50 protein-coding genes (1 of these 50 cut by a window edge) are annotated in these 53,970 nt (G+C 65.6%); 42 read left to right on the top strand and 8 right to left on the bottom strand.

Annotated features, from left to right (window positions below):
* Nucleotides 1-122 (top strand): transposase (locus AB4Y42_RS32005; RefSeq protein ID WP_166966332.1); only part of this gene is annotated, 122 nt, incomplete at its 5' end.
* Nucleotides 123-186: 64 nt separating this feature from the next.
* Here AB4Y42_RS32005 and betA read toward each other — a convergent pair.
* Genes betA through betI form a run of 3 tightly spaced genes read right to left on the bottom strand, consistent with a single transcriptional unit; the run spans nt 187 to nt 4,035 of the window.
* Nucleotides 187-1,920: a choline dehydrogenase gene (betA, locus tag AB4Y42_RS32000; protein ID WP_368696415.1), complete on the bottom strand. Its 1,734-nt coding sequence runs from the start codon at nt 1,918-1,920 to the stop codon at nt 187-189.
* A gap of 11 nt (nt 1,921-1,931) precedes the next feature.
* On the bottom strand, nt 1,932-3,401 hold the full coding sequence (betB, locus tag AB4Y42_RS31995) for a betaine-aldehyde dehydrogenase (protein WP_368696414.1): 1,470 nt from the start codon (nt 3,399-3,401) through the stop codon (nt 1,932-1,934).
* 19 nt (nt 3,402-3,420) lie between these two features.
* On the bottom strand, nt 3,421-4,035 hold the full coding sequence (gene betI, locus AB4Y42_RS31990) for a transcriptional regulator BetI (RefSeq protein WP_368696413.1): 615 nt from the start codon (nt 4,033-4,035) through the stop codon (nt 3,421-3,423).
* 346 nt (nt 4,036-4,381) lie between these two features.
* On the opposite strand from betI, the gene AB4Y42_RS31985 reads away from it, so the two are divergent.
* The 8 genes from AB4Y42_RS31985 (at nt 4,382) to fdhA (ending at nt 14,263) form a co-directional block, all read left to right on the top strand.
* A complete protein-coding gene (locus AB4Y42_RS31985; RefSeq protein WP_368686787.1) occupies nt 4,382-5,524 on the top strand; it encodes a porin in 1,143 nt (380 codons plus the stop codon).
* A gap of 203 nt (nt 5,525-5,727) precedes the next feature.
* Nucleotides 5,728-7,113, top strand: a complete 1,386-nt coding sequence (locus tag AB4Y42_RS31980; RefSeq protein WP_368686788.1) for an L-serine ammonia-lyase — start codon at nt 5,728-5,730, stop codon at nt 7,111-7,113.
* 38 nt (nt 7,114-7,151) lie between these two features.
* A complete protein-coding gene (locus AB4Y42_RS31975; RefSeq protein ID WP_042260300.1) occupies nt 7,152-8,396 on the top strand; it encodes a sarcosine oxidase subunit beta family protein in 1,245 nt (414 codons plus the stop codon).
* A gap of 68 nt (nt 8,397-8,464) precedes the next feature.
* A complete protein-coding gene (locus tag AB4Y42_RS31970; protein WP_368686789.1) occupies nt 8,465-8,767 on the top strand; it encodes a sarcosine oxidase subunit delta in 303 nt (100 codons plus the stop codon).
* Nucleotides 8,764-11,772, top strand: coding sequence for a sarcosine oxidase subunit alpha family protein (locus AB4Y42_RS31965; protein WP_368686790.1), 3,009 nt, complete (start codon nt 8,764-8,766; stop codon nt 11,770-11,772). Before AB4Y42_RS31970 ends, AB4Y42_RS31965 begins: the two co-directional genes overlap by 4 nt.
* Nucleotides 11,762-12,397, top strand: a complete 636-nt coding sequence (locus AB4Y42_RS31960; RefSeq protein WP_368696412.1) for a sarcosine oxidase subunit gamma — start codon at nt 11,762-11,764, stop codon at nt 12,395-12,397. The genes AB4Y42_RS31965 and AB4Y42_RS31960 overlap by 11 nt, the downstream gene beginning before the upstream one ends.
* Complete coding sequence (locus AB4Y42_RS31955; RefSeq protein WP_368686792.1) at nt 12,394-12,891, top strand: dihydroneopterin aldolase; 498 nt, start codon at nt 12,394-12,396, stop codon at nt 12,889-12,891. Before AB4Y42_RS31960 ends, AB4Y42_RS31955 begins: the two co-directional genes overlap by 4 nt.
* 175 nt (nt 12,892-13,066) lie before the next feature.
* The gene (fdhA, locus tag AB4Y42_RS31950; protein WP_069267059.1) at nt 13,067-14,263 is read left to right on the top strand and encodes a formaldehyde dehydrogenase, glutathione-independent; all 1,197 of its coding nucleotides are present in this window, start codon (nt 13,067-13,069) and stop codon (nt 14,261-14,263) included.
* Between the two features lie 571 nt (nt 14,264-14,834).
* On the opposite strand, the gene AB4Y42_RS31945 is transcribed toward fdhA, so the two are convergent.
* Nucleotides 14,835-15,866: a GlxA family transcriptional regulator gene (locus tag AB4Y42_RS31945; RefSeq protein ID WP_368696411.1), complete on the bottom strand. Its 1,032-nt coding sequence runs from the start codon at nt 15,864-15,866 to the stop codon at nt 14,835-14,837.
* 455 nt (nt 15,867-16,321) lie between these two features.
* Between AB4Y42_RS31945 and AB4Y42_RS31940 the strand changes: the two genes are divergently transcribed.
* The 13 genes from AB4Y42_RS31940 to AB4Y42_RS31880 all read left to right on the top strand — a co-directional run bounded on the left by AB4Y42_RS31940 (nt 16,322) and on the right by AB4Y42_RS31880 (nt 32,070).
* Entirely contained in the window at nt 16,322-17,605 is a 1,284-nt protein-coding gene (locus AB4Y42_RS31940) for a serine hydroxymethyltransferase (protein ID WP_368686795.1), read from the top strand.
* Nucleotides 17,606-17,655: 50 nt separating this feature from the next.
* Entirely contained in the window at nt 17,656-18,627 is a 972-nt protein-coding gene (locus tag AB4Y42_RS31935; RefSeq protein WP_368696410.1) for a dipeptidase, read from the top strand.
* Nucleotides 18,628-18,720: 93 nt separating this feature from the next.
* Nucleotides 18,721-19,254 (top strand): DUF5943 domain-containing protein, encoded by a 534-nt coding sequence (locus tag AB4Y42_RS31930; RefSeq protein WP_368686797.1) that lies wholly within the window; start codon nt 18,721-18,723, stop codon nt 19,252-19,254.
* 64 nt (nt 19,255-19,318) lie between these two features.
* Nucleotides 19,319-21,382, top strand: coding sequence for an FAD-dependent oxidoreductase (locus AB4Y42_RS31925; RefSeq protein ID WP_368696409.1), 2,064 nt, complete (start codon nt 19,319-19,321; stop codon nt 21,380-21,382).
* Between the two features lie 3 nt (nt 21,383-21,385).
* Nucleotides 21,386-23,314, top strand: coding sequence for a (Fe-S)-binding protein (locus AB4Y42_RS31920; RefSeq protein ID WP_368696408.1), 1,929 nt, complete (start codon nt 21,386-21,388; stop codon nt 23,312-23,314).
* A gap of 4 nt (nt 23,315-23,318) precedes the next feature.
* On the top strand, nt 23,319-24,488 hold the full coding sequence (locus AB4Y42_RS31915) for an FAD-binding protein (RefSeq protein WP_368686800.1): 1,170 nt from the start codon (nt 23,319-23,321) through the stop codon (nt 24,486-24,488).
* On the top strand, nt 24,485-25,297 hold the full coding sequence (locus AB4Y42_RS31910; RefSeq protein WP_368686801.1) for an electron transfer flavoprotein subunit beta/FixA family protein: 813 nt from the start codon (nt 24,485-24,487) through the stop codon (nt 25,295-25,297). The genes AB4Y42_RS31915 and AB4Y42_RS31910 overlap by 4 nt, the downstream gene beginning before the upstream one ends.
* Nucleotides 25,298-25,346: 49 nt before the next feature.
* Nucleotides 25,347-26,588 (top strand): aromatic ring-hydroxylating dioxygenase subunit alpha, encoded by a 1,242-nt coding sequence (locus AB4Y42_RS31905; RefSeq protein ID WP_368696407.1) that lies wholly within the window; start codon nt 25,347-25,349, stop codon nt 26,586-26,588.
* A gap of 35 nt (nt 26,589-26,623) precedes the next feature.
* Nucleotides 26,624-27,769, top strand: coding sequence for a 2Fe-2S iron-sulfur cluster-binding protein (locus tag AB4Y42_RS31900; protein WP_368686803.1), 1,146 nt, complete (start codon nt 26,624-26,626; stop codon nt 27,767-27,769).
* A gap of 112 nt (nt 27,770-27,881) precedes the next feature.
* Entirely contained in the window at nt 27,882-28,742 is an 861-nt protein-coding gene (locus AB4Y42_RS31895) for a glycine betaine ABC transporter substrate-binding protein (RefSeq protein WP_368686804.1), read from the top strand.
* Nucleotides 28,743-28,971: 229 nt separating this feature from the next.
* On the top strand, nt 28,972-30,144 hold the full coding sequence (locus AB4Y42_RS31890) for a glycine betaine/L-proline ABC transporter ATP-binding protein (RefSeq protein WP_368686805.1): 1,173 nt from the start codon (nt 28,972-28,974) through the stop codon (nt 30,142-30,144).
* Nucleotides 30,137-31,033 carry a choline ABC transporter permease subunit gene (choW, locus tag AB4Y42_RS31885; RefSeq protein ID WP_368686806.1) on the top strand — a complete coding sequence of 299 codons (897 nt, stop codon included), beginning with the start codon at nt 30,137-30,139 and terminating at the stop codon, nt 31,031-31,033. Before AB4Y42_RS31890 ends, choW begins: the two co-directional genes overlap by 8 nt.
* A gap of 44 nt (nt 31,034-31,077) precedes the next feature.
* The gene (locus AB4Y42_RS31880; RefSeq protein ID WP_368696406.1) at nt 31,078-32,070 is read left to right on the top strand and encodes a GlxA family transcriptional regulator; all 993 of its coding nucleotides are present in this window, start codon (nt 31,078-31,080) and stop codon (nt 32,068-32,070) included.
* A 40-nt stretch (nt 32,071-32,110) separates the two neighbouring features.
* Here the strand turns inward: AB4Y42_RS31880 and AB4Y42_RS31875 are convergent, their stop codons facing one another.
* Nucleotides 32,111-33,220, bottom strand: coding sequence for a GlxA family transcriptional regulator (locus AB4Y42_RS31875; protein ID WP_368686808.1), 1,110 nt, complete (start codon nt 33,218-33,220; stop codon nt 32,111-32,113).
* Between the two features lie 236 nt (nt 33,221-33,456).
* Here AB4Y42_RS31875 and AB4Y42_RS31870 point away from each other — a divergent pair, with 236 nt between their 5' ends.
* Nucleotides 33,457-33,717, top strand: a complete 261-nt coding sequence (locus AB4Y42_RS31870; protein WP_368686809.1) for a hypothetical protein — start codon at nt 33,457-33,459, stop codon at nt 33,715-33,717.
* 16 nt (nt 33,718-33,733) lie between these two features.
* Here the strand turns inward: AB4Y42_RS31870 and purU are convergent, their stop codons facing one another.
* Nucleotides 33,734-34,615: a formyltetrahydrofolate deformylase gene (gene purU / locus AB4Y42_RS31865; RefSeq protein ID WP_368696405.1), complete on the bottom strand. Its 882-nt coding sequence runs from the start codon at nt 34,613-34,615 to the stop codon at nt 33,734-33,736.
* 250 nt (nt 34,616-34,865) lie between these two features.
* On the opposite strand from purU, the gene AB4Y42_RS31860 reads away from it, so the two are divergent.
* A complete protein-coding gene (locus AB4Y42_RS31860) occupies nt 34,866-35,384 on the top strand; it encodes a hypothetical protein (RefSeq protein WP_368696404.1) in 519 nt (172 codons plus the stop codon).
* Between the two features lie 10 nt (nt 35,385-35,394).
* On the opposite strand, the gene AB4Y42_RS31855 is transcribed toward AB4Y42_RS31860, so the two are convergent.
* Nucleotides 35,395-35,994, bottom strand: a complete 600-nt coding sequence (locus AB4Y42_RS31855) for a LysE family translocator (RefSeq protein ID WP_368696403.1) — start codon at nt 35,992-35,994, stop codon at nt 35,395-35,397.
* Nucleotides 35,995-36,414: 420 nt separating this feature from the next.
* Between AB4Y42_RS31855 and AB4Y42_RS31850 the strand changes: the two genes are divergently transcribed.
* The 18 genes from AB4Y42_RS31850 (at nt 36,415) to AB4Y42_RS31765 (ending at nt 53,406) form a co-directional block, all read left to right on the top strand.
* Nucleotides 36,415-37,116, top strand: coding sequence for a beta-ketoacyl synthase chain length factor (locus AB4Y42_RS31850; protein WP_368686813.1), 702 nt, complete (start codon nt 36,415-36,417; stop codon nt 37,114-37,116).
* A complete protein-coding gene (locus tag AB4Y42_RS31845) occupies nt 37,100-37,894 on the top strand; it encodes a lysophospholipid acyltransferase family protein (RefSeq protein WP_368696402.1) in 795 nt (264 codons plus the stop codon). The genes AB4Y42_RS31850 and AB4Y42_RS31845 overlap by 17 nt, the downstream gene beginning before the upstream one ends.
* A complete protein-coding gene (locus AB4Y42_RS31840) occupies nt 37,869-38,168 on the top strand; it encodes a phosphopantetheine-binding protein (RefSeq protein ID WP_368696401.1) in 300 nt (99 codons plus the stop codon). The genes AB4Y42_RS31845 and AB4Y42_RS31840 overlap by 26 nt, the downstream gene beginning before the upstream one ends.
* Nucleotides 38,169-38,171: 3 nt before the next feature.
* Nucleotides 38,172-38,423 (top strand): acyl carrier protein, encoded by a 252-nt coding sequence (locus AB4Y42_RS31835; protein ID WP_368696400.1) that lies wholly within the window; start codon nt 38,172-38,174, stop codon nt 38,421-38,423.
* 65 nt (nt 38,424-38,488) lie between these two features.
* Nucleotides 38,489-39,088 (top strand): hypothetical protein, encoded by a 600-nt coding sequence (locus AB4Y42_RS31830; protein WP_368696419.1) that lies wholly within the window; start codon nt 38,489-38,491, stop codon nt 39,086-39,088.
* Nucleotides 39,085-40,800, top strand: coding sequence for an AMP-binding protein (locus AB4Y42_RS31825; protein WP_368696399.1), 1,716 nt, complete (start codon nt 39,085-39,087; stop codon nt 40,798-40,800). Before AB4Y42_RS31830 ends, AB4Y42_RS31825 begins: the two co-directional genes overlap by 4 nt.
* Complete coding sequence (locus AB4Y42_RS31820) at nt 40,797-42,506, top strand: glycosyltransferase (RefSeq protein WP_368696398.1); 1,710 nt, start codon at nt 40,797-40,799, stop codon at nt 42,504-42,506. The genes AB4Y42_RS31825 and AB4Y42_RS31820 overlap by 4 nt, the downstream gene beginning before the upstream one ends.
* On the top strand, nt 42,493-44,070 hold the full coding sequence (hutH, locus tag AB4Y42_RS31815) for a histidine ammonia-lyase (protein ID WP_368696397.1): 1,578 nt from the start codon (nt 42,493-42,495) through the stop codon (nt 44,068-44,070). Before AB4Y42_RS31820 ends, hutH begins: the two co-directional genes overlap by 14 nt.
* The gene (locus AB4Y42_RS31810) at nt 44,067-44,507 is read left to right on the top strand and encodes an acyl-CoA thioesterase (RefSeq protein WP_368696396.1); all 441 of its coding nucleotides are present in this window, start codon (nt 44,067-44,069) and stop codon (nt 44,505-44,507) included. Before hutH ends, AB4Y42_RS31810 begins: the two co-directional genes overlap by 4 nt.
* A complete protein-coding gene (locus AB4Y42_RS31805; RefSeq protein WP_368696395.1) occupies nt 44,495-45,178 on the top strand; it encodes an outer membrane lipoprotein carrier protein LolA in 684 nt (227 codons plus the stop codon). The genes AB4Y42_RS31810 and AB4Y42_RS31805 overlap by 13 nt, the downstream gene beginning before the upstream one ends.
* Nucleotides 45,178-47,589: an MMPL family transporter gene (locus AB4Y42_RS31800; protein ID WP_368696394.1), complete on the top strand. Its 2,412-nt coding sequence runs from the start codon at nt 45,178-45,180 to the stop codon at nt 47,587-47,589. The genes AB4Y42_RS31805 and AB4Y42_RS31800 overlap by 1 nt, the downstream gene beginning before the upstream one ends.
* Nucleotides 47,586-48,767, top strand: coding sequence for a beta-ketoacyl-[acyl-carrier-protein] synthase family protein (locus AB4Y42_RS31795; protein ID WP_368687109.1), 1,182 nt, complete (start codon nt 47,586-47,588; stop codon nt 48,765-48,767). Before AB4Y42_RS31800 ends, AB4Y42_RS31795 begins: the two co-directional genes overlap by 4 nt.
* 9 nt (nt 48,768-48,776) lie before the next feature.
* Nucleotides 48,777-49,262, top strand: coding sequence for a hotdog family protein (locus AB4Y42_RS31790; protein ID WP_368696393.1), 486 nt, complete (start codon nt 48,777-48,779; stop codon nt 49,260-49,262).
* Nucleotides 49,259-49,984 carry a 3-ketoacyl-ACP reductase FabG2 gene (locus tag AB4Y42_RS31785; protein WP_368696392.1) on the top strand — a complete coding sequence of 242 codons (726 nt, stop codon included), beginning with the start codon at nt 49,259-49,261 and terminating at the stop codon, nt 49,982-49,984. The genes AB4Y42_RS31790 and AB4Y42_RS31785 overlap by 4 nt, the downstream gene beginning before the upstream one ends.
* The gene (locus tag AB4Y42_RS31780) at nt 49,984-51,210 is read left to right on the top strand and encodes a beta-ketoacyl-ACP synthase (protein WP_368696391.1); all 1,227 of its coding nucleotides are present in this window, start codon (nt 49,984-49,986) and stop codon (nt 51,208-51,210) included. Before AB4Y42_RS31785 ends, AB4Y42_RS31780 begins: the two co-directional genes overlap by 1 nt.
* Before the next feature lie 2 nt (nt 51,211-51,212).
* Nucleotides 51,213-52,457, top strand: coding sequence for a beta-ketoacyl synthase N-terminal-like domain-containing protein (locus AB4Y42_RS31775; RefSeq protein ID WP_368696418.1), 1,245 nt, complete (start codon nt 51,213-51,215; stop codon nt 52,455-52,457).
* Between the two features lie 35 nt (nt 52,458-52,492).
* On the top strand, nt 52,493-52,948 hold the full coding sequence (locus AB4Y42_RS31770) for a signal peptidase (protein ID WP_368696390.1): 456 nt from the start codon (nt 52,493-52,495) through the stop codon (nt 52,946-52,948).
* Nucleotides 52,949-52,965: 17 nt separating this feature from the next.
* Nucleotides 52,966-53,406 carry an excinuclease ABC subunit A gene (locus AB4Y42_RS31765; RefSeq protein WP_368696389.1) on the top strand — a complete coding sequence of 147 codons (441 nt, stop codon included), beginning with the start codon at nt 52,966-52,968 and terminating at the stop codon, nt 53,404-53,406.
* A 41-nt stretch (nt 53,407-53,447) separates the two neighbouring features.
* Here AB4Y42_RS31765 and AB4Y42_RS31760 read toward each other — a convergent pair whose 3' ends face one another.
* Nucleotides 53,448-53,970, bottom strand: partial view of a class I SAM-dependent methyltransferase gene (locus tag AB4Y42_RS31760; protein WP_368696388.1) — the 3' portion only. Its footprint extends 215 nt past the window's final position; 523 of the gene's 738 nt are visible here — the last part of the coding sequence; the start codon falls outside the window, past its right edge — the gene reads right to left on this strand; its stop codon occupies nt 53,448-53,450.

Raw genomic sequence — 53,970 nt, 5'->3', positions numbered from 1 at the left:
CCAGCGTCGTCGAAGGGATCAACAACACCATCAAGGTCATCAAGCGCAGAGCCTACGGGTACCGCGACGAGGAGTACTTCTTCCTCAAGATCCGCGCCGCGTTCCCCGGTAATCCTCGATGAACCAAGAAAAAGCCAGGGTCGGCGCGCAACTCCTCGCGCGCCGACCCTGGCCCATCAGCGTTGCTTAAAGCGTCACGCTATGCGCGCGTATTTTCTTCCCATGCGACGTGCCGCCTGCCGCGGGTAAATCCGCTCCCCGCGCCGGTGCGCCGTTCGCCACGAAATACGGTGCATGCGATCGAGCAAGCGCTTCGCGCCCGCGGATGCGATCCGCGATCTTCTCCGCGATCATGATGGTCGGCGCATTGAGGTTGCCGGTCGTAATGCGCGGCATGATCGACGCGTCCACCACGCGCAGGCCGTCGAGTCCATGCACGCGGCCTTCGCCGTCCACCACGGCCATGTCGTCGTAGCCCATCGCACACGAACACGACGGGTGATAGGCGGTTTCCGCGCGGTTGCGCACGAAAGCATCGATCTCGGCGTCGCTCTTGAGCGCCGCGCCGGGGTTCAACTCGCGTCCACGAAACCGGTCGAGCGCGGGCTGCGCAATGATTTCCCGCGTGATGCGAATCGCATCGCGGAACTCGCGCCAGTCGAGCGCCTCGGCCATGTAGTTGAAGAGAATCGACGGATGCTGGCGCGGATCGCGCGAGCGCAGTTTGACGCGCCCGCGGCTCGGCGAGCGCATCGAGCCTACGTGCGCCTGGAAGCCGTGCATCTTGATCGCATTGCTGCCGTTGTAGTTGATCGCAACGGGCAGGAAGTGATACTGAAGGTTCGGCCACGGATCGTCGTCGCGCGTGCGAATGAAGCCGCCCGCCTCGAAATGATTGCTCGCGCCAATGCCGGTGCCGCGCAGCATCCATTCAAGGCCTATTGCCGGTTGATTGCGCATCAGGAGCGCAGGATAGAGCGAGACGGGCTCCTTGCACTCGTACTGCATGTACATTTCCAGGTGATCCTGAAGATTCTGCCCGACGCCCGGCAGATCGAGCACCACGGGAATGTCGAGTTCGCGCAGCCACGCGCCAGGACCGACGCCCGAGCGCTGCAGGATCTGCGGCGAGGCGATCGCGCCCGCACACAGCAGCACTTCGCGGCGCGCGTAGCGGGTCACGCGCGCGGGCCCGTCGAGAAAGACGACGCCACATGCCCGCTTGCCGCTGAACAGAATGCGGTCCGTCACCGCGTGCGTGACGATGTCGATGTTGGGCCGATGCTTTGCCTGATCCAGATAGCCGCGCGCAGTGCTCGCGCGCCGGCCTTTTGCGGTCACGGTGCGGTCCATCGGCCCGAAACCTTCCTGGCGGTAGCCGTTGAGGTCGTCGGTGCGCGCATAGCCCGCCTGCACGCCCGCCTCGATCATTGCCTCGAACAGCGGGTTCACGCCCGGCTTGCTCGTCGTCACGTGAACGGGACCTTCGCCGCCGTGATAGTCGTTCGCGCCGACGTCGCGCGTTTCGGCCTTGCGGAAATAGGGCAGGCAGTCCAGATAGCTCCAGTTCTCGAGCCCTTTGCGCTCGGCCCAGCCGTCGTAGTCGAGCGCATTGCCGCGGATATAGCACATGCCGTTGATGAGCGACGAGCCACCCAGCCCCTTGCCGCGCCCGCATTCCATGCGCCGGTTGTTCATGTGCGGCTCGGGGTCGGTTTCGTAGGCCCAGTTGTAGCGGCGGCCCTGCAACGGGTAGGCGAGCGCCGCGGGCATCTGCGTGCGGAAATCGAAGCGGTAGTCGGGACCGCCCGCTTCGAGCAGCAGCACCGTCGCGTCGCGGTCCTCGGTGAGGCGCGCGGCAAGCACGTTGCCCGCCGATCCCGCGCCGATGATGATGTAGTCGTACTCTTGCGCTGCCATGCAGGACTCCCTCAGAAAACGGGCTGATACGGTCCCAGTTCCACCTGGACGGATTTGAGGCGCGTGTAGTGCTCGAGCGTGGTGATGCCGTTTTCGCGGCCCACGCCCGACTGCTTGTAGCCGCCCACGGGCATTTCGGCGGGGGACTCGCCCCACGTATTGATCCAGCAGATGCCGGCTTCGAGCCGATGAATCACGCGGTGCGCGCGAGAGAGGCTTTCGGTCACGACGCCGGCGGCCAGGCCGTAAAGCGATTCGTTGGCGCGTGCGATCACTTCCGTTTCGTTGGCGAAGGCGAGAATGCTCATCACCGGGCCGAAGATTTCTTCCTGCACGATGCGCATGTCGTCGCGGCAGCCGGAGAACACAGTGGGCTGCACGTACTGGCCGCGCGCGAAGTCGCCCTGGGTGAGGCGCGCCCCGCCCGCGAGCAGCCGCGCGCCTTCGCGCTTGCCGCTTTCGATATAGCCGAGCACCTTGTCGAGCTGCGCGGCGCTCGCGAGCGGCCCGAAGTTGGTGGCGGGATCGGTAGGATTGCCCACGCGGATGCGCTTCACGCGTTCGAGCACGAGAGCCTCGAACGCGGCAATCACCGATTGATGGACGAACACGCGCGTGGCGTTGGTGCACACCTGGCCCGCGCTGAAGAAGTTGGCGGTCACGGCGATATCGGCGGCGCGCTCGAGGTCGGCGTCTTCGAAGACGATGAGCGGCGACTTGCCGCCCAGTTCCATCGTGACTTCCTTGAGCGTGGAGCCGCCCGCGGCCGCCATGACCTTCTTGCCTGTTTCTACACCCCCCGTAAACGAAATCTTCTCGATGCCGGGATGCACGCTCAGCATGGCGCCCACGCGGCCGTCGCCATGGACCACGTTGAACACGCCGGGCGGCACGCCTGCCTCGATATAGATCTCAGCGAGCTTCGAAGCCGAAAGCGGCGTGATCTCGCTCGGCTTGAAGATCATCGCGTTGCCGGCGGCGAGCGCGGGCGCCGATTTCCAGCAGCCGATCTGCAGCGGATAGTTCCATGCGCCGATGCCCGCCGTGACGCCCAGCGGCTCGCGCCGCGTGTAGACGAACGAGCTTTCGCGCAGCGGGATTTGCTGGCCTTCGAGCGCGGGCGCGAGGCCCGCGTAGTACTCGATCACGTCGGCGCCGGTGGCAATGTCCACGCTGCGCGTTTCGGCGATGGGCTTGCCGGTGTCGCTGGTTTCGAGCGCCGCGAGTTCGTCGTTGCGCTCGCGCAGCAACTCGACCGCGCGCCGCAGCACGCGCGAGCGCTGCATGGCCGTCATCGCGGCCCAGACGCGCTGGCCGTTGCGGGCCGACTGCACGGCGCGGTCGATATCGGCGGCGCTCGCGTGCTGGACCGTTGCGAGCCTGGCGCAGGTGGCGGGATCGTAGGTGTCGAAGGTTTCGCCGCTGGTGGCGTCGGTATAGGTGCCGTCGATGAAGAGGCGTTGCAGGGGAAAGAGGGACATCGATGGGCTCCGGGCCGGGTTATCTGGTCGACTTGCCTGAGCGCGGCTTGGCGCGCGCTTCGAGCAGCAGGTCGATGTAGTCGTTGGCCACGCGCAGCGCGGCCTTCGTTTCGAACGGTTCGCCCGTGAGCGCGCCGCGCAGCCAGAGGCCGTCGATCAAGGCGGCGAGTCCGCTTGCGGCGCGCCGGGCCGTAGCGGCCGGCAACACCTTCTCGAACTCCGCGCAGAGGTTCGAATGCAGCCGCCGCGTGTTGACGCGCTGCAGCCGGCGCAGTGCGGGCTGATGCATGCTCTCGGCCCAGAACGCGAGCCAGGTCTTCATGACGGGTGCGTTCACCTGCGAGACGTCGAAATTAGCCGCGACGATGGCGCGCAAACGCGCACGCGGTTCGTCTTTCGCGGCGAGGCGACGCCGCACCGTGGCCTCCCAAAGGTCGTGCAGCACGTGGCGCATGGTGGCTTCGAGCAGGCCGTCCTTGCCGCCGAAATAGTGACTGACGATGCCAGTCGAAATTTTCGCGTGCTGTGCGACGGTCGCCAGCGTCGTGCCGGAGAGACCCGACTCGTCGATCGATTGCAGGGTGGCGTCGATGAGTTGCGCGCGGCGCACGTCGCGCATTCCGATCTTGGGCATGGTGATTCCAGGCGATTCGGGGAGGTTTCCACTCTAGGTATTTTTTATTGAATGTTCAATCAATAAAAACGTAGAAATGGCGGGATCGGCGCATTTTACAAAGTCCGCGTCGGATTACCGATGATCGCGCTGCCGGAACCCCTCGAGAGGCCCGCCGGATAACGGATTGCGCCTGTTTTACAGGGGTTTTTCCGGCGCTGGCGTGTCGCGTTAGCGCCAGCGCGTGTCGTGTCTGCGCAAGTCGGGCGAGATTTGGACTTGTACGTTTTGATCCACCGCGCAAGCCGCCACGCGTTGCCGGCGCGGCCCGACAACCTGTATCGCCAGACCAGAGAGACCCGACACCATGAGAAAACTGAATGCGGTGGCACTGAGCGGCATCGCGGTGACATTGAGCGCTGTCTCGACCGCGAGCCATGCCCAAAGCAGCGTCACCCTGTACGGGATCATCGACGCGGGCGTGACCTACGTGAGCAATGCGGGCGGCTCGCATCAAGTGAAATTCGACGATGGCATTGCGCAGGCGAACCGCTGGGGCCTCAAGGGCACAGAGGATCTCGGCGGCGGCCTGAAGGCCGTGTTCCAGCTGGAGAGCGGCTTTCACCTCGGCAACGGGCAGATTGCCAACGGCGGCTCGCTTTTCGGCCGTCTGGCTTATGTCGGACTCCAGAACGATTGGGGCACGCTCACGTTCGGCAATCAGGCCGACATGACGCAGGAGTTCGTCTACCTCTACAACGTCACGGCGTGGGCGAGCGGCTACGCGATCAACCAGGGCGACTTCGACCGCATGAACGGCGACCATCTGCCGAACGCCGTGAAGTTCATGTCGAACACGTTCGGCGGCTTCCAGTTCGGAGGCATGTACTCGTTCAGCAACACGCCCGGCGACTTCCACACCGGCAGCGCCTGGAGCGTGGGCGCGCAGTACCAGAACGGCCCGTTCGCGATGGGTACCGCGTACACGCAGCTGAACAACCCATCGGGCATCTACGCGTTCGACCCGTACAACATGATCGGCGTGCGCACGTTCTTTGGCAGGCCGACCGTCAGCGTCGATCCCGCCACCGGCGCGGTGAGTTCGCTCTACTCGGAGACGCCGTTCCCCGTGGACAAGCAGGCCACCTTCGGCGCGGGCGCGAGCTACGCCATCGGCGACGTCACGCTCATGGGCGCTTTCACGTACACGCAGATCAAGGCATTCGGCGAGAGCGAGCACATGCAGGTGGGCGAGGGCGGCGCCAACTGGCAGGTGACGCCCGCGTTCAGCGTGGCGGGCGGCTACCAGTACACCCACTTCGACGGCCACCACTGGAACCAGCTTTCGGCGGGGATGCATTACCTGCTTTCGAAGCGCACGGACGTGTACATCTCGGGCGACTGGCTCAAGGCCTCGCAGGGTGTGGATGCGGTGATCGGCTATAGCTTCACACCGTCTTCCACCACCACCCAGGCCGACGTGCGCATTGGCTTGCGTCATCAGTTCTGAGCGGACAGGCGGGTGCTTTTCCGCCGCAAAACATCGGGAAAACCCGCAGTAAAACCCTCGCGAACCGTCCGCCAGCGTCGCCCGCAGCCCCGGCTGGCGAGGCCGTCCAACGGCGATGGCGTTTTTGTTCTATCGGCTGCCATGGCCTCTTTGGTCTACTTGCACCCAAGCTCATCCATGCGCTCAGCGCGAAGGGAAGTCAGATGAACGTCAGCGTTTTCGACCTGTTCAAGATCGGGATCGGTCCGTCCAGCTCGCATACGGTCGGCCCGATGGTCGCCGCGTGCCGCTTCGCGTCCCATGTCGAGGACGCCAATCTGCTCGCCTTTGTGCGCCGCGTCAAAGTCGAGCTGTACGGCTCGCTCGGCGCGACGGGCAAGGGCCACGGCACCGACAAGGCCGTGCTGCTCGGCCTCGAAGGCAACCTGCCCGACTCGATCGATCCCGACCAGATCGAGCCGCGCCTCGCTGCCATTCGGCGCGAGAAGACGCTCGTGCTGCTCGGCAAGCAGACCATCCGCTTCGACGAAAAGGAGTGCATCGGCTTCTTTCGCAAGACGATGGGCGGCGCGAACACGCTGCACTCGAACGGTATGCGTTTTCAGGCCTTCGACGAAAACGGGCAACTGCTCGTCGAAAAAGAGTACTACTCGGTGGGTGGCGGCTTTGTCGTGAACCGCGACGGCGATCGCGTGAACGGTGTGCGCAGCGGACGCGACGTGCCATATCCGTTCCGCACCGGTGACGACCTGCTGCGCGCGTGTAAGGAGAGCGGGCGCTCGATCGCCGAAGTCACGCTTGCGAACGAATGCGCGGCACGCTCGCCGGAAGACGTGCGCGAAGGGCTGCTCGTGATCTGGCGCGCGATGGCCGCCTGCGTGGAGCGCGGCTGCAAGATGCACGGCGAGCTGCCCGGCCCGATGCACGTGAAGCGCCGCGCCGCCGATCTCTCGGTGCATCTGCGTTCGCGCTCCGAGGAGTCGCTGCGCGATCCGCTTTCGATGCTCGACTGGGTCAATCTCTACGCCATGGCCGTGAACGAAGAGAACGCGGCGGGCGGCCGTGTCGTCACGGCGCCCACCAACGGCGCGGCGGGCGTGATTCCGGCGGTGCTGCACTACTACGTGAAGTTCGTGGCGGGCGCGAATGAAGACGGCATCGCCAACTTCCTGCTCACGGCCGCGGCCATCGGCATCATCTACAAGGAAACGGCGTCGATTTCGGGCGCGGAAGTGGGCTGTCAGGGCGAAGTGGGCGTGGCGTGCTCCATGGCCGCTGCCGCGCTCGCAGCCGTCATGGGCGGCACGCCGCGCCAGGTGGAGAACGCCGCCGAAATCGGCATGGAACACAACCTCGGCATGACCTGCGACCCCGTGGGCGGCCTCGTGCAGATTCCCTGCATCGAGCGCAACGCCATGGGCGCGATCAAGGCGATCAACGCCGCGCGCATGGCGCTCAAGGGCAACGGCGAGCATTACGTCTCGCTCGACAACGTCATCAAGACGATGCGCGAAACGGGTGCCGACATGAAGACGAAATACAAGGAGACGTCGCGCGGTGGTCTCGCCGTGAACGTCATCGAGTGCTAACTGAAGCTAATGGTAACGCGCAACAAGGGGTCCGCGAGATGAGCCGCTATTCGATATTCAGTCTGTTCCGCAACGGGTTGTCGTATCACGAGAACTGGGAGCGGCAGTGGAGAAGCCCGGAGCCGAAGAAGGAGTACGACGTCGTGATCGTCGGCGGCGGCGGGCATGGTCTCGCAACGGCCTATTACCTCGCGAAGGAGCACGGCGTGAAGAACGTCGCGATTCTGGAGAAAGGCTGGATCGGCGGCGGGAATACGGCGCGCAACACGACCATCGTGCGCTCGAACTATCTGTGGGACGAGTCGGCCGCGCTCTATGAGAAAGCGATGAAGCTCTGGGAAGGGCTCTCGCAGGACCTCAACTACAACGTGATGTTCAGCCAGCGCGGCGTGATGAATCTCGCGCATACGCTGCAGGACGTGCGCGATACCGAGCGCCGCGTGAATGCGAACCGCCTGAACGGCGTGGACGCCGAATTCCTCACGCCCGAGCAGATCAAGGAAATCGAGCCGACCATCAACCTGAACAGCCGCTACCCCGTGCTGGGCGCCTCGATCCAGCGCCGCGCGGGCGTGGCGCGCCACGACGCCGTGGCGTGGGGCTTCGCGCGCGGCGCGGACCAGCACGGCGTGGACATCATCCAGAACTGCCAGGTGACGGGCATTCGCCGCGACGGCGCGCGCGTGACCGGTGTGGATACGTCGAAGGGTTTCATCAAGGCGAAGAAGGTTGCCGTGGTGGCGGCGGGCAACACCACGACGCTCGCGGACATGGCCGGCGTGCGCCTGCCGCTGGAAAGCCACCCGCTGCAGGCGCTGGTGTCGGAGCCGATCAAGCCGGTCGTGAACACCGTGATCATGTCGAACGCGGTGCACGCCTATATCAGCCAGTCCGACAAGGGCGATCTCGTGATCGGCGCGGGCGTGGACCAGTACACCGGTTTTGGCCAGCGCGGCAGCTTCCACATCATCGAGGGCACGCTGCAGGCCATCGTCGAAATGTTCCCGGTGTTTTCGCGCGTGCGCATGAACCGGCAGTGGGGCGGCATTGTCGACGTTTCGCCGGACGCCTGCCCGATCATCAGCAAGACCGACGTGAAGGGTCTCTATTTCAACTGCGGCTGGGGCACCGGCGGCTTCAAGGCGACCCCGGGCTCGGGCTGGGTGTTCGCGCACACCATTGCGAAGGACGAACCGCATCCGCTCAACGCGCCGTTCTCGCTGGACCGCTTCTATACCGGCCATCTGATCGACGAACACGGCGCAGCCGCCGTCGCGCACTAGGCAACTTCGTTGCATGGGACCAGAGTAAGGCGCTGAAGCGCCAACTCTGGTCGACAGGAGATCCAAACATGTTGATCATTGAATGCCCGTGGTGCGGTCCCCGCGCCGAAGTCGAGTTCACATGCGGCGGCGAAGCCGACATCGCGCGTCCGCTCGAGACCGACAAGCTCACCGACGAGGAGTGGGGCGACTACCTCTTCATGCGTCACAACCCGCGCGGCGTGCACAAGGAGCAGTGGCTGCACGCGCAGGGCTGCCGCCGCTGGTTCAAGGCGACGCGCGACACTGTCACCTACGAGATTCAGAGTTACGAGACCTTCGGCGCGGCAAATGAAGCGCAAGGCGACAAGCAAGGGAGCACGCAGCGATGAGCCAGAAGAACCGCCTCGGCGCCGGTGGGCGCGTGAACCGCGCGATTCCGCTGAACTTCACGTTCAACGGCCGCACGTATCAGGGCTTCCAGGGCGACACGCTCGCCTCGGCGCTGCTCGCCAACGACGTGCATTTCGTCGCGCGCAGCTTCAAGTACCATCGCCCGCGCGGCATCATGACGGCCGACGTGGCCGAGCCGAACGCCATCGTGCAACTCGAGCGCGGCGCGTATACGGTGCCCAATGCGCGCGCGACCGAAGTCGAACTGTACCAGGGGCTCGTGGCGACGAGCGTGAACGCCGAGCCTAGCCTCGAGAACGATCGCATGGCGATCAACCAGAAGTTCTCGCGCTTTCTGCCGGCGGGCTTCTACTACAAGACCTTCATGTGGCCGCGCAAATGGTGGCCGAAGTACGAGGAAAAGATTCGCGACGCCGCCGGTCTCGGCAAGGCGCCCGAAGTGCGCGACGCCGATCGCTACGACAAATGCTTCGCGCATTGCGATGTGCTCGTGGTCGGCGGCGGCCCCGCCGGTCTCGCGGCGGCGCATACGGCGGGCGCAACCGGCGCACGCGTGATCCTGGTGGACGACCAACGCGAACTGGGCGGCAGCCTGCTGTCGTGCAAGGCCGATATCGATGGCCGTTCTGCGCTCCAGTGGGTCGAGAAGATCGAAGCCGAACTCAAGCAGATGCCCGACGTGAAGATCCTGTCGCGCAGCACGGCGTTCGGCTATCAGGATCACAATCTCGTGACCGTGACGCAGCGTTTGACGGAGCATCTGCCGGTGTCCACGCGCCAGGGTACGCGTGAGCTGTTGTGGAAAATCCGCGCCAAACGCGTGATTCTCGCGACGGGTGCGCACGAGCGTCCCATCGTGTTCGGCAACAACGATCTGCCGGGCATCATGCTGGCCTCGGCGGTATCGACGTATATCCATCGCTATGGCGTGCTGCCGGGGCGCAATGCGGTCGTGTTCACGAACAACGACGCGGGCTACCGTTGTGCGCTCGACCTGAAGGCATGCGGCGCGACCGTCACGGTCGTCGATGCGCGCGCCCAGGGCAACGGCGCGTTGCAGGCCGCCGCGCGCCGCCAGGGCGTGAAGGTGATGTACAACGCGGCCATCAACTGTGCGCATGGCAAGCAGCGTGTGAGTTCAGTCGACGTGGTGGGCTACTCGAACGGGCAAGCTGGCGCGCAGCAGGCCACGCTCCCATGCGATCTCGTCGCCGTGTCGGGCGGCTTCAGCCCGGTCCTGCACCTCTTCGCGCAGTCGGGCGGCAAGGCGCACTGGAGCGACGCGAAGGCGTGCTTCATGCCGGGCAAGCGCGTGCAGGAGGAAGTGAGCGTTGGCGCGGCGGTGGGCGAATTCGGCCTGGCCCGCGCGCTCACGCAGGGTGTGGACGGCGGCATCGACGCGGCGAAGTCGCTCGGCTTCCCGCTCAAGCGGCCCGCGGTGCCCAGGGCCGCCGAGGTCGAAGAAACGCCGCTGCAGGCGCTGTGGCTGGTGGGCAGCCGCAAGGATGCGGCGCGCGGGCCGAAGCAATTCGTCGACTTCCAGAACGACGTTTCGGCAGCGGACATTCTGCTCGCCGCGCGCGAAGGCTTCGAATCGGTCGAGCACGTGAAGCGCTACACGGCGATGGGCTTCGGCACCGACCAGGGCAAGCTCGGCAATATCAACGGCATGGCGATTCTCGCCAGCGCGCTCGGCAAGACGATTCCCGAAACGGGCACGACGACGTTCCGCCCGAACTACACGCCCGTCACGTTCGGCACGTTCGCGGGGCGCGAACTGGGCGACATGCTCGACCCGATCCGCAAGACCTGCATTCACGAGTGGCACGTGCAGCATGGCGCGGAGTTCGAGGACGTGGGCAACTGGAAGCGCCCGTGGTACTACCCGAAGAGCGGGGAGAATCTGCACGCGGCCGTGAAGCGTGAGTGTCTCGCGGTCCGCAACAGCGTCGGCATTCTCGATGCTTCCACGCTGGGCAAGATCGACATCCAGGGGCCCGACGCCGCGAAACTGCTCAACTGGGTCTACACGAACCCGTGGCTCAAGCTCGAAGTGGGCAAGTGCCGTTATGGCCTGATGCTCGACGAAAACGGCATGGTGTTCGACGACGGCGTGACGGTACGCCTCGGCGAGCAGCACTACATGATGACGACCACCACGGGCGGCGCGGCGCGCGTGCTCACGTGGCTCGAACGCTGGCTGCAGACCGAGTGGCCCGACATGAAGGTGCGTCTGGCTTCCGTCACCGACCACTGGGCGACGTTCGCCGTGGTCGGTCCGAAGAGCCGCAAGGTGCTGCAGAAGGTGTGCAAGGACATCGACTTCGACAACGCCGCGTTCCCGTTCATGTCGTATCGCAACGGCACGGTCGCGGGCGTGAAGTCGCGCGTCATGCGCATCAGCTTCTCGGGCGAGCTGGCCTATGAAGTGAACGTGCCGGCCAACGCAGGCCGCGCCGTCTGGGAAGCTCTGATGGAGGCCGGCGCCGAGTTCGACATCACGCCGTACGGCACGGAAACGATGCACGTGCTGCGCGCCGAGAAGGGCTACATCATCGTGGGCCAGGACACCGATGGCTCGGTCACGCCTTTCGACCTCGGCATGGGCGGTCTCGTCTCGCAGACGAAGGACTTCCTCGGCCGCCGCTCGCTCAAGCGCTCGGACACGGCGAAGGAAAACCGCAAGCAGTTCGTCGGACTGCTGACCGACGACGCGCAATACGTGCTGCCCGAAGGCGGCCAGATCATCGCGCCCGATGCGCAAGCGCGGTCCGACGGCACGACGCCGATGATCGGTCATGTGACGTCGAGCTATTACAGCCCGATCCTGCAGCGCTCCATCGCGCTCGCGGTCGTGAAGGGCGGCTTGAACAAGATGGGCGAGCGCGTGGTGATACCCATGGCCGATGGCCGGCGCGTGAGCGCGCAGATCGCGAGCCCGATTTTCTACGACACGGAAGGAGTGCGTCAGCATGTTGAATGAAACGAAAGACCCCCTGCCGGTCGCGGAGCGCGTCGTCGGCGTGCGCCTGGAGTCGCCGCTCGTAGGCGCAGCGGATCTGGTCAAGGCGCAGGAGGGACGCGCCTCGAAAGCGTTCGCCATGCGCGAGCTGCCGTTCCGCGACCTCGTGAACGTGCGCGGCGAATTGAGCGACCCGGCGTTCGTCGCGGCGTTCGCCAGCGTGGTGGGCTGCGAGCCGCCTGCAGCGCCGAACACCATCGCGCGCAGCGAGCATTACGACGTGCTCTGGCTCGGACCCGACGAATGGCTCGTGCGCTCGCTCGCGCCTGTGCAAACCGGCATGCTCGAAGCGAAGCTGACCGCCGTGCTCGGCGACGCCTATGCGGCGGCCGTGGACATCGGCAGCGGCAACACGGTGATCGAGATCGAGGGCACGCGAGCGCGCGACGTGCTCTCGCGCGGCTGCCCGCTCGACCTGCATCCGCGTCTCTTCAAGCCGGGTCAATGCGCGCAGAGCGTGTATTTCAAGGCTTCGATCGTGCTGATTCCCACGGGCGACGACCGCTTCGAAATCGTCGTGCGCCGCAGTTTCGCCGATTATTTCTGCCGCATGATGGTCGACGCCGCGGCGTCGGTCGCGCCATGAAGATCGTCGATGCCGCGTTCGAGCCGGCGCTCGGCGCGCTGGGTGCAATCGGTGCGCTCGGCGCGCACGACGAGCCGCGCGGGCGCGGCTGGAGTGTATTCGTGGAAGCGTTGAGTGTGCCGGCGCGCATCGGCATCTATCCGCACGAGCACGGTTCCCCGCAGCCGCTCGTGATCGACGCGCAGCTCGGCTATCGCTGCATGCCGCACGAAAAGAACGCGACGGGTGAAGCAGGGGACTGGATCGACTACGACGGCTATTGCACGCGCCTTGCCGACTTTCTCGGGCACAAGCCGCACACGCGGCTGCTCGAAACGCTGGTGGCGGACATGGCGGCGTTTTCGTTTCGCGAATGGCCCGCGCTGGAAACGCTCAGGCTCGCGGTGCACAAGCCGAAGATCCGGCCGGGCACGCGGCGCGTGGGCGTGGGGCTCGACTGGACGCGCGCCGACTATCGGCAATGGATACGGGCTGACGGGGGCGGGCGGCCGTAGCAGGCGAGACGCGTAGCCCGATGTCGGCGCAAAGCAAGGGCGCGTCGCTTTTTGCACATCGTCGTATGCGGCGGGCAGGCTACGCTCGAAGCATCGTTGGCTTGCGCGGAGTCCGCGCGAGGCAACGCCATCTAGTGAGCAGCGTTGCGAGCTGCATCGAACAGGAGACAGCGAGATGAGCGGTAATCGAGGCGTCGTGTATCAAGGGCCGGGCAAGGTCGAGGTGCAGAACATCGCGTATCCGAAGATGGTCGATCCGAGCGGACGCTCGATCGGCCATGGTGTCATTCTGAAGGTGGTCAGCACGAATATCTGCGGCTCGGACCAGCATATGGTGCGCGGGCGCACGACGGCGCCCGTCGGTCTCGTGCTGGGCCACGAGATCACCGGCGAAGTGGTGGAGGTGGGCAACGACGTCGAAACGCTGAAGATCGGCGACCTCGTTTCCGTGCCGTTCAATGTGGCGTGCGGGCGCTGTGCGATGTGCCGCGAGCAGCACACGGGCGTTTGCCTGAACGTGAATCCGTCGCGCGCGGGCGGTGCTTACGGCTATGTCGACATGGGCGGCTGGATTGGCGGCCAGGCCGAGTACGTCCTCGTGCCGTATGCCGATTTCAACCTGCTGAAGTTTCCGGACCGCGATCAGGCGATGTCGAAGATCCGCGATCTCACGTGCCTCTCCGATATTCTGCCCACGGGCTATCACGGCGCAGTCACGGCGGGCGTGAAGCCGGGCTCGACCGTTTATATTGCGGGCGCGGGTCCGGTGGGGATGGCGGCAGCAGCTTCGGCGCGTTTGCTCGGGGCGGCCTGCACGATCGTCGGCGACATCAATGCCGAACGGCTTGCGCATGCGAAGGCGATGGGTTTCGAAGTGGTCGATCTGTCGAAAGACGCGACGCTTGGCGAGCAGATCGAGCAGATTCTCGGCAAGCCGGAAATCGATTGCGCTGTGGATTGCGTGGGTTTTGAAGCCCACGGGCATGGCGCTTCCGGTCACTCGGAAGAGGCGCCGGCCACGGTGCTCAATTCGCTGATGGAAATCACGCGGCCCGCGGGGATGATCGGCATTCCTGGGCTGTACGTGACCGACGATCCAGGTGCACGCGATGTGGCCGCGCAGCATGGCAGCCTGAGCATCCGGTTCGGGCTTGGCTGGGCCAAGTCGCATACTTTCCATACGGGGCAAACGCCCGTGCTCAAGTACAACCGCAATCTCATGCAGGCGATTTTGTTTGATCGGTTGCCGATCGCCAAGATCGTTAATGTGTCGGTTATTTCGCTTGATGAAGCGCCTGAGGGGTATAAGAAGTTTGATGGGGGCGCGCCGCGGAAGTTTGTGATTGATCCGCATGGGTTGTTGGCGGCCTAGCTTTTGGTTTTGGCTTTTGGCCGTTTTTTTGTGGGTTTTCTTGTTTTCGCGTCGGTATGCAAGCGTTGCCCCTGTGCGGGGCGGCACCTACTTTCTTTGCAGCGGCAAAGAAAGTAGGCAAAGAAAGCCGCTCAAACCGCCAGCGCCTGCCACGGTTCACATCTCGCCGCAAATGGTGAATGGCTCCGGAGCGTCTGTCACCTCGCACCACCCAGGTTAGTGACAAGGCGCTCATCCTTCCGGCGGCGCTGCGCGCGCCGAAGGGCATAGCTAAAACCCCGTGGTGCGCGTGCATTCTCGCGAAGCTTGAAATGCCTCGTGGTTTCCCATGCAGACCCAACCGCAGCGCGCGAAGCGAGCAGCGGGATGAATGAGCCCTTTGTCACTAACTTTGGTGGTGCAAGGCGACAGACGCTCCGGAGCCATTCGCCATTTACGGCGAGATGTGAACTGTGGCAGGCATTAGCGGTTTGAGCGGCTTTCTTTTGCCTACTTTTCTTTGCCGCTGCAAAGAAAAGTAGGTGCCGCCCCGCACAGGGGCAACGCTGGCATACCGCCGCGAAACCAGGTTTCAAACATGAACGACAGGCGCAGGCGCAACAACAGCCGCCGCCACAGGCGAATCAGCACCAGAAAGCGGTGCAATCCGCTTCCGCCGCTCCCCAGTAGGCGCACTCCCAAAAGCATCCCGATAGCTCTTGCTAAAGTGACAAGCCGACTGAAACCCGCAGGCCATCGTAATCTGCATAATCGACATATCGGTTTGCAGCAGCAGTTCACGCGCCCGCCGCAACCGCAGCGTCAAATAGTAATGCGTCGGCGTCATGCCAAGATGCTCATGAAAGAGCCGCTGCAACTGCCGCTGTGACATATTCGCAAGCCGCGCGAGCTCTTCACGCGAAAGCGGCTCCTCGATATTGTTCTCCATGAGAGAAATGACTTCGAAGAGCGACTTGTTCGCGGACCCGAGCCGCGCGACGAGCGGCATGCGCTGCTGGGCAGACGTATCGCGCACATGCTCGACTACGAACTGCTCGGCGATCTGCGTCACGCGCGCAGTCCCCACGCGCGCCGTGATGAGGTGCAGCATCATGTCGAGCGGCGCGACGCCGCCCGTGCAGGTCACGCGGTCGCGGTCGATGACGAAGAGCTCCTTGAGAAAACGCGTCGAAGGAAACTCCTCCTTCAGCGCCGACATGTTTTCCCAATGGATCGCGCAGGCATACCCAGCCAGCAACCCGGATTTCGCCAGCGCATAGGTCCCCGTGCACAGGCTGCCCAGCGCCACACCCATGCGCGCGAAGCGGCGCAGCGCAGCGAGATGGGCGGGCGTGGTGGCCCGCTGCACATCGATGCCCCCGCAGACAAACACGATATCGGGCTTCCCCACACATTCGGCCGGGCCGGTGTCGATGGAAAGCCCGTTGCTCGACGCGACCGGGCCGCCCTCCGGGCTGATGATCGACCACCTGTAAAGCGGCTGTCCGCTCAAGTAGTTAGCCATACGAAGAACTTCGATCGCGTTCGTGAACGCGATCATCGTGAAGTCGGGCAGCGGCATGAACGCGAAGTGCGCTAACGACGCTGTGCGATCCGGCAGCATGGGGGACGATTCCTTGTGATCGGTAGCCTGATGCCCAGTGGAGGCCCGGTGAGGCCGGGGGGCCGGCTACGCTACCGCAATTTTCGAATTTGGCGGGTCCAGTGTGCCATGCGGCAAAACCCTGAGTCATCTGGACAAAAAAGCCGGACGCGGGAAATAGGACGAGAGTGCGGGATTGGTGCACTGCGATGCACGATAAATAATTTGGATTGGGAAACATGGGGCACGGCGCACCGTGAGCGGGCGCCCTAACGTAGCCACTTGTGAAAAATGGACGCGGATGGCGGAAAAGGAAAAGAACGCGTCTGAATTTCGACGTTGAGCGCCAATTCGAACGACAAGAATAGAACCGTCGGTCCCCAGCCGGTCAAGCGGATTCAAAGCCGCTCTGAAGCCAGTCGCGACGGGGCCTCCAGCATTGCAGGAAGTCCTTCATTCATCGTCACGGAAGCCCTATGTCGAACACTCAACCTTTCTTTTCGCAAACGCTGGCGCAGCGCGATTCGGTAATCCGCAGCAGCATCCTGAAAGAACTCGAGCGGCAGCAGTCGCAGGTCGAAATGATCGCGTCGGAAAACATCGTGTCGCGCGCCGTGCTCGAGGCCCAGGGCTCGGTGCTGACCAACAAGTACGCGGAAGGTTATCCGGGCAAGCGCTATTACGGCGGCTGCGAATTCGCCGACGAGGTGGAAGCGCTTGCCATCAGCCGCATCAAGCAACTGTTCAACGCCGGCTTCGCCAACGTGCAGCCGCATTCGGGCGCACAGGCCAACGGCTCGGTCATGCTCGCGCTCGCCAAACCGGGCGACACGGTGCTCGGCATGTCGCTCGACGCGGGCGGCCACCTCACGCACGGCGCCAAGCCGGCGCTTTCGGGCAAATGGTTCAACGCCGTGCAGTACGGCGTGAACCGCGAAACCATGCTGATTGATTACGACCAGGTCGAAGAACTCGCGCAGCAGCACAAGCCCAGCCTCATCATCGCGGGCTTTTCCGCATATCCGCGCGCACTCGACTTCGCGCGCTTTCGCGCCATCGCCGACGCGGTCGGCGCGAAGCTGATGGTGGATATGGCGCATATCGCGGGCATCATCGCGGCAGGGCGTCATCAGAACCCCGTCGAGCACGCGCACGTCGTCACCTCCACCACGCACAAGACGCTGCGCGGCCCGCGCGGCGGCTTCGTGCTGACCAACGATGAGGAGATCGCGAAGAAGATCAACTCGGCCGTGTTCCCCGGCCTGCAGGGCGGCCCGCTCATGCATGTGATCGCGGGCAAGGCGGTCGCGTTCGGCGAAGCGCTCGAAGCCGGCTTCAAGACCTATATCGACAGCGTGCTCGCCAATGCGAAGGCGCTGGGCGAAGTGCTCAAGGCGGGCGGTGTCGATCTCGTGACGGGCGGCACCGACAACCATCTGCTGCTCGTCGATCTGCGGCCCAAGGGCCTGAAGGGCAATCAGGTCGAGCAGGCGCTGGAGCGCGCCGGCATCACCTGCAACAAGAACGGCATTCCGTTCGACGCCGAAAAGCCCACGGTCACCTCGGGCATTCGCCTCGGCACGCCGGCCGGTACGACGCGCGGCTTCGGCGTGGACGAATTCCGCGAGATCGGCCGCCTGATTCTCGAAGTGTTCGACGCGCTGGGCGTGCATCCCGAAGGCGACGCCGCCACCGAGCAGCGCGTGCGCCGCGAGATCTTCGCGCTGTGCGAGCGCTTCCCGATCTATACGCAAGCCTGATTCTTCACACCACCGACTTTCAATTTCATTCGCGAGTTTCGGAGCGGCTAATGAGCACTCTGCACGACAACAGCATCATCATCGACGGCCTGAACATTTCGAAGTTCGAGCGCTCGGTGTTCGAAGACATGCGCAAGGGCGGCGTCACCGCCGTCAACTGTACGGTTTCCGTCTGGGAGGACTTCCAGAAGACGGTGGACAACATCGCGCAGATGAAGCAGCAGATTCGCGAGTACAGCGAGATCCTCACGCTCGTGCGCACGACCGACGACATCCTGCGGGCGAAGCAAGAGAACAAGACGGGCATCATCTTCGGCTTCCAGAACTCGTATGCGTTCGAAGACAACCTGGGCTATATCGAGGTGTTCAAGGAACTCGGCGTGAATGTCGTGCAGCTTTGCTACAACACACAGAACCTGGTCGGCACGGGCTGCTATGAGCCGGACGGCGGGCTCTCCGGCTACGGGCGCGAAGTGATCCAGGAAATGAATCGCGTGGGGATTCTGGTCGATCTCTCGCACGTGGGCGGAAAGACTTCGTCGGATGCGATTGCGTGCTCGAAGAAGCCGGTGACGTATTCGCACTGCTGTCCGTCGGGTCTCAAGGAGCATCCGCGCAACAAGACCGACGAGCAGCTGAAGGAGATTGCCGACGCGAACGGCTTCGTGGGCGTGACGATGTTCGCGCCGTTCCTCAAGAAGGGCCCGGATTCGACGGTCGAGGACTATCTCGAAGCGATCGAGTACGTCGTCGATCTGATCGGCGAGGACCGCGTGGGCATCGGCACGGATTTCACGCAAGGCTACAGCACCGAATTCTTCGACTGGATCACGCACGACAAGGGCCGTTATCGCAGTCTCACGAATTTCGGCAAGGTCGTGAACCCGGAAGGCATCCGCACGATCGGCGAATTTCCGAATCTCACCGCCGCCATGCAAAAGGCCGGCTGGAGCGAAACGCGCATCAAGAAGGTCATGGGCGAGAACTGGATGCGCGTGTTCGGCGAAGTCTGGGGCAGCTGATCGCCGGGCCTGACCATGCAGCATGGAAAGGCCATCGTTACCACTTAGAAAACCTAACTAAAAACGCTCGTTGAGTCATTGGAGCCCCACGAAATGCAACCGCAACTGCCGATCGATGTCGATCCCGCCACCGGCGTCTGGACCACGGACGCGCTGCCGATGCTGTACGTGCCGCGTCACTTCTTCACCAACAATCACACCGCCGTGGAAGAGGCGCTGGGCCGTGACGCGTACGCCGAGATTCTCTACAAGGCCGGCTACAAGTCGGCGTACCACTGGTGCGCGAAGGAAGCCGAAAAGCACGGCATTGCCGGCATGGACGTGTTCGAGCATTACCTGAAGCGTCTTTCGCAGCGCGGCTGGGGCCTCTTCACGATACGCGAGGCCGACCCGGCAACCGCGCGCGCGAAGATCGAATTGCGTCATTCGTCGTTCGTGCTGGCGCAACCAGGCAAGGAAGGCAAGCTTTGCTACATGTTCGCGGGCTGGTTCGCGGGCGCGATGGACTGGGTGAACGACACCACAGAAGGCGGCAAGCACGCGCCGCGTTCGCAGTCGAAAGAAGTGCAATGCGCCGCCGAAGGCCACGCGCACTGCGTATTCGAAGTCTCGCCGATCGCCGCCTGAACGACCGCGCGCCCCCCGTAGTACAGGTCACACCGAAAGACACGAACGCCAGAGGTCGTCTGCGATGCGCTACCCCAATCTGTTCAAACCCTTGACGCTCAATCAGCTCACGCTGCGCAACCGCATCGTCAGCACGGCCCACGCCGAGGTCTACGCGGAGCCGGGCGGCTTGCCGGGCGACCGCTATATCCGCTACTACGAAGAAAAGGCCAAGGGTGGCGTGGGCCTGGCCGTATGCGGCGGCTCGAGCCCGGTGTCGATCGACAGTCCCCAGGGCTGGTGGAAGTCGGTGAATCTCGCCACCGACAAGATCATCGATCCGCTCGCGCGGCTGGCCGAGGCCATGCACCGCCACGGCGCGAAGATCATGATTCAGGCCACCCACATGGGCCGACGCTCCGCCTTTCACGGCGAGCATTGGCCGCATTTGATGTCGCCTTCGGGCGTACGCGAGCCCGTGCACCGTGGCAACGCGAAGATCATCGAGGTGGAGGAGATCCGCCGCATCATCGGCGACTTTGCGGCGGCTGCAAAGCGCGTGAAGGACGCGGGCATGGACGGCATCGAAATCTCCGCCGCGCACCAGCATCTGATCGACCAGTTCTGGAGCCCGCGCACGAACTTCCGCACCGACGAATGGGGCGGCTCGCTCGAAAACCGTCTGCGGTTTGGCGTGGAAGTGCTCAAGGCCGTGCGCGAAGCGGTGGGCAAGGACTTTTGCGTCGGCCTGCGCATGAGCGGCGACGAATTCCACGAAGACGGCCTCGATCACGAGCAACTCAAGGAAATCGCGCAGGCGATGTCGGAGACGGGTCTCATCGATTATCTCGGCGTGATCGGCTCCGGCGCGGATACGCACAACACGCTCGCGAACTGCATGCCGCCCATGGCGCTGCCGCCGGAGCCGTTCGTGCATCTCGCGGCAGGTATCAAGTCGGTGGTCAAGCTGCCGGTCATGCACGCGCAGAGCATTCGCGACGCGGGCCAGGCCGAGCGTCTGCTCGCGAGCGGCATGGTCGATCTCGTGGGCATGACGCGCGCGCAGATCGCCGACCCGCACATGGTCATCAAGATTCGCGACGGCCGCGAGGACGAGATCAAGCAGTGCGTGGGCGCGAACTATTGCATCGACCGCCAGTACAACGGGCTCGACGTGCTCTGCGTGCAGAACGCGGCGACGTCGCGCGAAGCGACCATGCCGCACGTGATCGAAAAATCGCGCGGCCCCAAGCGCAAGGTCGTGGTGGTCGGCGCGGGACCGGCGGGCCTGGAGGCCGCGCGCGTGGCGCGGCTGCGCGGCCATGACGTCGTGCTGTTCGAGAAGAACGACGCCGTGGGCGGCCAGATTCTGCTCGCTGCAAAAGCGCCGCAACGCGAGCAGATGGCGGGCATCGTGCGCTGGTTCGACATGGAGACGAAACGCCTTGGCGTGGATCGCCGCCTTGGCGTGACGGCCGACGAGAAGACCATTCTCGCGGAAAAGCCCGACATCGTCGTGCTCGCCACGGGCGGATCGAGCTTCACGCAGCAGGTTCCAGCCTGGGGCGTGGAAGAGGGGCTCGCCGTGAGCGCGTGGGACATCCTGAGCGGCAAGGTCGAACCGAAGCAGAACGTGCTCGTCTACGACGGCGTGAGCACACATGCGGGCGCAGGCGTCGCCGATTTCATTTCGAGCCGCGGCTCGAAGGTCGAGATCGTGACGCCCGACGTGAAGGTCGCCGACGACGTGGGCGGCACCACGTTCCCGATTTTCTATCGCCGCCTCTATGCGCAGGGCGTGATCCACACGCCGAATTACTGGCTCGACCGTGTGTACGAAGAGGACGGCAAGAAGATCGCCGTGCTGCGCAACGAGTACACGGAGGAACAGGAAGAGCGCGCCGTCGATCAGGTGGTGATCGAAAACGGCAGCACGCCCAACGACGCCTTGTACTGGAAGCTCAAGCCCGAATCGGTCAATCGCGGGCAGGTGGACGTGCACAAGCTCTTCGCGGCCGAAGCGCAGCCGTGCCTTGCCGAAGAACTCGGCAATGGCCGCTTCCTCCTGTTCCGCGTGGGCGACTGCATCTCCTTGCACAACATTCACGGCGCGATCTACGATGCGCTGCGGCTCGCCAAGGACTTCTGAACCATGAATCCGACCTGGCTCATTACCGCGCTGCTGTGGGTGTCGATGGGGGGGCTCGCGTTCGCGGTCGCGAAGCGTGCCGCGTTCTGGCGGGTGGGGCGCGCGGCTGCGCCCGGCTCCGTCGGCGTCGGCAAGCTGTTCAGTATCCCGAAGCGTTATTTCGTCGATCTGCACCACGTGGTCGCGCGCGATCCGTACATCGCCAAAACGCACGTCGCCACCGCGGGCGGCGCCATCGCGGCGCTCGCGCTCGTGTTCATCAACTACGGGTTCGCGATCTATTCGCCGTGGCTCGACAAGCTGATCTTTCTCGCGGCGCTCGCCATGCTGATCGGCGTGGTGTTCGTGTGGCGCCGCCGTCATGCGAAAGCGGTGCCGGCGCGCCTCTCGCGCGGGCCCTGGAATACGCTGCCGTGGCTGCTCGGTTCGTTCGCGCTGGGTGTGGCGCTCTTCACGGTCGTACCGGCGGGCGCCATGTCGGGCGGCTTCGCGGTGCTCTGCGCGGTGCTGATCGCCGTCGGCGCGTTCGCGATGACCTTCGGCGCGGCGCGTGGCGGCCCGATGAAGCATGCCGTGGCGGGGCTGTTGCACCTCGCGTTCCATCCGCGCCAGGAGCGCTTTTCGGCCACCCGCGAGGGCTGGACCGGCAACGGCACCGCCACGCCGCCCACGGCGTTGCAACTCCCCGACATCGAGGAGCAGCAGGAATACGGCGTGGCGAAACCCGTCGAGTTTCGCTGGAACCAGCTGCTGAGCTTCGACGCCTGCGTGCAGTGCGGCAAATGCGAGGCCGCGTGCCCCGCGTTCGCCTCGGGCCAGCCGCTCAACCCCAAGAAGCTGATTCAGGATCTCGTGGTGGGCATGGCGGGCGGCACCGATGCGGCCTATGCAGGCAGCCCCACGCCAGGCATCAAGGTCGGCCAGCATGCCGGTGCGCCGAATGGCCCGATCGTCTCAAACCTGATCGAAGCGCAAACGCTGTGGTCCTGCACCACCTGCCGCGCCTGCGTGCAGGAGTGCCCGATGCTGATCGAGCACGTGGACGCCATCGTCGATATGCGCCGCAACCAGACGCTGGTGCACGGCGAGGTGCCGGGCAAAGGCCCCGAGGTGCTTGCCAATCTGCGCGAAACGGGCACGGCAGGCGGCTACGACAAGGCCGCACGCTACGACTGGTCGGTCGATCTGAACGCGCCCGTGGCGCAACCGGGCAAGCGCGTGGACATCCTCGTGGTGGCGGGCGAGGGCGCGTTCGACATGCGCTATCAGCGCACGCTGCGCGCGCTCGTGAAGGTGCTCAACAAGGCGGGCGTGAACTACGCGGTGCTGGGTGCACGGGAAACCGATACGGGCGACGTAGCGCGCCGCCTCGGCGACGAAGCCACATTCCAGCAGATGGCGAAGCAAATGATGACGACGCTCGCGTCGCTTAACTTCGCGCGCATCGTCACTGCCGATCCGCACGTCATGCATAGCCTGCGCAACGAGTACCGCGCGCTTGGCGGGCGTTACGAAGTGCTGCATCACACGACCTATCTCGCGGAACTCGCCGCGACCGGACGCATCGCGCCCAAGGCCGTGCAGGCGCTCGCGGAAAAGCGCACGACCTATCACGATCCCTGCTATCTGGGCCGCTACAACGGCGAGACCGAAGCGCCCCGCAAGCTGCTCAAGACCATCGGCATCAAGGTCGTGGAGATGGAGCGCCACGGCATGCGCGCACGCTGCTGCGGCGGTGGCGGCGGCGCGCCGCTCACCGATATCCCCGGCAAGCAGCGCATTCCCGACATCCGCATCGCCGACGCGCGTGCCGTCAACGCCGAAGTCGTCGCCGTGGCCTGCCCGCAGTGCACGGCGATGCTCGAAGGCGTAGTGGGCCCGCGCCCCGACGTGCTCGACGTGGCCGAACTCGTGGCCGCCTCGCTGGAGTGAATCGATGAATACCCTCAAACGAATCGATCCGCGCCGCCCCTTCGTCATTACGGCTGCGGGCCTCAGGCGCATCACGCTGGGCGAAGCCGGCAGCGCAGACTCAAGCGATGCGCAGTGGCTCGCGCAGCATGCGCACGCAAGCGCAGCGAAGCCACGCCGCGTGGTGAGTCATGCGGATCACGTCCTGCTCGTCGTCGCCCACGCCGAACGCGGCGCGCTCGACGATCACGCTTGCCAGGCGATTGCCGCCGCCGCGCTGCTGGCCGATGCGCAAACCGAAGTCGCGCTGCTCGTGTTCGGCGAGCTGAAGGACGATGCCGGGGCACTCGGCGTGGACAAGCTGATCGAACTGCCCGGTTTCGAGCGCCGCACCTTCGCGCCAGAAAGCGCGTTGCGTGCGCTGCAGGCCTGCGCGGCGGCGCTGGCACCGAAGCACGTATTCCTGCCCGACAACGCCAGCGGCGACGGCGACCTCGGCCGCCGCTATGCGGCCGCCGCCGGTGCGAGCGTGGCGACCCACGTGGTCGAGATCGATGCGAAGCACGTGGGCGTGTATGAACAGGCGAAGCGCGCGTGGGCCGAGCGTTCGCTGCCCGACGTGGTCCTGCTCGCGCCGAACGCCGTCGAGGCGAAGCTGCCTTTCGTCGGCGCGGGCGAACGCCTCGCGGGCGATTTCATCCGGCCGGCTACCGACCTCGCGTCGCCATACGAGGACCTCGGGCTCGAAGCCATCGACGCCGCCCAGGTCGCGCTCGAAGAAGCCGATTTCATCGTCTCGGCGGGCAACGGCGTGACCGACATTGCTGCGTTCGGGCGCCTCGCTGGCGCATTCGGCGCGGCGATCGGCGCGAGCCGCGTGGCGGTGGACAACGGCCACTTCACGCGCGACAAGCAGGTCGGCGCGACGGGCAAAACGGTCGAGGCGAGCGTGTATATCGCGTTCGGCATTTCGGGCGCCGTGCAGCACTTGCAGGGCATCAAGGACTGCCGCCATGTGATTGCCGTGAATCTCGACGGCAGCGCGCCGATAGCGAAGCGCGCCAACTTGACCGTGGTCGGCGACGCGCAAGGCACGATCGCCGCGCTGATCGAGCAGGTGCGAGCCGCACGCGCAAAGCGTGGCGGGGCGAGCGCCAACCGTGACGAAGCGCATTCTGCAGGAGTTGCCGCATGAACGCACGCCATGATCCTCAAGGTGGAATCGAGCGCATTGCGGTGCTCGTTTCGGTAGGGCGCCACCCCGTGAGCGGCGCGCCGCGTTACAGCCGCAACGACGCGCTCGCGCTCGACCTCGCGCGCACGCTGGCCGAGCGGCATCGCGCGCGCCTCGACGTGCTGCACGCAGGCGACGCCGCCGATCCCGCACTCGCCGAATACCTCGCGCTGGGCGCGCACGAAGTCGAGGTGCTGGCCTGCGCGCCTTCCGGCGACGCGGCGCGCGTGCTCGCCGAGCGCGTGCGCGGCTACGACCTCGTGCTGACCGGCACGCGCGCCGAGGGCGCGCACGACAGCGGCATGCTGCCGTACCGTGTGGCGGCTGCGCTGGGCGTGCCGATCGTGGGCGGCGCAGTCGATACCGACGTCGACGTCACGACGCGCACCGCCGTGGTGCGCCAGTTTCTGCCCAAGGGTCTGCGCCGTCGCGTGCAGACGGCGCTGCCCGCGGTGATCGCCGTGCATCCGCTCGCGAATGCCCAGCCCCGTTACGCCTATGCGCGGTTGCGCGCAGGCGCGGTGCGGCCCGCGAGCGCAACGTGCGTCAGCGCCGCCGAATCGACCGAAGCTTCCGCATGGTCGGTCGGCCCGATCGAGCGTAAACCCGTGCGGCTGGCCGCGGCGGAAAAGCGTTCAGGCCACGCGCGCATGCTTTCTGCGACCACGACGGAAAGCCGGGGCGGCAACGTCGTAATTGAAGGGAGTTCGGTCGAAAAAGCACAAGTGATCCTCGCGTATTTGCGGGAGCATCAACTCATCGACTACTGATTTTGCTGGCCTGTCGGCAACGAACTGGGATGAAAAATCCGGAGCACACATGAAAGTAACGGCAGAGATTCGCGCGCTGATCGAGCGCCGCCAAGCGGGTTACAGCCTGGAGGCGCCTTTCTACCTGAGCGAGGAGATTTTCGCGCTCGATATGGAGACGATTTTCCGGCAACACTGGATCGAGGTCGCCACGGAAGCGGAAATTCCCGAACCGGGCGACTACGTGACCGTCGATCTGGCGGGCGACTCGATCCTGATCGTGCGCGACGACGACATGCAGGTGCGCGCGTTCCACAACGTTTGCCGCCACCGCGGCGCGCGTCTGTGCAACGAAGAGAAGGGGTCGGTGGGCAATATCGTGTGCCCGTATCACAGCTGGACCTACAACCTGACCGGCGCGCTGATGTTCGCCGAGCACATGGGCGAGCAGTTCGACCGCTGCAAGCACAGTCTCAAGAACGTGCATGTGGAAAATCTTGCGGGCCTGATTTTCGTGTGTCTGGCCGAAGAACCGCCCGCCGACTTCGCGCTCATGCGCGCCGAGATGGAGCCGTACCTGCTGCCGCACGACCTGGCGGGCTGCAAGGTCGCCGCGCAGGTGGACATCATCGAGAAGGGCAACTGGAAGCTCGTGATGGAAAACAACCGCGAGTGCTATCACTGCGTGGCGAATCATCCCGAGCTGACGATTTCGCTCTACGAATACGGCTTTGGCTACGCGCGCACGGACGCCAACGCGGAAGGCATGGAGGCGTTCGAGCGCACCTGCAACGAGCGCGCGCAGCAGTGGGAAGCGATGGACCTGCCGTCGGTCGAAGTCGAAAAACTGCTGGATGTCACGGGTTTTCGCACGCAGCGCCTGCCGCTCGACCGCTGCGGCGAGTCGCAAACGCTGGACGCGAAGGTCGCCTCGAAGAAGCTGCTCGGCGAATTCCGCACGGCCGATCTCGGCGGCCTCTCGTTCTGGACGCAGCCGAATTCGTGGCATCACTTCATGAGCGACCACATCGTGTCGTTTTCCGTGATTCCGCTGTCCGCCGGCGAAACGCTCGTGCGCACGCGCTGGCTCGTTCACAAGGACGCGCGCGAAGGCATCGATTACGACGTGGAGAACCTCACCGCCGTGTGGAACGCGACCAACAACCAGGACCGCACGCTCGTGGAGTATTCGCAGCGCGGCGCGACGAGCAGCGCGTATGAACCGGGTCCGTATTCGCCGTACACGGAAGGGCTCGTCGAAAAGTTTTCGGCCTGGTATATCGGCCGCCTCGCCACGCAGATTGGCGCATAACGCACACGCGTAAAGCAGAGAGAGCGGAGTTTGACATGATGCGAGACGCGGCCCAATTCAATCCACTCGACGCCAGCGACAGCCGGGTCACGCGCCCGGCGTTCTGGGGCGCGCTGCCCGAGCGGTGGACGAGCGAGGTCGAGGAAACCCTCGTGTGCTGCCACGTATGGCAGGAAACGCACGACGTGAAGAGCTTTTTCCTGCGCTCGCCGCAGGGCCGCACGTTCTCGTTCGAGCCGGGGCAATTCCTCACGCTCGAACTCGAGATCGACGGCGAGGCCATCAACCGGTGCTATACGATTTCGTCGTCGCCCGCACGGCCTCATACCATTTCCATTACGGTCAAGCGCGTGCCGGGCGGCAAGGTGTCGAACTGGCTGCACGACAACCTGCGCCCGGGCGTTTCGCTGCGCGTGCTCGGGCCGGCCGGCGAATTCACCTGTGCGCGTCACCCCGCGCCGAAGTATCTGTTCCTTTCCGCAGGGTCCGGCGTCACACCGCTGATGTCGATGAGCCGCGCGCATCACGATCTCGCGGAGGACCGCGATATCGTTTTCGTGCACAGCGCCCGCACGCCCGACGACATCATCTTCGCGCGCGAGCTGGAGCTGATCGCTTCGAGCCGCGCGAATTTCCGCACGTCGTTCGTCTGTGAAAGGGTGGGCGCGCGCACCGATTGGTCAGGCGTGACAGGCTTTCTCTCGCTGCCGCTCCTGAAGTTGATTGCTCCGGACTTCATGGAGCGCGAGATCTTCACCTGCGGGCCTGCGCCTTACATGAAAGCCGTGCGCGATCTGCTCGACGAAGCGGGCTTTGCGCGCGAACGCTATCACGAAGAGAGTTTTTCATTCGAAACGCTTACGGCGGATGCCGAAGCGCCGGTGGAACAGCCGCCGGCGGAATCGTCGGTCGAAACCGCCAGCTTCACGGTCACCTTCGCGAAGAGCCGCCGCGAGATTCAATGCGGTGCACAACAGACCGTGCTCGATGCTGCGCGCCAGGCCGGCGTGCGCCTCGCTTCCTCGTGCAGCCAGGGCATGTGCGGAACCTGCAAGGTCAAGCTCGTTTCCGGGCAAGTGGATATGAAGCATAGCGGCGGCATACGCCAGCGCGAAATCGATCAGGGCATGGCGCTGCTGTGCTGCTCGAAGCCGCTGTCCGACCTCGTCGTCGACAAATAGCGCGCGCGTCGCGCAACGACAAGAACACGTCGTAAATCGACGTTAGCGGCAGATTGTGGCGGGCGAATCTGCATAGGCACGGGGCGCTTGCCCATATCACAGGAGATCGACCATGAAGCTGGCTGGAAAACTCTTTTGGACCGGTGTGTTATCGGCGATGGTGAGCTTGAGCGCCCCGGCGTTTGCCGACGGCAAGCCGACCTTGAAGATCGGTTATGTCGAAGGCTGGGACGACAGCGTCGCGACGTCCAACGTGGCCGCGCGCATCATCGAGAAGCGCTACGGCTATCCGGTGCAGCTCGTGCCGGTGGCCGCGGGCATCATGTGGCAGGGCGTGGCGCGCGGCGACCTCGACGCGACGCTTTCCGCCTGGCTGCCCGTCACACAGGGCGCGTACTGGGCGCAATTCAAGGACAAGGTGGTCGACCTCGGCACGAACTTCACCGGCGCGAAGATCGGCCTCGTGGTGCCCGACTACGTGAGCGCGAAGAGCATCGCCGATCTGAACGCGGACAAGTCGGCGTTCGGCGGGCGCATCGTCGGCATCGACGCCGGCGCGGGCGTGATGCGCAAGACCGACGAGGCCGTCAAGCAATACGACCTCAGCTACAGCGTGATGCCGAGTTCGGGCAGCGCGATGACGGCCGAGCTGGCGCGTTCGGTGGGGTCGAAGAAACCCGTGATCGTCACGGGCTGGACGCCGCACTGGATGTTCGCCAAGTACAAGCTGCGCTTCCTCGACGATCCGAAGAACGTGTACGGCGCGGCCGAGCACGTGGACAACGTGGCCAACCCCGAACTCGAGAAGAAGGCTCCGCAGGTCGTGACGTTCCTGAAGAACTTCCAGTGGAAGCCGGGTGAGATCGATAGCGTAATGCTCGCGATCCAGAACGGCGAGAAGCCCGACGCCGCCGCCGATACGTGGATCGCCGCGCATGGCGACCGCGTGAATGCCTGGGCGGGCACGCAGTAATCGCAAACAATAAAACGGCAGGGGGCCTGCAGCGGCCCCGCCAGATCAGCGCCCATCACGGGCCGCGCGCGGCGCGATTGTGCATATGCAGCATGTAATTTTCTGATGCGGCGCCGTGTCGCCTTTACGTAAGCGTCTGTCGCAATTCGCCATCCCGGCAGGGATTTTTCTGGCAACCATGTAGACATACCGTGCGGGCCGGCGCCTGCCGTTCGAGGAGACGGAGTCGATGAAATCCCCCAAGATCGTGGTCGATGGATTATGCAAGGTATTCGGGCCCAACCCGAAGCTTGCCCGTGAGCTGCTTGCGAAGGGCGCGACGAAAGACGAGCTGTTCGCGAAGACCGGCTATGTGCTCGGCGTGAACAATGCGTCGTTCGAGGTGCATGAGGGCGAGATTTTCGTGCTGATGGGCCTCTCCGGCTCGGGCAAGTCCACGCTGATCCGGCTCATCAACCGGCTCGTGGAACCCACCGCCGGCAAGGTCGTCATCGACGGGCGCGATATTGCGGCCGTGCGGCGCTCGGAACTAGTCTCGCTGCGCCGCACCGACATGAGCATGGTGTTCCAGTCGTTCGCGCTCATGCCGCAGCGCAGCGTGCTCGCGAATGCCGCGTTCGGCCTCGAAGTGGCGGGCGTGGGCCGCAAGGAGCGCGAGCGGCGCGCGCTGGCCGTGCTGGAACAGGTCGGCCTCGCGCCGTTTGCGCAGAAGCTGCCCGCCGAGCTGTCGGGCGGCATGCAGCAGCGCGTGGGGCTCGCTCGCGCGCTCGCGGTGAATCCCTCGCTCATGATCATGGACGAAGCGTTCTCCGCGCTCGATCCGCTCAAGCGCAAGGAAATGCAGAACGTGCTGCTACAACTGCAAAAAGAGCAGCGCCGCACGATCATGTTCGTTTCGCACGACCTCGAAGAGGCGCTGCGCATTGGCAGCCGTATCGCGATCATGGAAGGCGGACGCATCGTGCAGATCGGCACACCGCAGGAAATCATCAGCAATCCTGCCGATGACTATGTGCGCGCGTTCTTCGACGGCGTGGACACGAGCCGCTATCTCACCGCCGGCGACCTCATGCAGCGCGAGGCGGTGCCGCTCATCCGCACGCTCGATGCGAAGAGCGTAGCCTCGTCGCTCAACGGCAGCGCCGATTACGCGTTCGTGCTGGACGCCCAGCGCCGCATCAGCGGTTGCGTCACGCGCGATGCGATCGGCGCCGCGCAGCCGTCGCTGAAGAAAGTCGAGTGCATCAAGCTTGGCACGCCGCTGGAGCAGGTGGTCTCGCGCGTGTGTGCGAACACGACGGCGCTGCCCGTGGTCGACGACGAGGGCCGCTATTGCGGTTCCATCGATCAGGCTGCCGTCCTGAAGGTCATTACGCGTAATCGAGGTGCCGCTCATGTCTGAGATCATTCCCGTCGGCCAGTGGGTCGATCAGTCGGTTCACTATCTGCTCGACCACGACGCCAACAGCTTCGACGCCGTCGGCAAGGCCATCGAGGGCTTCGCCGCACTCGTGGAGCACGGCTTGCAGGCCATCCCCATGTGGGCGCTCATGGCGTTCTTCATCGCAATCGGCCTGTGGCGCGTGGGCTGGCGCTTCGCGATCTTCGCTACCTGCTCGCTATTGCTGATCTACGCAACCGGCTTCTGGGATCAGACCGTCGTGACGCTCGGCCTCACGCTCTCGTCGACGGTGATCAGCCTCGTGATCGGTATTCCGCTTGGTATCTGGACGGCGAAGAGCAAAGTCGTGCATACGATCGTGCGGCCCATCCTCGACCTGATGCAGACCATGCCCGCGTTCGTCTATCTGATTCCCGCCGCGATGCTGTTCGGCCTTGGCCGCGTGCCGGGCATTCTGTCGACCGTGATCTTCGCCATGCCGCCCGCGGTTCGCCTCACGAGCCTCGGCATCAAGCACGTGAACCGCGAGATCGTCGAAGCAGGGCAGGCGTTCGGCTGCACGCCATGGCAGCTGCTGTACAAGGTGCAGTTTCCCAACGCGCTGCCGTCCATCATGCAGGGCGTGAACCAGACCATCATGATGGCGCTTTCGATGGTCATCATCGCTTCGATGGTGGGCGCGGGCGGTCTTGGCAACGACGTGCTCGCGAGTATTCAGCGGCTGGATATTGGCCTCGGTTTCGAAAGCGGGCTTTCCGTCGTGCTGCTCGCCATCATCCTCGACCGCATTACTGAGAGCTTTGGCCGGGCGCCGGGCGCCGTGAAAGCGCCGCTGTTCTCGGGACTCAAGCAACTGATGCGCGTGCGTCCCGCAGTCGTCGAGGCGTAAGCGCTGGAATAACACGATCAACCGCGTTTCCCGAGGAGCGCAATGTGACGACCGACATCGCCGTGCCCGAGCCCGAGACGCGCACGGCATCGTCTCTCCGGAATTTCGGTTTCCTGACGTTGCAGAACTTTTCGATGATCGCGTTTTCGAGTGCGGTCGAGGTTCTGCGCATGGCGAACTACGTGGGGCGCGCGGAGCATTACCGCTGGTCGATCTACTCGCTCGACGGCGCACCGGCCCGCGCAAGCAACGGCATCACGGTGCGCCCCGCGCAGGCGCTCGACCCGGCGTGCCTGCCCGACGTGCTGATCGTGTGCGGCGGCATACGCATACGCGAGATCATGAGCGAGGGCGTGCGGGCGACGCTCGCCATGGTGGCGCAGCGGGGCGTGCCGCTCGGCGGCATCTGCACCGGTGCTTACGCGCTGATGGCGAGCGGGTTGCTGGACGGTTATCGCTGCGCCGTGCATTGGGAGGATCTCACGGTTCTGCACGAGGAGTTTCCGCGCGTGCGTTTCGCCGATGAACTGTTCGTGGTCGATCGCGACCGGCTCACTTGCACGGGCGGCACCGCGCCGCTCGATCTGATGCTCGAACTCGTTGGCGCGCGACTTGGTCAGAGTCTTGCTGCCAAGGTGTCCGAACAGTTCATTCTCGAGCGGATTCGCGGGTCGACTGATTTGCAGCCTATACCCGTGGATGCGCGTGTGGGTTTTTCGCGTGCGGAACTGGTGGAGGTCGTGCGGTTGATGGAGGCTAATATCAAAGAGCCTCTGTCGCTGGAGGAACTCGCGCGGCTCGTTCGGCTTTCGCAGCGACATTTGCAGCGGATGTTCAAGGCTTATCTCAATGTCTCGCCGACGCATTATTACTTGACGTTGCGGCTCAAGCGCGCGCGGGAGCTGTTGCGGACGACCGATACTTCGATTTCTCGTGTGACCGCTATTTGTGGGTTTAATTCACCCTGCCATTTTAGTAAGGCGTATCGGGTGCAGTTTGGGCATGCGCCTAGTCATGAGCGGCGGGGCGCTGAGTGATTGTTTTTTTCTTTTTCGGCGGCCCTCCTCCCGAGAACCGTTAGTGCAACGAACCACCGACAGCAGCCTCGACCCCGGCAAGCGCAGCACCCCCCCGCAAAAGCGCATCAAGCTCCGCCAACTGCACCGAATCCTGCCCACTACGCTGCGCACGAAACATAACCGGCGGCACGCCGAACTGCTTACGAAACTCGCGCCCAAGATGCGAAGCATCCGAAAACCCGCAACTCGAAGCAATATCGGCAACGGTTCGATCCGAACTCGTAAGTAGCCACGCGGCGGTCCGCAGACGCAACGCATTGGCAAACGCGCGCGGACTCTTCCCCGTTTCCGCCTTAAACAGGCGTTCGAGCTGCCGCGCCGAGAGGTTCAGCTTGCAGGCCAGTTCCTCCAGCGGCACGTTGCGGCCGACTTGCTGCTCCATCAACAGGACGGCGCGCTTGACCTTCGGGTGCGTGGCGGGCTCGAGGCCGGGCGGGTGAGGTTGGGGCGCATTGCCTTTTTGCATTTCGCCGACCAGCAAGATGCGCAACGCCTTCTGCACCGTCGCGTGATCGAAGTGGCGCAGCAAGATGGCGGCGGCGACGTCGATCGACGCGCGGCCGCCCGAGCAGGTAATGCGGCGCCGGTCGATCGCGAACAGACGGTCGGCGACGATGGCGTCGGCATTGACGTTGGGGAAGCGCTCGATGAAGTCCCAATAGTGGAACCAGCTCACGCAAATGCGATGACCGTCGAGCACGCCGGCGCGCATCAGCGCGAAAACGCCCGTGCAGATCCCGACGACCGTCGTCTCGCCGCCAGCCGCGCGGCGGATGTACTGCAGCGTGGCTTCGCTGGCGTGCGGGCCGGAGTGCAGCAGTCCGCCCACGACCACGAGATAGTCGACCGGTTCGGCGTCGGCAAAGGTTTCCCAAGGCGCGATCTGGATGCCGCAACTCGCACGCACGGGCGCAAGCGTTTCGCCGATCACGCGCCACGAGCAGCGCACGGGCTTGCTGTAGTCGCCTTCGTCGGCGGACAGACGCAGCATGTCGACGAAACCGGAGAACGCGGTCAGCGTGAAGTTCGGCAGCAGCACGATGCCGAAACGGATGCGCTCCTTGGGAGCGGCGTCGATGGAAACGGCGGTGGCGAGAGTGTCGGACATGGAGGCACACGTAAGCGGCGATGCGGTTTCAGCCAAGCTTCCCCGATATGGCCCCGAGGCGCTTGTCGATTTCCGCCATCGATTTTCGCAAAAGCGAAATCTTGAAGGAATACACGCCGCATGGCGGGGCGGTTCCGCCGCCCTGGCGCGTTCGTTCTAGCGCCGCCGCCGCCGCTTTGGTCAACTCGTGAGCGGGCACACGCCCCACGCCGCACCCATCCACGAGGCCCGCTGTCATGCCGCGCACCGCAACCGTCGAACTCAACAAACGCGCCTGTCACGGCGATGCCGAAGCCGCGCTCGCCCTGCTGGAGCAGAGCATGGCGCGCGGGCACGGTCGTATCGGGCTGCTGCGTTATCTGCAGGCGCGTTGCGTGGGCGCGCCGCTCGCGCGGCGACATCACGACTATGCAGAGCGCGTGGCGAGCCGGATGAGCGAGGGGGCGTTCGCGGCGCTGGTGGCGCAGGCGCAGCGCCGCCACAGCATGGCGGCGTGAACGCCCGGGCGCTTGCTCACAGCACGACGGTGCGGCCGTCGTTGATGAAGACCCGCCGCTCGAGAAACACCCGCACGGCGCGCGCAAGCGTCACGCACTCGACGTCGCGCCCGACGGCCAGCAGACGCTCGGGGTTCAGCGAGTGGTCGACCCGTTGCACCTCCTGCTCGATGATCGGGCCTTCGTCGAGATCGTCGGTGACGAAGTGCGCCGTCGCGCCGATCAGCTTGACCCCGCGCACGTGCGCCTGATGATAGGGGCGCGCGCCCTTGAAGCCGGGCAGGAAGGAATGGTGGATGTTGATGGCGCGTCCGGCCAGCTTCTGGCTCGTTTCGTCGGAAAGAATCTGCATGTAGCGCGCGAGAATCAGCAGCTCCGAACCGGTCGAATCGAACAGGTCGAGGATGGCGGCTTCTTGTTCACGCCGCGTTTCCGGCGTGACGGGCAGATAGTGAAACGGCAGGCCGTGCTGCCTGGCGAGCGGTTCGAAATCGCGGTGATTCGAGGCAATGCCCGCAATGTCCATCTGCAACTCGCCCATGCGCCAGCGAAACAGCAGGTCGGCGAGGCAGTGCTCGAGCTTCGACACCATGATGAGCACTTTGGGACGCACCCGCAGGTCGTGAATGGCCCAGGTCATGTCGTGTTTGCGCGCGACACTGGCGAACTCGTCCCGCAGGCCCGCGAGATCGAAGCGCTCGCCCGCGCCGGGCTGCACGACCTCGTGAAAGACGCAGCGCAGGAAGAAACGCGTGCTGATGTCGTCGTCGAAGACCGTGAGCTCGTCGATATAGCCGCGGTGCGCGTCGAGAAAGCCGGCGACCGCGGCGACCTGCCCGGCAGCGGCGGGGCAGGACAGCGTGAGCACGTAGCGGTGCTGCGGGTCTTCGGTGGGCATGCGCGTTCTCCTCGTGTCGTGGTGCGCCCGCTGCATCTTGCGCGTCGTGCGGGGGCGCTGGCTTGATGGCGCAAGTAAGCCACCAATCGGCGTGCGGCACATAGAACCCACGCGCTGTATCGCGAGAATGAATACGCCAACCCGGCGCCAAAATGAAGAGGGTCACTTTTGCCCCTCGCGCTGTCGCATTCCTGCTATCCCGCGCTTTTTTCTCCGGCAAGCATGGGGCTGCGACGAAACGGGAGCGGAGATGGAGAGTTATCTGGGTCTGCAGGCGAGGGCGTTGAACGGGCAGCGTGCCGCGCTTTTTCGCGTGCGCACCTCGGTCGCCGACGCGTATATGTCGGTGAGCCGCTCGAACTATGGCAACGAGGAACGGGCCGTGGTCGAAGTGGACTGCGCGCGCTTCTTGAGGCTCTGGCGGGACGATCCGTGCGGCGAGTACGCCGGGCTCGCCAACGGCAATCCGCAGACATGGCGTGCCGACCCGCGCTTCGAACTGGCGGCCGAGGGTTTCAGCTTCGGCGAGGAAGACCCGGTGCCGCTTGCAGAAGTCAGTTGCCCGGCGAGCGCAGCCGTACCGTACGTTGCGTTCACGGACGGCGTGATGCGGACCCTCTGGCTAGCCGCCTACGCGGCCAGGTCGTTTCCGGTGGAATGCGCCGTGAACGACGCCGAGGCGCTGCAGCGCCTGGCTGGAACGGCTGGCAGCCGCTGGTGCAGCGTTGCCGAACTCGTTTCGCCGCAAGTCGCGCGAGCCCGGGAATGACGCGATAGCGTCAGTGCGCGAGCGCCCACATGAGCGACACGGAGAACGCGCCCACCACGACGGACGCGCAACGCTGGAAGAACGCGGGACGAATGAACGGCGCACGGCCGTTGCGCGGCGCGGCGCCAATGGCGATCCACGTCAGGCCAATGGGAATCAGCAGGACCGCGAAGATCGCCATGGCCTGGAGCCACGTGACCACGCTCGCGAACGCCGCGGGCGGAAAAATCGAGCCGGCGAACAAAATGGCCTTGGGGTTGAGCACCGTGGCGCTGAACAGCGTGCGCGTGCTGACCACACCCCCGGCCGAGGTCTCGATCGAGTTGGCCGTGAACCAGAGGCGCAAGGCGAGCCACGCCAGATAGAGGCTGCTGGCCACACGCAGCACCTTCGGCAGCCAGCCCAGCGAATGCGACGCATGGGTGAAGCACAACCCCCAGACGGTAATCGACACCAGGTAGCCGGCCAGTTCGGCGACGGTCAGATGCGCGGAGCGCCGCAAACCCTGCCGCAAACCGGCGGCGGCGAGCAGGGTGTTGGTCGGCCCCGGCATGAGCAGCACGATCGCGCAGCCCGAGACCATCAGCCCGACGGTGGAGAGGGAAAGCATGAGGGCGACTGGGGGATAGTGGGTTCGGATTATTGGAAGCTGACTGTAGGGTGTCATGGCGGACAGTGACTAAAACTGCCGCGCGGCGCCCGCATTCTACGGCTTACCTCGGTAACTGCCTATTTCAGCCGGGTCCGGGGCGCTAAACCATTGGCCGATATTCGACATGCTGAGAGCGGCATATGCTTTGGCAGATGCGCGCTTACGTCGCGCGCCTAAATTATTGATTTCAATGCATCTATTGATGCGTAACAAATCATTTCGAAATATTTCATGGTTCGCCCTAAATAATCCGCGAATCACGCCGTTAAAGTACGCACGAGAACTCTGTCCAGAATATTTGCGGGCCGAGGAAGAATAAACATACGCCGTTCGGGGCCGAGAGCCCGCACGCTGCGGCCGCCGTTATCGTCAACCCCTATGCCCGATTTGTCGTGGACCATGCCCGTGGTGCGTTGGTCCTTCTGGTCTTCCGTATCGGAAAGTCTGCCTGAGGTTGCGTTCGTCGATCCGATGATGCGCCGCCGGCTGAGCGCGCTTTCGCGGATGGCGCTGAAGGTGGCCGGCGACTGTGTCGATGCGCAAGCCAGGACACGCGTGGTTTTCGCATCGCGGCACGGCGAGTTGCGCCGCACGACGGACATTCTGCGCGACATCGAGACAAGCAAACCGGTTTCGCCGAACGCGTTCAGCCTTTCCGTGCTCAACGCGATGACGGGGCTGTTCGGCATCGTGCGGGGCGACCGTTCGCCGGCGACGGCCCTCTCGGCAGGCGCGCAGACACTGGGCTACGCGCTGCTCGAAGGCCACGCGCTGCATACGGAAGACCCCGCAAGCCCCGTATTGATCGTCTACGCCGACGAACCCGCCGACGCGCGCTACGGCGCGGTCGAGCAGGAAGTGCAGCGCGGCGCGTTCGCGCTGCTGCTCGATGCGAGCGCGGCTGCGCAAGGCCGGCTCGCGTGCTCCATCACGGAAGACAAGCCGGGCCCGGCCGCGGCGGCACGCGCATTCGCTACGCAAAGCGAAGCGCTGCATCACTGCCTGAGCGGCGGCGCAAGCGCCGCGTGGCAGGGCGGCGGCGGCACATGGCAATGGAGCTGGCATGTCGGCTCGGCTTGACTACGGCTGGCGGCTCTTCGCCACCGGCTTCAGCTTCGCGATGTTCGGCGCGTGCGGGCTGCTGTTCTCGGTCATCGTATTTCCGCTCGCGGCGGTCTGGCCGCATCGCGCTTCGCGGCAACGCGCGGTCACTACCGTCATCCACTGGTTTTTCCGCTCGCTCGTGGCCGCCTTGCAGCGCGCGGGCGTCATGACGCTCGACGTGGCCGGCGCGAACGCGCTGCGCTCGGGCGCACCCGCCATCGTCGTCGCGAACCATCCCACCTACCTCGACGTGGTCGTGCTGCTCGCGCTCACGCCTTCCGCCTGTTGCGTCGTGAAAAACGCGCACTGGCGCAACCCGTGCTTCTGGGGCATCGTGCGGGCGGCCGAGTACGTGAGCAACGCCGATCCCGCAGGCTTCGTGCAGGACTGCGCGCGCCAGCTGGCGAACGGCTACAGCATGATCATTTTTCCCGAAGGCTCGCGCAGCCCGGCGCCGAATCGCCTGCACGCGTTCTCACGCGGCTTCGCGCATACGGCGCTCGAGGCCGGCGCGCCGGTTCTGCCCGTGCTCATGCACTGCGATCCGCCCGCCTTCACCAAGCAGATGCGCTGGTATCACGTTCCGCAGCGACCCTTCCGCATGACCGTGAACGTGCTGGCACCCATCGGCGTCCAGCCGCTCGCGCCGCGCGACATGCCTTCCGCACTCGCCGCGCGCAACGTCACGCGCACCATCGAGGCGCAAATCACACAGCACCTGTTTGACTATGGATACTTTAAAACTGGAAATTAAGCGGCTCCTGATCGAGGCGCTCGAGCTCGAGCATCTTACGCCCGCCGATATCGACGACGACGCGCCGCTGTTCGACACCGACGGCGTGGGGCTCGACTCGATCGACGCGCTGGAGATCGGCATCGTGCTGCGCCAGCGCTATCAACTGACCATCAACGCCGACGACGAAAACGTGCGCGGCTACTTCCGGTCTATCAATACGCTCGCGGCGCTCGTCGCGGGCCACGCAAACGAAAACGAGGCGCTGGAAGCCACTGCAGGGAAAGGGGATTGAATCATGAACGAAGCTGAAATTCTCGACCGTATCCGCGAGATCTTTCACGAGAACTTCGATATCGATCCGGCGCGCGTCACGCCGGAGGCGCACCTGTTCGAGGAACTGGATCTGGACAGCATCGACGCGGTCGATCTGGCCATCAAGCTCCAGGAAATGACGGGCCGCCGCATCAAGCCGGAAGAGTTCAAGCAGGTGCGCACGGTGGGCGACGTCATCGTCGCGGTCGAGTCGCTGCTCGTGACCCAGGCTTGAGGCCATTCGTGACGGCGCTTCGCGGGCCCGGCCCGGCTGAGCCTGCCGCGGCAGGTGAGAGCAACGTGGCAGGCGGCCGGGCGCGCAGCAAATGGAAGCTGCTCGCCGGTCTGGCCTACCCGGTCGTGATCCTCTGCGCGTGGCGCTGGGATTCGCCGCGCTTCGTGGGCTTGTTGCTGCTCGTGCTGCTCTGGATGCAGCGCGTGGCCGGCACGGGCGCGCTCGCCGCCACGCTGCGCAAGCTCACGCCGGTGGACTGGGCCGTGGCCGTCATGCTCAATATTGCCTCGGTGGCCATCGTCATCACCAATAGCGAACGGCTCATGCGCCTGTATCCTTCGCTCGTGAATCTCGGGCTGCTCGTCGCCTTCGGCGCGACCCTCGTGAAGGGGCCGTCGATGATCGAAAAATTCGCACGTCTGACCTATGCCGATCCGCCCGCGCACATCGTGCGCTATACGCGCCGCGTCACGCAACTCTGGTGTGTTTTCTTCGCTTTGAACAGTGTGTTTTCCGCCTGGACGGCACTCGCCTGGCCTGCTCGCGCCTGGTCGCTCTACAACGGCATGCTCGCGTATGTGATCATCGGCGCACTGCTCGCCGGCGAGTTCGTCTGGCGCAAATGGATCATGCTGCCGCGTGCTGCACGACGGGAGGCGGTGTGATCGCACTGCACGAGCTTCTCGTGGCGCGTTGCCGCGAGCCGCGCAGCGTCGTTTGCGTCGATGGCGCCAACGTGACGGATTTCGCTATGTTCCGTGCGCATGCGCTTGGCATTGCGGCGCGCATGCGCACGCGGCCAGGCCTGCGCTTCGCGCTATGGAGCGACGACCCGTATCTATTCGTCTGCGCTTTGTTCGGACTGCTTGTTGCCGGCAAGGTGCCCGTGATTCCGGCGAACGCGACGCCGGGCTACCTCGCCGAACTGAGCGACGCGTACGACGCGGTGCTCGACGAAAACGAGCTTGCCGCGTGGTGCGCCGATACGGCCGCGGTTCAACCCGTCGAGCCCGGCATGGAGATCGACGCGAATGCGATGCTCACGTTGTTCACGTCGGGCAGCAGCGGTGCGCCGAAGCCCGTCCACAAGACGCTCGCGCAGTTCGACGCCGAAGTGCATACGCTGGAAGCCGCGTGGGGTGCACTGCTGGGCGATGCGGCCGTGCTCGCGAGCGTGCCGCATCACCACATTTACGGGCTGTTGTTCCGCGTCTTCTGGCCACTGGCCGCGGGCAGGCCGTTCGCCCGCGCGACCTGCGCCGACCCCGCGCAATTGCAGGCGCGGACTGCCGAATGTTCGGCGCAGTGCGACGCGACCGTCGTCGTCTCGACGCCTGCGCAGCTCTCGCGCTGGCCCGATCTGCCGGGGTTCGCGACACTCGCCCCGCAGCCGCGCGCGTTCTTCTCGTCGGGCGGCCCGCTGCCGCTCGACACGGCGAAGCAATACGCCGCCACGTTCGGTGCCGCGCCGCTGGAGATCTACGGCAGCACGGAGACGGGCGGCATCGCCTGGCGCAGACAAGACGAAGCGCAAGCATGGACGCCCGTGCCGGGCATCGCCGTGCGCGCGGGCGCAGCGAACGAAGGCGGCGCGCTCGAAGTGCGCTCGCCGCATCTCGGCCACGACGGCTGGCATCGCACCGACGACAAGGCCACGTTCGACGAGCACGGCCGCTTCGTGCTGCAAGGGCGTCTCGACCGCGTGGTCAAGCTCGACGGCAAGCGTGTGTCGCTCAGCGAGATGGAGAGCAAACTGCTGCTGCATCCCGGCGTTGCCGAAGTGAGGACCGTACTGCTCGAAGGCGGCTCGCGCGAGCGCATTGGCGCGCTCGTGGTACTCACCGCGGAGGGCCGCGAAACGCTGCGCCGCGACGGCCGCGTTCTGCTCCTGAAAGCATTGCGCCGCCATCTCGCCGCCTGGTTCGACACGGTCGTCCTGCCGCGCCACTGGCGCATTCACTGCGCGCTGCCAGTCGACTCGCGCGGTAAGGTGCAGGCGCAAGCGGTCGCCCGCGCGTTTGCGGCCAGCGCAGAAGGGTTCGAGCTGCTCGCGCAATGGGACGACGCAGAAGGGCGGTCATTCGAACTGCGCGTGCCGCACACGCTCGTTCATTTCACGGGCCACTTTCCGGGCCTGCCGATTCTGCCGGGCGTCGTGCAGGTGGACTGGGCGATGCGGTTCACGCGCGACTGGGTGCCCGGCGTGCGCGCGCTCGCCTCGATCGATCAACTGAAATTCACCATGCCGGTGCCGCCGGGCGTGCTGCTTAAGCTCGTGCTCAAGCACGACGCCGCGCGCCGGCGCGTAGCGTTCGCGTGGCGCGTCGGTGAGCGCGACTGCGCGTCCGGCGCCTTCGTGTACAGGGAGCCCGCATGAGCCTCGCGGCCTGTATCGTCATTCCGATCTACAACCACAAGGACGCGATCGGCGGCACCGTGGCGAACCTGATCGTCCACGGCCTGCCGCTCATCGTCGTGGACGACGGCAGCGACGAAGCCACCCAGCAGGTGCTGGCGGACCTCGCGCGCCGCTACGCCGGCAAGCTCACGCTACGGCGCCTGCCCGTGAACGGCGGCAAGGGCGCGGCGGTGATGGCGGGGCTGCGCGCCGCGCGCGACGCCGGCTATACGCACGCGCTGCAAATCGACGCCGACGGCCAGCACGACGCCGCGGACGTCCCGCGCTTTCTCGCCGCTGCGCAGGCGAATCCGCGCGCGGTCGTGATCGGCCAGCCCGTCTACGACGAGAGCGTGCCGAAAGCGCGCCTCTACGGGCGCTATCTGACCCACGTATGGGTCTGGATCGAGACGCTCTCGTTCACGATCCGCGATTCGATGTGCGGCTTTCGCCTCTATCCGCTCGACCTCGCGTGTGCGCTGATCGACAGCGTGAAGCTGCCCGAGCGCATGGACTTCGACATCGAGATTCTCGTGCGCCTGCACTGGCGGCGCGTGGCGTTCGTCTCGATTCCGACCGCCGTCACCTACGCGGCCGACGGCGTCTCGCATTTCGACGTGCTGTGGGACAACGTGCGTATCAGCCGCAGCCATACGCGGCTCGTCGCGGGCATGCTCGCGCGTCTGCCGCTGCTGCTCGCGCACAAGGTCCTGCCGCGGCGCACGGAGGCGGGCGACGGCAACGACCCGTGGTGGCGCACGGCCGAACGCGGCAGCCGGCTCGGCATGGCGTTGCTCGCCTGGAGTTGCGGCCTGTTCGGACGGCGCTTCACCGCGCTCTGGCTGCACCCCATCGTCGCTTACTTCCTGGTCACGGGCCGCCCCGCACGCGACGCTTCGCGGCGCTATTTCGACCGGCTGCGCCAGTGCTCGCCGGAACGCGAGACGCCGCGTCCGGGCTGGTTCACGGCCTATCGCCATATGCTCTCGTTCGCGCAATCGGGCTTCGACAAGCTGGCCGCCTGGACAGGCCGCGTCGGTGAGGCCGACGTGGAGATCGACGACCCACGCGCGTTCGACGCGTTGATCGCGAGCGGGCGCGGCGCGCTCGTCATCGGCTCGCACCACGGCAACCTCGAAATGGCGCGGGCGCTGGCCGTGCGCGGCGCGCAAACGAAGGTGACGGCCATCGTCTACACGGAGCACGCCAAACGCTTCAACAGCGTGCTGGCTTCCGCCCATCACGATTTCGCGCAGCATCTCGTGCCGGTGAGCGACTTCGGCCCGCAGACGGCGCTGATGATGCAGGAGCGCATCGAGCGCGGCGAGCTGCTCGTCATCGTCGGCGACCGCACGCCTGCGCGCGAAACCGGCCGTACCACCGAAGCGCAATTCCTCGGCGAGACAGCCGCGTTTGCCCAGGGCCCCTATGTATTGGCGCACGCGCTCGCGTGCCCCGTTTATCTGTTGTTCTGCCTGAAAGAGCACGCGGGCTACCGGCTCTACTTCGAGCCGTTTGCCGAGCGCATCGATCTGCCGCGGCGTGGCCGCGCCGAGCATATAGCGGCATGGGCGCAGCGCTTTGCGTCGCGCCTCGAACACTATTGCCGCAAGGCGCCGTACCAATGGTTCAACTTCTACGATTTCTGGGCGCGCCCCAGTGGGGGAGCGAATGGCCGAGACTGACCTGAAGGATGCCGGAGTCGACGCGGATGCCGTGGTAGTCGGCGGCCGCCATTTGACGATCGAGGACGTCGTGGCGGTTGCGCGCGGGGAGGCCGCCGTGCGGCTCAACGACGACCCGGCCTGGCGCGAACGCATCGCGCGCGGCGCGGAGTTCTTGCGCCGGCATCTCGCCGCCGGTGCGACCGTGTACGGCGTCAATACGGGCTACGGCGATGCCTGCGTCGTCGACGTGCCGATGGCGCTCGTCGAGGCCCTGCCGCTGCAGCTCACGCGTTATCACGGCTGCGGCATGGGCGAGTATCTCGACGACGCCTCGGCGCTCGCCGTGATCGCCGCGCGTCTGAATTCGCTGGCGTTCGGGCTTTCGGGCGTGCGCCCGGTGCTGCTCGAACGCCTCGCCGATCTCATCAATCATCGCGTGTTGCCGCGGATTCCCGCCGAAGGCTCGGTGGGCGCAAGCGGCGACCTCACGCCGCTTTCGTATGTCGCGGCGGCGCTGGTCGGCGAGCGCGGCGTGCAGTTTCGCGGCGCGCCGTGCGAGGCGCGCGACGCGTGGCTCGCGCTAGGCCGCGAACCGCTCACGCTCGCGCCCAAGGAAGGCCTCGCGCTGATGAACGGCACGGCGGTCATGACGGGCCTCGCCTGTCTCGCGTTCACGCGCGCGGCGCAACTCGCGCGCCTGGCCGCACGACTCACCGCGCTCGCCACGGTGGCGCTCGACGGGCGCGCCGCGCATTTCGACGCGTTCATCTTCGAAGCCAAGCCGCACGCGGGGCAGGGCGAGGCGGCGGCCTGGATCCGCGCCGACCTGGCCGGCCGTCCGGACACGCCGGGTCACCGCTTGCAGGACCGCTATTCGATCCGCTGCGCGCCGCACGTGATCGGCGTGGCGAACGACGCGCTTACGTGGATGCGCCGCGACATCGAGAACGAACTGAACAGCGCCAACGACAATCCGCTGATCGATCCCGACGGCGAGCGTGTGCTGCACGGCGGCAACTTCTACGGCGGCCATATCGCGTTCGCCATGGACGGCCTCAAGACGGCCGTGGCGAATCTCGCCGATCTGATGGATCGCCAGTTCGCATTGCTCGTCGACGACAAGTTCAACAACGGCCTGCCGCGCAACCTCACGGGCGCGCCGAGTGCGCGCGCGCCAATCAATCACGGCTTCAAGGCCGTGCAGATTTCGTCGTCGGCGTGGACGGCGGAGGCGCTCAAGCACACGATGCCCGCGAGCGTGTTCTCCCGCTCGACGGAGGCGCACAACCAGGACAAGGTGAGCATGGGGACGATCGCGGCGCGCGACTGCTTGCGCGTGCTGCAACTGACCGAGCAGGTCGCGGCCGCTCACGCGCTCGCCACGGTGCAGGCCGCGCGCCTGCGTCTGCGCGGCAACGCCAAGACCGTGATTCCCGAGCCGCTTGCCGCGTTCATGGAAGGCGTGGCCGCGACGTCGCCATTCGTCGACGAGGACCGCGCGCTCGAACATGAACTGCGCGCCATGACGGAGCGCATCACAGCAGGCGACTTCCTCGGCCGGAACGCGGAGGGCAGGCCATGAGCGAGGCGCGCAAGGTGGTGCCGGTGTTGAGCGCGAGCGCGAACGTGGAAGTGCCGTTCCACGACGTGGACGCGATGAACGTCTGCTGGCACGGCCACTATCTGAAGTATTTCGAGTTCGGCCGCGCGGCGCTGCTGCGCAAGTTCGACTACGACTATCGCGAGATGCAGGCGTCGGGCTACGTGTGGCCCGTGGTCGAAGCGCATTTGAAGTATGTGCGGCCCGCTATTTATGGGCAGCAGCTCGAGGTCTGCGCGGACCTGATCGAGTACGAAAATCGCCTGAAAATCAGCTACGAAATCTACGATCGCGATTCGCGCACGCGGCTCACGAAGGGCTACACGATCCAGGTCGCCGTGAACGCCGCCACGCAGGAGCTGCAGTTCGTCTCGCCGCCTGTCGTGCTCGAAAAGCTGGAGCGTGCATGGGCGCGTTGAAAGGATGCGCGGCGCTTGCCGCACTGATTGCGCTTCAGTCGATGTGGCTTCCGGCGCGGGCCGCGACGGCGCCCGTGAACGTGAGCACTGGCGCGAACGCCGGCGACGCGGCACTCGTCTCGCAGATCGCGGCGCGTCTTGCGCGCGCGAACGGCGTGCGTGCGCATTTCACGCAAACGCAGACGCTTGCCGCGATGAAAGCCCCGCTCGTCAGCACGGGCTCGCTGCTGTTCTTTCGCGAGCGCGGCGTGATCTGGCAGGTCGAAACGCCATACAAGAAGACGTGGATCATGCGCGACAGCGGCGTCACCGTGATCGATGCCAACGGTCAACCCGATCAGCGCACCCGGAACAGCGGTGCGCAGGGCGCGCGCGGTGCGGCAGAGATCGCGAAGATGATGCGGGCGATGCTGGGCGGCGACCTGAGCGGGCTGTACTCGCAATTCGACGTGACGGCACGCGGCACGCCTTCGCAATGGCAGATGCGCCTCGTGCCGCGTCAGCCGCAGATCGCGCAGGCGCTGCGCGGCATCGAGATGGAAGGCGGCGACTTCCTGCACAGCTTGCGCATCACGTTCGCCAACGGCGACGTCACGCAGTACGACTTTAGCGGCAGCGCGCAGGTGTCCGAACTGACGCCCGCCGACCAAAAGCTTTTCGGAACGCCATAGTGAGTTCCTCCGAGCTTCGCACCGCAACCCAGTCGCGGCGGCAGTGGACGCTGCGGGCCGCGTGGCTGCTGCTGGCCCTCGCGGCGGCGCTGTATTGCGCCTGGCGCTTTGCGGGACCGACGCCCCTGCAGACCAACCTGCTCGCGCTGCTGCCCGCAACCGAAGCGGACCCCGTGGCCGAAGAGGCCGTGGACCAGCTCGCGAGCGCGCTCGGCAACCGCGCCGTGCTGCTGGTGTCGAGCCGCGACGCGGCGCACGCGAAAGCCGCGGCGCAGCAACTGGGCGCGGTGCTCAGCGCAAGTCACGCGTTCGCCTCGGTGACGGCGCAAGTCCCGCCGTTCGACCTCGGGCGCATCACGCGTTTCTACCTGCCATATCGCTTTGGCCTGCTCACGGCGCAAGACCGTGCGCTTGCCTCCGGAAGCACCGAAACGCTGCGCGGCGCGCTCGCCGAGCGCCTCTACGGACTGCCGGACGCGGGTCTCGCAACGGCGCTCGCCGACGATCCCTTCGGCTGGCTTCAGCACTGGCTCGCGGCGCTGCCGCTCGCGGCATCGAATCTCACCGTCGAGGACGGTTTCCTCGTTGCGCATCGCGCTGACACCACGAGCGTGCTCGTGATTGGCACGCTGCCTGGGTCAGCCTACGAGTCCGATGTTCAGCGAGGTGTGCTGCTTGCCGTCGCGCACGGCGAAATGGCGCTCAAGGCGTCGTGGCCGGACGTCACGCTCGCGCGTACAGGCGCCGTGTTCTATGCCGAGTCTGCACGGCGCGCCTCGGAGCGCGACGTCCATGTGATCGGCATCGTTTCGGCGGTGGGCATCGCGCTGCTGATGCTGTGGATCTTCCGCTCGCCGCGGCTGATCCTGCTGGGCTTCGTTTCCACGGCGCTCGGCATCGTGTGCGCGCTCGCGGCCACGATGCTCGTCTTCGGCAAACTGCATCTGCTGACGCTCGTGTTCGGCGCGAGCCTGATCGGCGAGGCGGTCGATTACTCCATTCAGTACTTCGTCGTCTACCTGGGCACGCGGCACGGCTGGGATGCGCGGCGCGGCGCGCGGGAAGTGCTGCCCGCGCTCACGGTGGCGCTCAGCACGAGCCTGCTTGGCTACGCCATCCTGACGTTCGCGCCGTTTCCGGCGCTCAGGCAGATCGCGTGCTTCGCCATCGTCGGCATCTTCACCGCTTTCGCTTCGGTCATCTGGCTGTTGCCGAGCCTCATGACGCAGCCCGCGCGCCGCAGTCCCCAAACGCTCTTCGCCGTGGCCGCGGGCTCGCTCGCGAAATGGCAGGCGCTGATCGGCGGCCGTCGCGCCTGGGGCGTCGCGCTCGCTCTCCTGGTCGTAGCCGTGCCGGGGTGGCTGCAACTGCGCAGCGACGACGACATTCATCTGCTGATCCAGCGGGACCCGGCGCTCGTCGCGCAGGAGCGCGTGGTGTCGAGCGCCGTGGGCGCCGACAACAGCGCGCAGTTCTTCGTCGTGCGGGGCGCGTCGCCCGAGGCCGTGCTCGAGCGCACCGAGGCGTTGTGCGCGCGGCTCGGCATGCTCACGGGCGCGTCCGCGCTGAGCGGCTGGCAATCGGTCACGTTGTTCGTGCCGTCCGAAGCACGGCAGCGGGCCGATCGCGCGTTGCTCGGCGCACATGTGTTCGCCGATCCCGCCGCCTCGCGCACGCTGCTGGGCGCGGCGGGCTTTCGTGACGAAGTGGCGCAAACGTGGCTCGATGCCTGGGCGCACTCGGGCGCTGCCGTGCTGCACGTGGACGGATGGCTTGCCGAACCCTGGTCGCAGCCATTCCGCCACCTGTGGCTTGGCCGTTCCGCGAGCACGCCCGGTGCATTCGCGGCGATCGTGATTCCGCAAGGCGTGTCCGCTGCGAATGCGCCCGCGCTACTCGACGTCGCGCACGCGCTGCCCGGTGTGAGCTTCGTCGACAAGGCCGCGAGCGTATCGCGGCTCTTTGGCGTGTACCGGCAGGATGGTGCGATCTGGCTCGCGGGCGCGCTCACGCTCGTGCTCGCGCTGCTGATGTTCCGCTACGGCTGGCGCGGGGCCATCGCGGTCGCGCTGCCGGTGTGGCTCGCCATCGGCGTCACGCTGGCCGCATTCGGCTATGCGCATGTGCGCATCAATCTCTTCAACATGCTGGCACTAATGCTCGTGCTCGGCGTCGGCGCGAACTACGCCGTCTTTCTGCGCGAAGGCGCGACGCGCGCTGCCACCGATCGCGGCGCGGTATGGACCGGTGTGCTGCTGTCCGCCGCGACCACGCTGCTCTCGTTCGGCATGCTCGGCATGAGTTCCATGCCCGCGCTGAAAAGCTTCGGCGCCACACTGTCGCTCGGCATCATGGTGTCCGTCATGCTCGCGCCGATCGGCATGCCCACGAATCACCGGAGAAAGGCCTGATGGCGCTCCCTGTCTATTTGCACGCGCTCGGCATGGTCAATGCGCTCGGCGACGACGTACCTGCGATCGTCGCAGCGCTCGCGCGCGGCGAGGCGCCCGGCATGGGGCCGATCGCGACGCGCACCGGCACGGCTTTCGCGGGCAGCGTGAAGGCGCCGCTCGACCTTGCGCCGCCCGCGTCGCTCGCCTGCTACGACTGCCGCAACAACCGGCTTCTGCTCGCCGCACTGGCGCAGATCCGACCCGCCATCGAAGCCGCGCGCGAGCGCTTCGGCGCGGGCCGTATCGGCGTCGTGCTGGGGACGAGCACGTCGGGCATCAGCGCCGTGGAAGCGACGTTCACGCAGCCGGTGCAGCAAGACGCCGCTTCGACGTTCGACTACCGCCAGATGGAGATCGGCACGGCCGCGCCGTTCGCCGCCGCGGCGCTCGATCTGCGCGGCCCGGCGTATACGATCTCCACGGCATGCACCTCGAGCGCCAAGGCGTTCGCCGCCGCGCGCCGTCTGCTGCGCGCGAACCTGTGCGATGCCGTCGTCGTGGGCGGCGTCGATTCGCTTTGCGAACTCACGGTGCAAGGCTTCGCCTCGCTCGAATCGACGAGCCCCGTGCGGACCAACCCGATGAGCGCACAGCGTCGCGGCATCAACATCGGCGAGGGCGCGGCGGTGTTCCTGATGAGCCGCGAGGAAGGGCCGGTGATGCTCGCGGGCGCGGGCGAGTCGAGCGACGCCCACCATATTTCCGCCCCCGACCCGCAGGGCGCGGGTGGCGAACTCGCATTGCGCGCGGCGCTCGCCGATGCGGGCATCGGCGCGGCCGCGATCGGCTACGTCAACCTGCACGCAACGGCCACGATCAAGAACGACCAGATGGAAGCGCATCTCATGGCGCGCGTGTTTCCCGACGGCGTGGCCGCGAGCGGCACGAAGCCGCTCACGGGTCATACGCTCGGCGCGGCAGGCGCGAGCGAACTGGGGCTCGCGTGGCTCACGCTCGCTCGCGACGACGTCGCGCTGCCGCGTCATCTGTGGGATGGGGAAGCCGATCCGGCGCTGCCCGCGCTCGACCTGGTTCAAGACGGGCGGCATTTGCCGCGCAACGGGGTGCGCCAATACGTGATGAGCAACTCATTCGCGTTTGGCGGCAGCAACGTTTCACTCATACTCGGACGATGATCGAGGCCAATGAATTCCGTTCTTTCCTCCTCGACGGATGCGTTCCCGCCGATCGAGGCGATCATCCCGCACCGCGGCACGATGCTGCTGCTCGACTCGGTCGCCGCATGCAGCGACGAATCGCTCACGGCGCTGGCCAGGGTGCACGCCGATGCATGGTATGCCGACGAGCAGGGCGCGATGCCCGCGTGGATCGGCATCGAACTGATGGCGCAGGCGATCGCCGCTCACGTCGGCCTGCTGTCGATGCGCGAAGGCAAGCCCGCGCGCCCAGGCGTACTGCTCGGCACGCGCCGCTATGAGGCGGCTCAAGCTGCGTTCGCAGGCGGCGCGCCACTCAGCGTGACGGTTAGCGAACTGCTGCGCAGCGAAGAAGGCCACGGCGCGTACGGCTGCACCATCAATCAGGAAGACAAACTATTGGCTGAGGCCACCGTCAAGGTGTATCAGCCGCGCGATTTCCAGACTTTCATCGAGGAGAATTCCAGATCATGAGCCGGCGTGTTCTCGTCACCGGCGCGAGCCGCGGCATTGGTCGCGCGATCGCCTATCATCTCGCCGCGGACGGCTTTGCCGTCACCGTGCATTGCCGCACGGGCCGCAACGAAGCGGATGCCGTCACCGCGGGCATCGTCGCACAGGGCGGCACGGCCAGCGTGCTGCAGTTCGACGTGCGCGACCGCGCCGCATGCCGCGCGGCGCTCGAAGACGACGTGGCGGCGCACGGCGGCTACTACGGCATCGTCTGCTGCGCGGGCGTGACGCGCGACGCCGCGTTCCCCGCACTGACCGACGAAGATTGGGACATCGTGCTCGAAACGGGCCTCGATGCGTTCTACAACGTCGTGCATCCGCTCGTCATGCCGATGGTGCGTGCGCGCAAGGGCGGCCGCATCGTGACCGTGGCCTCGGTGTCGGGCGTGACGGGCAATCGCGGGCAGGTCAATTACAGCGCAGCCAAGGCCGGGCTGATCGGCGCGACCAAAGCGCTGGCGGTGGAACTGGCCACGCGCAACATCACGGTCAACAGCGTCGCGCCCGGGCTCGTCGATACGGGCATGCTCGACGACGTGCCGCTCGAACACGCGCTCAAGGCCGTGCCGATGAATCGCGTGGGGCAGCCCGCCGAAGTCGCGGCCGTGGTCGGTTTTCTGATGTCCGACGCGGCTTCCTATGTCACGCGCCAGGTCATCGGCGTCAACGGCGGGATGGTCTGATGAAACGCGTCGTCATTACCGGCATGGGCGGCGTGACCGCACTCGGCGATCAGTGGGCGCAGGTCGAAGCCGCGCTCAAGCGCGGCGTCAACGCCGTCAAGCGCGTGCACGATTGGGACTATATCGAGGCGCTGCATACGCGCCTTGCGTGCCCCCTGCCGGCGTTCGCTGCGCCTGATGATTATCCGCGCAAGAAAACGCGTTCGATGGGCCCGGTCTCCCTCTACGCAGTGCGCGCGAGCGAACACGCGCTGGCCGACGCGGGCCTGCTCGACGATCCGTCGATCAAGGATGGCCGCATGGGCGTGGCGTATGGTTCATCGGCCGGTTCGGTCGAGCCGGTGCGCGCGTTCGGCAAGATGCTCGAAACGGGCTCGATGAGCGACGTGACGTCGAACAGCTACGTGCAGATGATGCCGCACACCACGGCCGTGAACGTGAGCCTCTTCTGGGACCTCAAGGGGCGCATCGTGCCGACGTCGTGCGCGTGCGCTTCGGGCAGCCAGGCCATTGGCTACGCGTACGAGATGATCGCGAACGGCAAGCAGACGCTGATGCTCGCCGGTGGCGCCGAGGAACTCTCGGGGCCCGGCGTAGCGGTGTTCGACATGCTCTACGCCACGAGCACGCGCAACGACGAGCCGCAACTCACGCCACGTCCGTTCGATGCCGCGCGCGACGGGCTCGTGGTGGGCGAGGGCGCGGCGACGCTCGTGCTCGAAGAATACGAGCATGCCGTGGCGCGCGGCGCGCGCATTCATGCGGAAGTGGTGGGCTTCGGCTGCAATTCGGACGGCGCGCATATCACGCAGCCCACGGCGGCGACGATGGCGGTCGCGATGCGCCAGGCGCTCGCCGACGCGCAGTTGGCCCCCGAAGCGATCGCGTATGTGAATGCGCACGGCACCTCCACGGATCGCGGCGACGTGGCCGAAAGTCAGGCTACGGCGGAGACCTTCGGTGCGCGCATGCCGATCAGCTCGCTCAAGAGCTATATCGGCCATACGCTCGGCGCCTGTGGCGCGATCGAGGCGTGGTGGACGATCGAGATGATGAAGCGCAACTGGTACGCGCCCACACTCAACCTGACCCAGGTCGATCCGGCCTGCGCGCCGCTCGACTACATTCTGGGCGAGCCGCGCACGATAGACGCCGAATACGTGATGAGCAACAACTTCGCGTTTGGCGGCGTCAATACTTCGCTGGTCTTCCGGCGCGCGCATTGAGCATGCAGACATCGTTATCAGCGAGCGGCTTGCGGCGCGTCGTCGTGACGGGCATGGGCATCGTCTCGTGCCTCGGCAATACGCTCGACGGCGTTTCCTCGCGCCTGCGCGATGGACGCAGCGGCATCACGCGCGTTCAGGCGTGGCGCGAGCGCGGCTTTGCGAGCCAGGTGGCAGCCGTGGCTTCGGTGGACGACGAAGCGCCGTTCGGGCGCAAGGCCGAACGCTTCATGGGCGACACCGCGCGCTTTGCCTGCCACGCCGCGCGCAGCGCCATCGCCGATGCGCAGCTCGACGCGCACGCGCTGCACAGCCCTCGGGCCGGCGCGGTGGTGGGGTCGGGCGTCGGCACGATGTCGGCGTACGACACGGCCATGGAAAGCGCGAACGCGCGCGGTATCGACCGCGTGCCGCCCTATACGGTGCCGCAAGCGATGAGCAGCACGACATCGGCGAATCTTGCGCACGTGTTCGGAATGGAAGGCGTCACGTACTCGCCTTCGTCGGCGTGCACGACTTCGGCGCTCGCGATCGGCCAGGCCCTGCAACTGATCCAGACGGGCCGCCAGGACATCGTGCTCGCGGGTGGCGCCGAAGGCTTGCACGACAACATGACGCTGATGTTCGACGCGATGGGCGCACTCTCGCGCGGCTTCAACGACACGCCGGAACGAGCGTCGAGGCCCTATGACGCGCAGCGTGACGGCTTTGTGATCGGCTCGGGTGCCGGCATCCTCGTGCTCGAATCGCTCGCGCATGCGCGAGCGCGCAACGCACGCATCTACGCGGAGCTGACCGGCTACGGTCATGGCACCGACGGTGCGCAGATGGTCGCGCCGCAAGCGGGCGGCATTGCGCGCGCAATGCGCGAGGCGCTCGGCGAGGCCGGCTGCCGCCCGGACTACATCAACACCCATGCGCCTTCGACGCCCTCGGGCGATATCGAGGAACTGCTCGCGTTGCGCGCCGTGTTTGGCGACGAAGTGCCCGCGTTCTCGTCGACGAAGGCGCTCAGCGGTCATCCGCTCGGCGCGTGCGGTGCGCACGAAGCCATCTACACGCTGCTGATGATGCGCGATCGCCGGATTGCGGGCGCCGTGGGCATCGAAGCGCTCGATGCGGCGGCCGCCGGCATGCCGCTCGTGCGTGAAACGCGCGATGCGCGCATCGAGACGGCGATGTCGGTTTCATTCGGGTTCGGCGGCAGTTGCGCCAGCCTGGTGTTTCGCGCCTGGAATGCAGTCTGAAGTTTCGGGCAACCCTGAAAATAATGAGGATTCCAATGAAAAAGACTTGCCTCACGCTGAGCGCGGCCGCGATCATCAGCCTGACGTTGGCGGCTTGCGGATCGGAGCGCCTCACGCTGCCGATCCAGCCCGTCGCTTCTCTCTCGACGGCAAAAGCCGCATCCAGCGCGGACCCCGCCGCAAAAATCGCAGTGTATTTCGGTGCGCAGCCGCATCCGGAAGTGGTGCGCCACGTGGGTGATGCCTCGCACTCCCTGCGTGTCGCCCGCGCGACCGACGGCGCCGAGGCCAGCTGCAACAAGGTGCTCGCCATGGCACTCGACAAGCTGCGCGCGGACGCCCACAACAAGGGCGCCAACGCCGTCATCAACGTGACCACGCGCTTTCACGGCAACGAAACCGGCTCGGCCACCGAATACACCTGCGGCGTGAGCCAGAGCGCGGCGGCCATCGCTGTCACGGGCGACCTCGTGGAGCTGCAGGCAAACTGAACCAACGGAGAAAAGCAATGAAGAAACTGTGGATGTTCGCCGCGCTGTGCGCGGCTTTCGCGGCGCCGCAAGCCTACGCACGCAATACGGTCGACACCTATTCCGTGGATGTCGCGCTCCAGAGCGAGCCCGGCAAGGTGAACGACGACATTGCGTTGTACTTTGCGGGCCAGCCGCATCCGGCGGTGAAGAAAACGCTGGGCCAGTTCTCCACGAACAAGAAGACGAACGCGCTTGGCAAGAGCGACGAAGCGGCCTGCCAGCACGTGTTCCTTTCGGCCGTGCAGGAGTTGCAGGAACGCGCGCGCAAGGAAGGCGGCAACGCGGTCATCAACATCAAGAGCAACTACAAGAACGAACTGCGCGAAAGCGCCACCGAATTCACGTGTGGCGCGGGCGCAATGATCGCCGGCGTGGCGCTCGTCGGCGACGTGGTGACCCTCAAGGGCGGCAAGTAACCCGCGGCAGGGGGCGGCGGGCGACCCGGCTCACGCCGCCTTCATGCCGCCTTCACGGCGGCTACGTTGACCAGGGTTTCGCGCCGTTTCCCAGGCTTGGGATGATGCAGGCCGAGGCGCTCGAAGAGACCGAAATCGGCCGCACGGCTCCACCACAGATAGGGCAGCGAAACATTGCGCTCCGAAAAGTGGAAACCCGCCGTGCGGATCATTTCGAGGTAGCCGTTGGCGCTCTTCTGCACGTGCATGGGGTGGCGGAACAGCAGGCGGATGACCCACGAGCGGATATAAGCCTCGGTGGATTCGGCGAACAGCAGCACGCCGCCCGGCTTGAGCACGCGGTGGAATTCCGCGAGCGCGCGTTCCTGCTCGACGAGATGATGGAAAGTCTGGTGGCAGAAGACGATGTCCGCGCTGGCCGTGGGTAGCGGCAGGCTCGCGCAGTCGCCGTGCAGCAGTTCGAACGCGGTTTGCGTCTGCAATTTGTCCTGGCAGGTGCGTGCGGCACGCGCCGCCAGTTCTAGCGACGCCTCGTGATAGTCGATCCCGACGATGCGGCGCGGG

It is taken from the genome of Paraburkholderia sp. EG286B (genome assembly GCF_040965655.1).
In the GTDB taxonomy this organism is placed as follows: domain Bacteria; phylum Pseudomonadota; class Gammaproteobacteria; order Burkholderiales; family Burkholderiaceae; genus Paraburkholderia.
The sequence above is the reverse complement of the archived record's forward strand: the minus strand, read 5'-3'. Positions and strand labels throughout refer to the sequence as shown.

Coding starts and splice junctions, on each gene's coding strand:
- betA (WP_368696415.1), bottom strand. CDS start 1,920: ATGGCAGCGCAAGAGTACGACTACATCATCATCGGCGCGGGATCGGCG.
- betB (WP_368696414.1), bottom strand. CDS start 3,401: ATGTCCCTCTTTCCCCTGCAACGCCTCTTCATCGACGGCACCTATACC.
- betI (WP_368696413.1), bottom strand. CDS start 4,035: ATGCCCAAGATCGGAATGCGCGACGTGCGCCGCGCGCAACTCATCGAC.
- AB4Y42_RS31985 (WP_368686787.1), top strand. CDS start 4,382: ATGAGAAAACTGAATGCGGTGGCACTGAGCGGCATCGCGGTGACATTG.
- AB4Y42_RS31980 (WP_368686788.1), top strand. CDS start 5,728: ATGAACGTCAGCGTTTTCGACCTGTTCAAGATCGGGATCGGTCCGTCC.
- AB4Y42_RS31975 (WP_042260300.1), top strand. CDS start 7,152: ATGAGCCGCTATTCGATATTCAGTCTGTTCCGCAACGGGTTGTCGTAT.
- AB4Y42_RS31970 (WP_368686789.1), top strand. CDS start 8,465: ATGTTGATCATTGAATGCCCGTGGTGCGGTCCCCGCGCCGAAGTCGAG.
- AB4Y42_RS31965 (WP_368686790.1), top strand. CDS start 8,764: ATGAGCCAGAAGAACCGCCTCGGCGCCGGTGGGCGCGTGAACCGCGCG.
- AB4Y42_RS31960 (WP_368696412.1), top strand. CDS start 11,762: ATGTTGAATGAAACGAAAGACCCCCTGCCGGTCGCGGAGCGCGTCGTC.
- AB4Y42_RS31955 (WP_368686792.1), top strand. CDS start 12,394: ATGAAGATCGTCGATGCCGCGTTCGAGCCGGCGCTCGGCGCGCTGGGT.
- fdhA (WP_069267059.1), top strand. CDS start 13,067: ATGAGCGGTAATCGAGGCGTCGTGTATCAAGGGCCGGGCAAGGTCGAG.
- AB4Y42_RS31945 (WP_368696411.1), bottom strand. CDS start 15,866: ATGCTGCCGGATCGCACAGCGTCGTTAGCGCACTTCGCGTTCATGCCG.
- AB4Y42_RS31940 (WP_368686795.1), top strand. CDS start 16,322: ATGTCGAACACTCAACCTTTCTTTTCGCAAACGCTGGCGCAGCGCGAT.
- AB4Y42_RS31935 (WP_368696410.1), top strand. CDS start 17,656: ATGAGCACTCTGCACGACAACAGCATCATCATCGACGGCCTGAACATT.
- AB4Y42_RS31930 (WP_368686797.1), top strand. CDS start 18,721: ATGCAACCGCAACTGCCGATCGATGTCGATCCCGCCACCGGCGTCTGG.
- AB4Y42_RS31925 (WP_368696409.1), top strand. CDS start 19,319: ATGCGCTACCCCAATCTGTTCAAACCCTTGACGCTCAATCAGCTCACG.
- AB4Y42_RS31920 (WP_368696408.1), top strand. CDS start 21,386: ATGAATCCGACCTGGCTCATTACCGCGCTGCTGTGGGTGTCGATGGGG.
- AB4Y42_RS31915 (WP_368686800.1), top strand. CDS start 23,319: ATGAATACCCTCAAACGAATCGATCCGCGCCGCCCCTTCGTCATTACG.
- AB4Y42_RS31910 (WP_368686801.1), top strand. CDS start 24,485: ATGAACGCACGCCATGATCCTCAAGGTGGAATCGAGCGCATTGCGGTG.
- AB4Y42_RS31905 (WP_368696407.1), top strand. CDS start 25,347: ATGAAAGTAACGGCAGAGATTCGCGCGCTGATCGAGCGCCGCCAAGCG.
- AB4Y42_RS31900 (WP_368686803.1), top strand. CDS start 26,624: ATGATGCGAGACGCGGCCCAATTCAATCCACTCGACGCCAGCGACAGC.
- AB4Y42_RS31895 (WP_368686804.1), top strand. CDS start 27,882: ATGAAGCTGGCTGGAAAACTCTTTTGGACCGGTGTGTTATCGGCGATG.
- AB4Y42_RS31890 (WP_368686805.1), top strand. CDS start 28,972: ATGAAATCCCCCAAGATCGTGGTCGATGGATTATGCAAGGTATTCGGG.
- choW (WP_368686806.1), top strand. CDS start 30,137: ATGTCTGAGATCATTCCCGTCGGCCAGTGGGTCGATCAGTCGGTTCAC.
- AB4Y42_RS31875 (WP_368686808.1), bottom strand. CDS start 33,220: ATGTCCGACACTCTCGCCACCGCCGTTTCCATCGACGCCGCTCCCAAG.
- AB4Y42_RS31870 (WP_368686809.1), top strand. CDS start 33,457: ATGCCGCGCACCGCAACCGTCGAACTCAACAAACGCGCCTGTCACGGC.
- purU (WP_368696405.1), bottom strand. CDS start 34,615: ATGCCCACCGAAGACCCGCAGCACCGCTACGTGCTCACGCTGTCCTGC.
- AB4Y42_RS31860 (WP_368696404.1), top strand. CDS start 34,866: ATGGAGAGTTATCTGGGTCTGCAGGCGAGGGCGTTGAACGGGCAGCGT.
- AB4Y42_RS31855 (WP_368696403.1), bottom strand. CDS start 35,994: ATGCTTTCCCTCTCCACCGTCGGGCTGATGGTCTCGGGCTGCGCGATC.
- AB4Y42_RS31850 (WP_368686813.1), top strand. CDS start 36,415: ATGCCCGATTTGTCGTGGACCATGCCCGTGGTGCGTTGGTCCTTCTGG.
- AB4Y42_RS31845 (WP_368696402.1), top strand. CDS start 37,100: ATGTCGGCTCGGCTTGACTACGGCTGGCGGCTCTTCGCCACCGGCTTC.
- AB4Y42_RS31840 (WP_368696401.1), top strand. CDS start 37,869: ATGGATACTTTAAAACTGGAAATTAAGCGGCTCCTGATCGAGGCGCTC.
- AB4Y42_RS31835 (WP_368696400.1), top strand. CDS start 38,172: ATGAACGAAGCTGAAATTCTCGACCGTATCCGCGAGATCTTTCACGAG.
- AB4Y42_RS31820 (WP_368696398.1), top strand. CDS start 40,797: ATGAGCCTCGCGGCCTGTATCGTCATTCCGATCTACAACCACAAGGAC.
- hutH (WP_368696397.1), top strand. CDS start 42,493: ATGGCCGAGACTGACCTGAAGGATGCCGGAGTCGACGCGGATGCCGTG.
- AB4Y42_RS31810 (WP_368696396.1), top strand. CDS start 44,067: ATGAGCGAGGCGCGCAAGGTGGTGCCGGTGTTGAGCGCGAGCGCGAAC.
- AB4Y42_RS31805 (WP_368696395.1), top strand. CDS start 44,495: ATGGGCGCGTTGAAAGGATGCGCGGCGCTTGCCGCACTGATTGCGCTT.
- AB4Y42_RS31790 (WP_368696393.1), top strand. CDS start 48,777: ATGAATTCCGTTCTTTCCTCCTCGACGGATGCGTTCCCGCCGATCGAG.
- AB4Y42_RS31785 (WP_368696392.1), top strand. CDS start 49,259: ATGAGCCGGCGTGTTCTCGTCACCGGCGCGAGCCGCGGCATTGGTCGC.
- AB4Y42_RS31780 (WP_368696391.1), top strand. CDS start 49,984: ATGAAACGCGTCGTCATTACCGGCATGGGCGGCGTGACCGCACTCGGC.
- AB4Y42_RS31775 (WP_368696418.1), top strand. CDS start 51,213: ATGCAGACATCGTTATCAGCGAGCGGCTTGCGGCGCGTCGTCGTGACG.
- AB4Y42_RS31770 (WP_368696390.1), top strand. CDS start 52,493: ATGAAAAAGACTTGCCTCACGCTGAGCGCGGCCGCGATCATCAGCCTG.
- AB4Y42_RS31765 (WP_368696389.1), top strand. CDS start 52,966: ATGAAGAAACTGTGGATGTTCGCCGCGCTGTGCGCGGCTTTCGCGGCG.